53 protein-coding genes and 5 pseudogenes (1 of these 58 only partly in view) are annotated in these 55,542 nt (G+C 70.2%); 35 read left to right on the top strand and 23 right to left on the bottom strand.

Annotation, left to right across the window (positions count from 1 at the left end; translation table 11 throughout):
* Window positions 1-218 (top strand): annotated as a pseudogene (locus tag ACBJ59_RS58950) (glycoside hydrolase family 127 protein); its annotated part reaches 1,591 nt to the left of the window's first position; the annotation flags it as partial.
* Window positions 219-242: 24 nt separating this feature from the next.
* Here ACBJ59_RS58950 and ACBJ59_RS58945 read toward each other — a convergent pair.
* On the bottom strand, window positions 243-1,262 hold the full coding sequence (locus tag ACBJ59_RS58945) for a LacI family DNA-binding transcriptional regulator (RefSeq protein ID WP_375118724.1): 1,020 nt from the start codon (window positions 1,260-1,262) through the stop codon (window positions 243-245).
* Window positions 1,263-1,445: 183 nt separating this feature from the next.
* A complete protein-coding gene (locus ACBJ59_RS58940; protein WP_375118698.1) occupies window positions 1,446-1,607 on the bottom strand; it encodes a L,D-transpeptidase family protein in 162 nt (53 codons plus the stop codon).
* Window positions 1,608-2,605: 998 nt separating this feature from the next.
* Here ACBJ59_RS58940 and ACBJ59_RS58935 point away from each other — a divergent pair.
* The 6 genes and pseudogenes from ACBJ59_RS58935 to ACBJ59_RS58910 all read left to right on the top strand — a co-directional run bounded on the left by ACBJ59_RS58935 (window position 2,606) and on the right by ACBJ59_RS58910 (window position 9,206).
* Window positions 2,606-3,220 carry a sigma factor-like helix-turn-helix DNA-binding protein gene (locus ACBJ59_RS58935; protein ID WP_375118697.1) on the top strand — a complete coding sequence of 205 codons (615 nt, stop codon included), beginning with the start codon at window positions 2,606-2,608 and terminating at the stop codon, window positions 3,218-3,220.
* 340 nt (window positions 3,221-3,560) lie between these two features.
* Window positions 3,561-3,668: pseudogene (locus tag ACBJ59_RS58930) on the top strand (hypothetical protein); the annotation flags it as partial.
* 166 nt (window positions 3,669-3,834) lie between these two features.
* Complete coding sequence (locus ACBJ59_RS58925) at window positions 3,835-4,674, top strand: NAD(P)H-binding protein (protein WP_375118696.1); 840 nt, start codon at window positions 3,835-3,837, stop codon at window positions 4,672-4,674.
* A gap of 54 nt (window positions 4,675-4,728) precedes the next feature.
* Complete coding sequence (locus ACBJ59_RS58920; RefSeq protein ID WP_375118695.1) at window positions 4,729-5,571, top strand: NAD(P)H-binding protein; 843 nt, start codon at window positions 4,729-4,731, stop codon at window positions 5,569-5,571.
* A gap of 536 nt (window positions 5,572-6,107) precedes the next feature.
* On the top strand, window positions 6,108-6,509 hold the full coding sequence (locus ACBJ59_RS58915) for a hypothetical protein (protein ID WP_375118694.1): 402 nt from the start codon (window positions 6,108-6,110) through the stop codon (window positions 6,507-6,509).
* A 12-nt stretch (window positions 6,510-6,521) separates the two neighbouring features.
* Window positions 6,522-9,206: a caspase family protein gene (locus tag ACBJ59_RS58910; protein ID WP_375118693.1), complete on the top strand. Its 2,685-nt coding sequence runs from the start codon at window positions 6,522-6,524 to the stop codon at window positions 9,204-9,206.
* A 508-nt stretch (window positions 9,207-9,714) separates the two neighbouring features.
* Here ACBJ59_RS58910 and ACBJ59_RS58905 read toward each other — a convergent pair.
* From ACBJ59_RS58905 to ACBJ59_RS58895, 3 genes are all read right to left on the bottom strand, one after another.
* A complete protein-coding gene (locus ACBJ59_RS58905) occupies window positions 9,715-10,998 on the bottom strand; it encodes an FAD-dependent monooxygenase (RefSeq protein ID WP_375118692.1) in 1,284 nt (427 codons plus the stop codon).
* Window positions 10,999-11,096: 98 nt separating this feature from the next.
* A complete protein-coding gene (locus ACBJ59_RS58900) occupies window positions 11,097-11,366 on the bottom strand; it encodes a hypothetical protein (protein WP_375118691.1) in 270 nt (89 codons plus the stop codon).
* 43 nt (window positions 11,367-11,409) lie between these two features.
* Window positions 11,410-12,168 (bottom strand): hypothetical protein, encoded by a 759-nt coding sequence (locus tag ACBJ59_RS58895; RefSeq protein ID WP_375118690.1) that lies wholly within the window; start codon window positions 12,166-12,168, stop codon window positions 11,410-11,412.
* 427 nt (window positions 12,169-12,595) lie between these two features.
* Between ACBJ59_RS58895 and ACBJ59_RS58890 the strand changes: the two are divergent.
* The 5 genes and pseudogenes from ACBJ59_RS58890 to ACBJ59_RS58870 form a co-directional block, all read left to right on the top strand.
* Window positions 12,596-13,108, top strand: a pseudogene (locus tag ACBJ59_RS58890) (SDR family NAD(P)-dependent oxidoreductase); the annotation flags it as partial.
* 645 nt (window positions 13,109-13,753) lie between these two features.
* Window positions 13,754-14,833 carry a MerR family transcriptional regulator gene (locus ACBJ59_RS58885; protein WP_375118689.1) on the top strand — a complete coding sequence of 360 codons (1,080 nt, stop codon included), beginning with the start codon at window positions 13,754-13,756 and terminating at the stop codon, window positions 14,831-14,833.
* 32 nt (window positions 14,834-14,865) lie between these two features.
* Complete coding sequence (locus ACBJ59_RS58880) at window positions 14,866-15,528, top strand: hypothetical protein (protein WP_375118688.1); 663 nt, start codon at window positions 14,866-14,868, stop codon at window positions 15,526-15,528.
* 538 nt (window positions 15,529-16,066) lie between these two features.
* Window positions 16,067-16,789 (top strand): maleylpyruvate isomerase family mycothiol-dependent enzyme, encoded by a 723-nt coding sequence (locus ACBJ59_RS58875; RefSeq protein ID WP_375118687.1) that lies wholly within the window; start codon window positions 16,067-16,069, stop codon window positions 16,787-16,789.
* Window positions 16,790-16,969: 180 nt separating this feature from the next.
* Window positions 16,970-17,893, top strand: a complete 924-nt coding sequence (locus tag ACBJ59_RS58870; protein ID WP_375118686.1) for an alpha/beta fold hydrolase — start codon at window positions 16,970-16,972, stop codon at window positions 17,891-17,893.
* A gap of 137 nt (window positions 17,894-18,030) precedes the next feature.
* On the opposite strand, the gene ACBJ59_RS58865 is transcribed toward ACBJ59_RS58870, so the two are convergent.
* The 3 genes and pseudogenes from ACBJ59_RS58865 to ACBJ59_RS58855 all read right to left on the bottom strand — a co-directional run.
* Window positions 18,031-18,870, bottom strand: coding sequence for a DUF2993 domain-containing protein (locus tag ACBJ59_RS58865; RefSeq protein ID WP_375118685.1), 840 nt, complete (start codon window positions 18,868-18,870; stop codon window positions 18,031-18,033).
* Window positions 18,871-18,928: 58 nt separating this feature from the next.
* Complete coding sequence (locus ACBJ59_RS58860) at window positions 18,929-19,579, bottom strand: hypothetical protein (RefSeq protein ID WP_375118725.1); 651 nt, start codon at window positions 19,577-19,579, stop codon at window positions 18,929-18,931.
* A 155-nt stretch (window positions 19,580-19,734) separates the two neighbouring features.
* Window positions 19,735-20,124 (bottom strand): annotated as a pseudogene (locus ACBJ59_RS58855) (SDR family oxidoreductase); the annotation flags it as partial.
* A 384-nt stretch (window positions 20,125-20,508) separates the two neighbouring features.
* Here ACBJ59_RS58855 and ACBJ59_RS58850 point away from each other — a divergent pair.
* Entirely contained in the window at window positions 20,509-20,706 is a 198-nt protein-coding gene (locus ACBJ59_RS58850) for a hypothetical protein (protein WP_375118684.1), read from the top strand.
* Between the two features lie 165 nt (window positions 20,707-20,871).
* Here ACBJ59_RS58850 and ACBJ59_RS58845 read toward each other — a convergent pair whose 3' ends face one another.
* On the bottom strand, window positions 20,872-21,645 hold the full coding sequence (locus ACBJ59_RS58845; RefSeq protein WP_375118683.1) for an IclR family transcriptional regulator: 774 nt from the start codon (window positions 21,643-21,645) through the stop codon (window positions 20,872-20,874).
* Between the two features lie 126 nt (window positions 21,646-21,771).
* Between ACBJ59_RS58845 and ACBJ59_RS58840 the strand changes: the two genes are divergently transcribed.
* The 10 genes from ACBJ59_RS58840 (at window position 21,772) to ACBJ59_RS58795 (ending at window position 30,727) form a co-directional block, all read left to right on the top strand.
* Entirely contained in the window at window positions 21,772-22,746 is a 975-nt protein-coding gene (locus tag ACBJ59_RS58840) for an ABC transporter substrate-binding protein (protein ID WP_375118682.1), read from the top strand.
* Window positions 22,739-23,728 (top strand): ABC transporter substrate-binding protein, encoded by a 990-nt coding sequence (locus ACBJ59_RS58835; RefSeq protein ID WP_375118681.1) that lies wholly within the window; start codon window positions 22,739-22,741, stop codon window positions 23,726-23,728. The genes ACBJ59_RS58840 and ACBJ59_RS58835 overlap by 8 nt, the downstream gene beginning before the upstream one ends.
* Window positions 23,725-24,567 (top strand): ABC transporter permease, encoded by an 843-nt coding sequence (locus tag ACBJ59_RS58830; RefSeq protein ID WP_375118680.1) that lies wholly within the window; start codon window positions 23,725-23,727, stop codon window positions 24,565-24,567. Before ACBJ59_RS58835 ends, ACBJ59_RS58830 begins: the two co-directional genes overlap by 4 nt.
* Window positions 24,568-24,575: 8 nt before the next feature.
* Window positions 24,576-25,274 (top strand): ABC transporter ATP-binding protein, encoded by a 699-nt coding sequence (locus tag ACBJ59_RS58825; protein ID WP_375118679.1) that lies wholly within the window; start codon window positions 24,576-24,578, stop codon window positions 25,272-25,274.
* Entirely contained in the window at window positions 25,271-26,719 is a 1,449-nt protein-coding gene (locus tag ACBJ59_RS58820; RefSeq protein ID WP_375118678.1) for a hypothetical protein, read from the top strand. Before ACBJ59_RS58825 ends, ACBJ59_RS58820 begins: the two co-directional genes overlap by 4 nt.
* 1 nt (window position 26,720) lies before the next feature.
* On the top strand, window positions 26,721-27,218 hold the full coding sequence (gene ssuE / locus ACBJ59_RS58815) for an NADPH-dependent FMN reductase (RefSeq protein ID WP_375118677.1): 498 nt from the start codon (window positions 26,721-26,723) through the stop codon (window positions 27,216-27,218).
* Window positions 27,215-28,006, top strand: coding sequence for an LLM class flavin-dependent oxidoreductase (locus ACBJ59_RS58810; protein WP_375118676.1), 792 nt, complete (start codon window positions 27,215-27,217; stop codon window positions 28,004-28,006). Before ssuE ends, ACBJ59_RS58810 begins: the two co-directional genes overlap by 4 nt.
* Window positions 27,996-29,108, top strand: a complete 1,113-nt coding sequence (locus ACBJ59_RS58805; RefSeq protein ID WP_375118675.1) for an LLM class flavin-dependent oxidoreductase — start codon at window positions 27,996-27,998, stop codon at window positions 29,106-29,108. The genes ACBJ59_RS58810 and ACBJ59_RS58805 overlap by 11 nt, the downstream gene beginning before the upstream one ends.
* Entirely contained in the window at window positions 29,105-29,986 is an 882-nt protein-coding gene (locus tag ACBJ59_RS58800; protein ID WP_375118674.1) for an ABC transporter substrate-binding protein, read from the top strand. Before ACBJ59_RS58805 ends, ACBJ59_RS58800 begins: the two co-directional genes overlap by 4 nt.
* Before the next feature lie 138 nt (window positions 29,987-30,124).
* Window positions 30,125-30,727: a hypothetical protein gene (locus tag ACBJ59_RS58795; RefSeq protein WP_375118673.1), complete on the top strand. Its 603-nt coding sequence runs from the start codon at window positions 30,125-30,127 to the stop codon at window positions 30,725-30,727.
* Window positions 30,728-31,508: 781 nt separating this feature from the next.
* Here the strand turns inward: ACBJ59_RS58795 and ACBJ59_RS58790 are convergent.
* Window positions 31,509-32,072, bottom strand: coding sequence for a hemerythrin domain-containing protein (locus ACBJ59_RS58790; protein WP_375118672.1), 564 nt, complete (start codon window positions 32,070-32,072; stop codon window positions 31,509-31,511).
* Window positions 32,073-32,314: 242 nt separating this feature from the next.
* A complete protein-coding gene (locus ACBJ59_RS58785) occupies window positions 32,315-32,551 on the bottom strand; it encodes a sigma-70 family RNA polymerase sigma factor (RefSeq protein ID WP_375118671.1) in 237 nt (78 codons plus the stop codon).
* A gap of 135 nt (window positions 32,552-32,686) precedes the next feature.
* Here ACBJ59_RS58785 and ACBJ59_RS58780 point away from each other — a divergent pair, with 135 nt between their 5' ends.
* The 3 genes from ACBJ59_RS58780 to ACBJ59_RS58770 all read left to right on the top strand — a co-directional run bounded on the left by ACBJ59_RS58780 (window position 32,687) and on the right by ACBJ59_RS58770 (window position 35,534).
* Window positions 32,687-33,304: a DUF6461 domain-containing protein gene (locus ACBJ59_RS58780; RefSeq protein ID WP_375118670.1), complete on the top strand. Its 618-nt coding sequence runs from the start codon at window positions 32,687-32,689 to the stop codon at window positions 33,302-33,304.
* A 152-nt stretch (window positions 33,305-33,456) separates the two neighbouring features.
* Window positions 33,457-34,041 carry a TetR/AcrR family transcriptional regulator gene (locus ACBJ59_RS58775; protein ID WP_364135528.1) on the top strand — a complete coding sequence of 195 codons (585 nt, stop codon included), beginning with the start codon at window positions 33,457-33,459 and terminating at the stop codon, window positions 34,039-34,041.
* On the top strand, window positions 34,038-35,534 hold the full coding sequence (locus ACBJ59_RS58770; protein ID WP_375118669.1) for an MFS transporter: 1,497 nt from the start codon (window positions 34,038-34,040) through the stop codon (window positions 35,532-35,534). The genes ACBJ59_RS58775 and ACBJ59_RS58770 overlap by 4 nt, the downstream gene beginning before the upstream one ends.
* A gap of 98 nt (window positions 35,535-35,632) precedes the next feature.
* Here ACBJ59_RS58770 and ACBJ59_RS58765 read toward each other — a convergent pair whose 3' ends face one another.
* Entirely contained in the window at window positions 35,633-35,998 is a 366-nt protein-coding gene (locus ACBJ59_RS58765; protein WP_375118668.1) for a winged helix-turn-helix transcriptional regulator, read from the bottom strand.
* 58 nt (window positions 35,999-36,056) lie between these two features.
* Here ACBJ59_RS58765 and ACBJ59_RS58760 point away from each other — a divergent pair, with 58 nt between their 5' ends.
* Window positions 36,057-36,926, top strand: coding sequence for an NmrA family NAD(P)-binding protein (locus ACBJ59_RS58760; protein WP_375118667.1), 870 nt, complete (start codon window positions 36,057-36,059; stop codon window positions 36,924-36,926).
* Window positions 36,927-37,745: 819 nt separating this feature from the next.
* On the opposite strand, the gene ACBJ59_RS58755 is transcribed toward ACBJ59_RS58760, so the two are convergent.
* The 3 genes from ACBJ59_RS58755 to ACBJ59_RS58745 form a co-directional block, all read right to left on the bottom strand.
* Window positions 37,746-38,663, bottom strand: coding sequence for an aminoglycoside phosphotransferase family protein (locus ACBJ59_RS58755; protein WP_375118666.1), 918 nt, complete (start codon window positions 38,661-38,663; stop codon window positions 37,746-37,748).
* Between the two features lie 56 nt (window positions 38,664-38,719).
* Window positions 38,720-38,863 (bottom strand): hypothetical protein, encoded by a 144-nt coding sequence (locus ACBJ59_RS58750; RefSeq protein ID WP_375118665.1) that lies wholly within the window; start codon window positions 38,861-38,863, stop codon window positions 38,720-38,722.
* Between the two features lie 218 nt (window positions 38,864-39,081).
* Window positions 39,082-40,074, bottom strand: coding sequence for a zinc-binding alcohol dehydrogenase family protein (locus tag ACBJ59_RS58745; RefSeq protein ID WP_375118664.1), 993 nt, complete (start codon window positions 40,072-40,074; stop codon window positions 39,082-39,084).
* An 87-nt stretch (window positions 40,075-40,161) separates the two neighbouring features.
* Here ACBJ59_RS58745 and ACBJ59_RS58740 point away from each other — a divergent pair, with 87 nt between their 5' ends.
* Both ACBJ59_RS58740 and ACBJ59_RS58735 read left to right on the top strand, forming a co-directional pair.
* Window positions 40,162-40,584 carry a MarR family winged helix-turn-helix transcriptional regulator gene (locus ACBJ59_RS58740; protein ID WP_375118663.1) on the top strand — a complete coding sequence of 141 codons (423 nt, stop codon included), beginning with the start codon at window positions 40,162-40,164 and terminating at the stop codon, window positions 40,582-40,584.
* Between the two features lie 867 nt (window positions 40,585-41,451).
* Window positions 41,452-42,285 carry a hypothetical protein gene (locus tag ACBJ59_RS58735; RefSeq protein ID WP_375118662.1) on the top strand — a complete coding sequence of 278 codons (834 nt, stop codon included), beginning with the start codon at window positions 41,452-41,454 and terminating at the stop codon, window positions 42,283-42,285.
* An 80-nt stretch (window positions 42,286-42,365) separates the two neighbouring features.
* Here ACBJ59_RS58735 and ACBJ59_RS58730 read toward each other — a convergent pair whose 3' ends face one another.
* From ACBJ59_RS58730 to ACBJ59_RS58715, 4 genes are all read right to left on the bottom strand, one after another.
* Window positions 42,366-42,680 (bottom strand): transposase, encoded by a 315-nt coding sequence (locus ACBJ59_RS58730; RefSeq protein WP_375118723.1) that lies wholly within the window; start codon window positions 42,678-42,680, stop codon window positions 42,366-42,368.
* A gap of 95 nt (window positions 42,681-42,775) precedes the next feature.
* A complete protein-coding gene (locus ACBJ59_RS58725) occupies window positions 42,776-45,547 on the bottom strand; it encodes a helix-turn-helix transcriptional regulator (RefSeq protein ID WP_375118661.1) in 2,772 nt (923 codons plus the stop codon).
* A gap of 245 nt (window positions 45,548-45,792) precedes the next feature.
* The gene (locus ACBJ59_RS58720; protein WP_375118660.1) at window positions 45,793-47,559 is read right to left on the bottom strand and encodes an MOSC domain-containing protein; all 1,767 of its coding nucleotides are present in this window, start codon (window positions 47,557-47,559) and stop codon (window positions 45,793-45,795) included.
* The gene (locus ACBJ59_RS58715) at window positions 47,556-47,831 is read right to left on the bottom strand and encodes a hypothetical protein (RefSeq protein WP_375118659.1); all 276 of its coding nucleotides are present in this window, start codon (window positions 47,829-47,831) and stop codon (window positions 47,556-47,558) included. The genes ACBJ59_RS58720 and ACBJ59_RS58715 overlap by 4 nt, the downstream gene beginning before the upstream one ends.
* Before the next feature lie 93 nt (window positions 47,832-47,924).
* Here ACBJ59_RS58715 and ACBJ59_RS58710 point away from each other — a divergent pair.
* A pseudogene (locus tag ACBJ59_RS58710) lies at window positions 47,925-48,032 on the top strand (CGNR zinc finger domain-containing protein); the annotation flags it as partial.
* 358 nt (window positions 48,033-48,390) lie between these two features.
* Here the strand turns inward: ACBJ59_RS58710 and ACBJ59_RS58705 are convergent.
* From ACBJ59_RS58705 to ACBJ59_RS58695, 3 genes are all read right to left on the bottom strand, one after another.
* A complete protein-coding gene (locus ACBJ59_RS58705) occupies window positions 48,391-48,981 on the bottom strand; it encodes a cyanamide hydratase (RefSeq protein ID WP_375118658.1) in 591 nt (196 codons plus the stop codon).
* Between the two features lie 144 nt (window positions 48,982-49,125).
* A complete protein-coding gene (locus ACBJ59_RS58700) occupies window positions 49,126-49,419 on the bottom strand; it encodes a hypothetical protein (protein ID WP_375118657.1) in 294 nt (97 codons plus the stop codon).
* 80 nt (window positions 49,420-49,499) lie between these two features.
* A complete protein-coding gene (locus tag ACBJ59_RS58695) occupies window positions 49,500-50,588 on the bottom strand; it encodes a serine hydrolase domain-containing protein (protein WP_375118656.1) in 1,089 nt (362 codons plus the stop codon).
* Window positions 50,589-50,703: 115 nt separating this feature from the next.
* On the opposite strand from ACBJ59_RS58695, the gene ACBJ59_RS58690 reads away from it, so the two are divergent.
* From ACBJ59_RS58690 to ACBJ59_RS58680, 3 genes are all read left to right on the top strand, one after another.
* Entirely contained in the window at window positions 50,704-51,366 is a 663-nt protein-coding gene (locus ACBJ59_RS58690; protein ID WP_375118655.1) for a response regulator transcription factor, read from the top strand.
* Complete coding sequence (locus tag ACBJ59_RS58685; protein ID WP_375118654.1) at window positions 51,357-52,514, top strand: sensor histidine kinase; 1,158 nt, start codon at window positions 51,357-51,359, stop codon at window positions 52,512-52,514. Before ACBJ59_RS58690 ends, ACBJ59_RS58685 begins: the two co-directional genes overlap by 10 nt.
* A 518-nt stretch (window positions 52,515-53,032) precedes the next feature.
* Window positions 53,033-53,623, top strand: a complete 591-nt coding sequence (locus ACBJ59_RS58680; RefSeq protein WP_375118653.1) for an RICIN domain-containing protein — start codon at window positions 53,033-53,035, stop codon at window positions 53,621-53,623.
* A 55-nt stretch (window positions 53,624-53,678) separates the two neighbouring features.
* On the opposite strand, the gene ACBJ59_RS58675 is transcribed toward ACBJ59_RS58680, so the two are convergent.
* Entirely contained in the window at window positions 53,679-54,659 is a 981-nt protein-coding gene (locus tag ACBJ59_RS58675) for a glycosyltransferase family 2 protein (protein ID WP_375118722.1), read from the bottom strand.
* Window positions 54,660-54,759: 100 nt separating this feature from the next.
* On the opposite strand from ACBJ59_RS58675, the gene ACBJ59_RS58670 reads away from it, so the two are divergent.
* Window positions 54,760-54,924, top strand: coding sequence for a hypothetical protein (locus tag ACBJ59_RS58670; protein WP_375118652.1), 165 nt, complete (start codon window positions 54,760-54,762; stop codon window positions 54,922-54,924).
* A 163-nt stretch (window positions 54,925-55,087) separates the two neighbouring features.
* Entirely contained in the window at window positions 55,088-55,333 is a 246-nt protein-coding gene (locus ACBJ59_RS58665) for a hypothetical protein (RefSeq protein ID WP_375118651.1), read from the top strand.
* The last annotated feature ends 209 nt before the right edge of the window (window positions 55,334-55,542 follow it).

The raw sequence follows: 55,542 nt of genomic DNA, 5'->3' as shown, positions 1-55,542 counted from the left end.
TGGAAACCGTTGACGCTCCGGCCACGACGGAGCTGGAGGACCTGGCGTGGGACGGCGGCCGCCAACCCCAGGAGGTGCCGCGGCCCGACATCGAGCCTGCGATGATCGGCGTCGAGGTCCCGGTCATCGACCAGAACTCGGCGCCGCCTGGCGAGAGCCTCACCGCCGGCGCGATCCCCTACTTCGCGTGGGGGAACCGGCGGGTGGAGGCGATGCGGGTCTGGATCCCCGGCGTGATCGTCTCACCTCAGAGCCGGAGGTGCGGTCGAGTCCCGCACGATCAAGGCCGGCGTGAAGATCTCGAGAGCCGGCGGGTGCCGGGCGTCGGCGGGCTCTCGAGCCAGCCTGATCGCCTGCGTGACCGCGTAGCCGACGATCTCCGATATCGGCATCCGCACGGTGGTCAGCGCCGGCACGGTGTGCGCCGCGATGACAATGTCGTCGAAGCCGACGACCGACAGGCGGTCCGGCACCGTCACACCCAGGCTGTGCGCGGCGTGCAGCACGCCCACGGCCACCACATCGGTCGAGGCGGCGATCGCCGTGGGCGGCTCGGGCAGGTCCATCAGGCGCCGCAGCGCGGCATCGCCACCGGCCAAGGTGCTCGGGCTGCGCTCGGCATAGCCCGGCGGCACGGCGCCGAACCGATCACGCATGAAATCGAGGTAGGCATCCTCCCTCGCCCGATATTCATTGGGAAGCTCCGCGTTGATGTAGGCGATCCTCCTGTGTCCCAGGGACACCAGATGGCTCAGACCTGCCCGGATGCCGGCCCGGTCGTCGGCGTCGACGGTCGGGAACTCGCGCGGGCTCGTCCCCGGCCAGAGAGCGACCACCGGCACGATCGAATGGCGCAGGTCGGCCAGGAACTGCGGATGTTGCTGCATGTCACCGAGCAGCACCACCGCATCGGTGTGCCGGGTCTCCAGCACAGTGGTCAGCGAGAGCGCCTCATCGCCCGCCCGGCCCGGCACGTGGCCCAGCACGACGTTGTAGCCGTGCGCCATCGACTCGACCACGAGCGCCTCGATCGCCCCGGCGAAGAAGAGATCGCTGAAGTCGCGCACCACTACGCCGATGAGGTTCGTCGACGCACCGCGCAGCCCGCGAGCCAGCGGGTTGGGCCGGTAGCCCAGCTCGCGGGCAGTCCGCAGCACCCTCTGGCGGGTCTCCGGCGCGATGGGCACGACGGTGGACGCGCCGCTGAGGACACGGGACACAGTGCTCTGCGAGACGGCCGCCGCAGCGGCGATGTCACGCATGGTGGGCACTGGCCGCCTGGCCGACCGGTCGTTAGTCATCCAGACGAGACTCTAGCATCAGGATGCAGGCATACGATTTCGCCCACGTAGAAGGCGGTCGTGGCTGTGGTCCGTATGGCGCGCCGGCGACGGGTCACATCGGACCGGGGCCCTGGTCACAGGCGGCGGGCCCGGCCGGGAGGGTCACTGCAGCTTGCGCGAGGTCCCCGTGACCTTGATGATGTCCCCCCGCTGCGGGCAGTTGTAGAACCAGCGGGCGTTGGCCATGTTGGCGTTCACGCACCCATGACTGACGTTGCGGTCGCCCTGCGCGCCGGTCGACCAGGGGGCGGCGTGGAAGAACATGCCGACTTCGCCTGCCGGGCGGAGGCGACTCTGTCGGCTGGGGGCGAGCTGTGCGGATCCTGGCAGGATTGCCAGACCGGCCGACCCCGTTCAGCAGGTGATCGTACGAAACGCCGTGACGCGCTGCGGCTGGACGCCACCGCCTTGGTCGCCGGCGGGTTGCTGCCCCGCGCTGAGGCTGCGGCGTGGGAGCTGACCCGCCGAAGCGAACAGACCGATCTCGGCAAGGCCAGTGTGGCGCAGGTGCGCCAGGCCATCAGCGGATCCGGCGTCGCCGGCTGGCAGGGCGAGGCGCTCGGCGCCGTCCCGGTCACCCGCCTCCTCCCGCCGCGAATACGAAGACGCCGTCGTCACGGGCTATTTCGACGACTGGGACACCGTCAACTCCCTCTTCCATTTCGCCGAGGAACTGCTGCGGCCTACCCTGCACGTTTTCGAGGCCCGTCCTTGACGGAGTACACCGGCGAGACGGTAGGCACAGTTCTCGATCTATTGAAGATCAAGCCGATGGCGGCCCAGGGATCTGCGGAGCAGAAGCTCGGCCTGGCCTTCGACGACATCATCGGCTACGCGCTTCAGGCTCGGCTGGCCGGAGAGGCGGTCTCCAGCGGGTCGCGAAGGTTTGGAGATGTCACTGGCGGGGGCGCTGCCTCGTCTACGTACAGGCAAGCCTCGATCAAGGAGTGGACGATGAACCTCGCACTGTGGATCGCTGCCGGACTGCTGGCCGTGGTGGCCTTGAGCGGCGGCGCCGCCAAGATGCTCACGCCGACGGCGAAACTGGCCGCGGCGCCCGGCGGGGGATGGACCGCAGACGTCGGCGCGGGCTTCGTCAAGGCCCTTGGCGGCCTGGAGTTCCTGGCGGCGCTGGGCTTGACCCTGCCTGCCGTGCTCGGGATCGCGCCGGTTCTGGTGCCGGTGACCGCGGTCCCGAGCCGCTGCTCGCCGACCCCTACCAGGACCCGGAGCGGTCGGCGGAGCTGGCCGACTCGTTGTCGATGGCGGCATTGGTGCTGCTGGAGCGGCTGTCGCCGCTCGAACGGGCGGTCTTCGTGCTGCGGGAGGTGTTCGACTTCGGCTTTCCTGAGGTCGCGTCGGCCGTGGGGCGGTCGGAGGCGGCGTGCCGCCAGCTGATGGTGCGGGCGCGGCGCCATGTGGCCGCAGGACGGCCCCGCTTCCAGGCGGATCGCAAGGAGCGGGAAGAACTGGCGTCGCGGTTCTTCGATGCCCTCCGTGAAGGCGACGTCGTCGGCCTGCAGAATCTGCTGGCTGCCGATGTGTCGATGGTCGGCGACGGCGGTGGCAAGGCCCCGCAGCTGGCTAAGGCCATCATGGGGGCCCAGAACGTGGCCCGGCTGCTCGCCTCGGTCTTCCCCCGGATGGCCTTGATCGGCGTGACGGGCGAGCCGCACGAGGTCAACGGCCAGCCGGGCGCGATCTTCCGCGGCCAGGACGGCAAGGTACTCCACACCCTGACGCTCGACATCCTCGACGGGCAGATCCAGACGATCCACGCAGTGATCAACCCCGACAAGCTCGGGCACGTCGGCCCAGTGGCGGACGTCTGGGCAATCGACCGCATAGTAAGGCAGACACGCCAACCCACCGAATAGCCGCAACACCCGACTGCACCTCGAACCCCGCTTTCAAGGGCCGTACTCGAGTGGGTCTGAGCTGGGGTGGCCGCCGGGTGGTGACTCGGGAACTCGCGCAGCACCCGGAAATGATGCGACAGGTTGGCATCCATGCCGATCACCACTGACATCCAGATCCACGCCGTGAACGTCCTGGTCATCGGCTCCGGCGCGACCTGCGCGACCTCATGTGGAAGCGCTGTGGCGTGATCCGCGACGAGGACGGGCTCAAACAGGCGCTCACCGGCATCGAGGCGCTGACCGAACAGACACAGCAGGTGGATGTGTCCCCACCGCCGAAGGCCACGAGGACCTCGCCCACCTGCTCGACCTGCAGGCATCGCTGCTCGTGGCCAAGGCGACCGTTCTGGGGGCCATCGCTCGGGGAGAGACCAGGGGCTGCCACAACCGCAGCGACTACCCGGAGCTGGACGAAACGCTGACCCAGACCCTCGAAGTCTCGATGGACGAGCGCGAACTCCTGGTCGGCAGCCGCGCCCTGCTCGAACCCGCCCCGAGCTCGCCCGCCTGGCCGCGCTCACCCCCGACCTCGACCCGACGGGTCGAGTCACCGAATAGAGGAGATCTCCACCATGATCCTGGTAACCGGCGCCACCGGAAACGTCGGATCCCACGTCGTCACCCAGCTGCTCGACGCCGGCGAGAAGGTCCGCGTCATCACCCGCAACCCCGGCGGCCGTTCCTTCCCCGAGCAGGTCGAGGTCGTGCCCGGCGACCTCACCCAGCCGGACACCCTGTCGGAGGCGCTGGACGGCGTGGAGCGGGCATTCCTGTTCCCCGTCTTCACCGGGCTCGACGCCTTCCTCGACGCGGCCCGGCTGTCCGAACTGCAGCACGTCGTCCTGCTGTCCTCCGCGGCGATCACGTACACCACGCCTTCGTGGATCGGCGAACAGCACCTGAGCCTGGAACAGGCCGTCGCCGCCTCCGGGCTGGCGTGGACATTCGTCCGCCCCGGCTTCTTCACGACCAATGACCTGGCCTGGGCGCCGCAGATCAAGGCCGGCGACGTCGTCCGCGGCATATACGGCAACGCCGCTGTGGCCCCGGTCGACCCGCGCGACATCGCCGCCGTGTCCGTCCGGGCCCTCCTCGATGAGCGCGTGGGCGAGTCCTTCCTGCTGACCGGGCCGCAGTCGCTGACCGGGATCGACCGTGTACGGATCATCGCCGAGACGATCGGGCGGCCGCTGCGCTTCGAGGAACTGCCTCACGAACTGTTCCGGGAGCAGATGCTCCACCACGGTATGCCCGCCCCCGCGGTCGACGACATGATCAACGGACTCGCCGAATGGGACGGCAAGACCGCACCGGTCCTGCCGACGATCGAGGAGGTCACCGGGCGGGCGGCCTTCACCTACGGCCAGTGGGTGGCCTCCCGCGCGGAGGACTTCGGCTCCACGCCGGCCTGACGCTGTTCACCCGATCTGCTGTGCCCATATATCGCCCAGAAAGAGACAATCGCCATGATTCTGATCACCGGAGCCAACGGCGTCGTGGGACGCCAGGTGATGGACCAGCTGCTCCAGGGCGGCAGCGCCGTCACCGCGGTCACCCGCGGTCCCGGCGAGGCCCAGCTCCCTGGCGGCGTGAGAGCCGTCAGCGGAGACCTGTTCCATCCCCAGTGGTTCGAGGCGGCGTTGGAAGGGGTGGAAGCCATCCAGATCAGCCCGCGCGCCACCGGCCCCGGCCTCGGCGACCTGCTGAAGCTGGCCGCCAAGCAAGGCGTACGGCCTGCGGTGCTGCTGTCGGCCACCACCGTGGAGTACCCAGCCGGGGAAGCCCGCTTCGCCGCCCAGTTCACGCTCGCCGAGGACCTCATCATGAGTTCCGGCCTGGACTGGACGGTACTGCGCCTGGCCGACTTCGCCGCCAACGCCCTGGCCTGGGTGCCCCAGATCAAGGCCGGCGACGTGGTGCGCGGCGCGTACGGCCAGGCCGCCACCTCCCCGATCCACGAAACCGACATCGCGGCCGTCGCCGTACAAGCCCTCCGCACCAGCGCCCACGCGGGAAAGGTCTACACACTGACCGGGCCGCAGTCACTCGACCAGTTCGAGAAGGTGCGCCTCATCGGCGCCGCCATCGGCCGGTCGCTGTCGTTCCAGGAGCTCCCGCCCGATCAGGTACGGCAGGGTCTGCTCGCCCAAGGGCTGCCCGAAGAGGTCCCGGCCCGCCTGCTTGGCTCCCTGGCCGACTACGCCAACCAGCCGGGCCCCACCACCGCCACCGTCGAAGAGCTGCTGGGCCGGCCCGCACTCACCTTCGCCGACTGGGCACACGACAACGCCCGCACGTTCGGCGGCTGATCACCACCCGGTAAAGCGGGCCACCCCCGTACCGGGTGGAAGCTCACTCGCGCTACCACCGAATACGGGACAGAGCCCAGACCGGCACCAGCCGCCCGCCGTGTCCTCACCACATCGAGACCCCGGGGGCCGGCCTCCCGGACCATGATCATGATCTGCCCCACCCCTCTGTGCGATGGAACGGCGTCCGGCGTTAACCACGTCCGGAGGACCGCAAGGGCAGGAGGTCGCTGATCTGGGAGAACCCCGTTAACGCCGGATCCCGTTCCAAATCTCTCTGGCCCCCGTCACCTGGGAGGCTCTGGCACCCGTGCTGCGGGTGGGCGATCGCCGCGCCGCCCAGCGCCGCCACGCCCGCCTCCTGCAGGCCGCCCGCGACCATGGGGCCGGCATCCAGGATGGCGAGGACGTCCCCGCGGACGTCCAGAACGTCCCGGACGGCGCGGCCGCCCCCGGGCCCGGGGGCGGGACTGGACGACAGCGACCTGTGCCTGTGGCGGGAGGACGGCGAGTGGAGCCTGCAGGGCCCGGACGGCGTGATCGAGGTGGACGGGTTCGGCTTCCTCGGCACGATCGCCGCGCGCAACGTGCGCGGCGCCCAGGCAGCCACGGCGGCCGCCGTCGAGGACCTGACCGGCCGCACGGTGACCGGGTGGGAACCGGACGTCTCCAGCCGCTCTGTGCTTTCTCGTTTGATCTGTCGTGTGATGTCATCGTTGACCTGCGGTTCGCCAGTTGTATCTGGGGTGGTCACTGGTCTTGCTCTCTCATTTCAAGTGGCGGATTTCGTGGAACGGGACGACAGCGTAGGTAGCGCGCAGGCTGTCGGCCGCGCGCGTCCCACGGTGACGGGAGTCCATGAAAGACCCCCGGAAAACGTGGCGCGCGGCTGGTTTCCTCGGGCAGCATCGAGGTGTCTGCCACGTTCGACACCCTGATCCGGAGCGGCGATGTCCGAAGAGAACGGTTTCTCACTGCGGATCACCCCGGCTGGGGCCGACGTCGATCCGGTAGAGGTCGAGGAGTTGGCCATCCAGCTCCGCCGGGACCTGCTGGCGTCGGGGATCCCCGGGGTCACGCGCGCGATGGAGGGGCCGGCCCCTGAGGGGACCCGGTCGGCCGAGCTGCTCGCCGCCGGGATCGGCTTCCTGGTGACGGGACTGTCCACGGCGGCGTCCGTGGCGCAGATCGCGGACTATGTCCAGCGGTGGCGGCAGGCGCATCCGCGTCGTCGCCGGGTCCTGATCTCCGTCGAGACCGGTACTACGTCTGGTGGTGCGGCTGCTTCCGGTACGGCCGGCCGGCGGAGCGCGCTTCTGGTGGCCAACGCGGCCTACCAGGATCCCGGGCTGAGCCGGTTGCGTTCGCCGGTCTCCGACATCAGGGCGCTTGCCCAGGTCCTCGGTGAGCCGGGCATCGGTGCTTTCGACGTTGAAACGCTCACCGATGCCGGTGAGTCCGTTTTACGCCGCCGGGTCGCGGCTCTCTTCGCCGACCGGCGGTCTGACGACGTCCTGCTCCTGCACTTCTCCTGCCACGGGCTCAAGGACCAGCGGGGCCGGCTCTACCTGGCGGCGGCCGACACCGAGCTGGGCTCGCTCGCGGCGACCGGGCTGCCGGCGTCGTTCATCTCTGAGCAGATGAGCGAGTCCGCGTCGCGGTCGGTGCTGCTGGTTCTGGACTGTTGCTACAGCGGGGCGTTCGCGCGCGACACTCCGGTGCGCGCGGATCGCACCGTCTACCTCGGCGACGAGTTCCGCGGGGGTGGGTCCGGGCGTACGGTGCTGACCGCGTCCAGCGCGACCGAGTACGCGTTCGAGGGCGGCCAGCTCACCTCCTACGAGGCTCAGCCGTCCATTTTCACCGAAGCGCTGGTGCACGGGCTCCGGACCGGGGGCGCCGATCTGGATCACGATGGTGAGATCACTGTTGACGAGCTGTTCGACTACGTCGCCCGGCGCGTCCGCGAGGCCGGGGCCGGGCAGGTGCCGCGTAAGTGGAGCTTCGAGACGACCGGGGCGCTGGTGGTCGCGCGCAGCGTCCGCCCGGCCATACTGCCGGAGGAGGTCCGCGCCGATCTCGGCAGCGATCGGCCCGTGCTGAGGCTGGAGGCGGTGCGAGCGCTCGCCGAGCTGCTCACCGGGGGGCGCGAGGGCTATCGGCGGGCCGCTCGTGAGGCGCTCGCCAGGTTACGCGACGACGATGACAGCAGGCAGGTGCGGGCGGCCGCCGCTGCCGCCCTGGGTGACGTCGCGCCGCCCCGGCTGCCCCCGCCCGCCGTACCTCCACCCGCGATCGGGACGCCCACCGAGACGTCCGCAATCGAGACGTCCGCAATCGAGACGCCCGGGGTCGAGACGTCCGCAATCGAGAAGCCTGGGGTTGAGACGCTATCGACGTCGCCACCTGGCAGCGCCCCGGTGCGCGTCACGAAGCGCCGACGCGTGTTGGGCTTCAGCGCGATCGGCCTCGTCGTCGCCATGGCCGCGACGATCGGCATCGTCGCCGCACTGCCCAAGCAGCGCACTACAGAGAGCGGCGGCGGCTCGGCAGGCTTCGGGGCGACGCTGGGGATGATCACGCTGAGTCACGACGGCTCGATCGAGTCCGCTGAGCTGAGCCCCGACGGCCGCTGGGTGGTCACGCTCGACCCGCCGGCCGACCAGGCCGCCGCGCGGATCGCGAGGTTGTGGGACACATCGACCGGCCAGAAGGTGGCGACGTTCGACACGGACAACGGCGTCGTCTTCAGCCCGGACGGCAACCTGGTCGCCGGCGCCTACTTCGACGGCAAGCGCGAAGTCACCACGGTGGACGGCGAGTCGCTGGGCGTCCTCTCGGGTGGCACGACGACCGTCTCGCTGCGTAACACCAGCAGGGGCGACGTCATGGCCTCGTTCACCGGCCACCAGGGATCCGCGGCCGTGGCGTTCAGCCCGGACAGCAAGACCGTCGCCACGGCCAGCACGCTCGCCGCCGAAAAGCCCTTTGACGCGCTGATCCGCTTGTGGGACCCCTCGACGGGCAAGCTGCTGGCCACGTTGGCCGGCCACCGTAACGGGATCCAGAGCATGGGGTTCAGCCAGGATGGGAAGGTGCTGGTCACGGGTGCCGCCGGCGGGGTGACGAAGGTGTGGGACGTGGCCGGCGGCAAAGCCACGGCGACCCTGGACAACGCTTGGTTCCCGGTGTGGATCAGCCCCGACGGCAAGACGCTCGCCGACACGCTGCCGGGCGGCAAGGGCGGCTTCGAGCTGAGGCGCGTGCCCGATGGGAAACGGCTGACTTCGGTTGCCAAAGCCGGGCGCTTCGCCGGCTTCACGCCCGGCTCCAAGGCGTACGCGACCGACAAGGACGGGGGCGTCCGCCTCTTCGACCTCGCGAACGGAAAGGCTCACGCGACTCTGACCGCAACGGTGCGGGGCGATCTGGTGTTCAGCCCGGACGGCAACCTCATCGCCGCCGTGACGACGGAGGGCGAACCAGCTCTGTTCGACGCCGCAACTGGTCAGGGGCTCACGCCGCTGACCGGCCACACCGGCAAGGTCACCGACCTCGCGTTCACGGCGGACGGACAGGCTCTGTTCACCACCGGGACGGATAAAACGGTGCGAAAGTGGTACGTCAAGCGCTGATCATGGACAGAGGCCGGCCTAGTCGTTCAGGGGACGGCTCTGAGAGCGTCGATGATGGCTCCTGCCGAAACTACATCCATGCAGTTCAAGTGGCATGTCGGTATTTGCGAAGGACTCCGCCGAGACGATCTCCCCGAGCGCGGCGTGGGAGCTGTCCGTTCTCATCCATCGTGGCAGGGAGCCATGTCGGCGAGCTGCGCACCGACAACTGACTTGAGAACAAGACGGGCGAGCAATCCAGCTGGGGATCAATGGGCTTGGACGTCACAGGGTCGATGTCCCCATGGTCTTGTCAGTTCCGGTGAGCGCCGACCAGGCAAGTGACAGAACCGCTGAGACCCCGCGGTGGAATCTCATCGATCTTGTCAGTTTTCCGACTCAACACCGTCTCATCGGAACGTGGCGTGGCCGCCGAACGGGCGCTCCAACGCGCACTACGCGGCATGAGCGGAGGTCGTTCGGCGGTGTCCTACCGAAGCGTGGTCCCTCTCGACACGTTATGTGACACCTACGGCTTGGCCGACGAGATCACCGGTAGTCCGGCCGGCACCCCGGAGTCCGGCACCCCTGCGTAGTCGGGCAGCTCGACGCCGTTGATCGCACGCTCGACCAGTTCGGTGAACCATTCGCCGGCGAAATCGGGGCTCGGCTCGGCGTCCGGCCCCGGGACCTCGAGGCTGTGTACGTGCAACCGGCCGATCTCCTGGTTGGCCTCCACGAACGAGCGCATCCGAGCCTCGTAGCCGGCGAACCCGACCTCCGGGTCCCACCCGGCGGCGGCCAGCTCTCCGGCCAGCAGATAGGCGCCGACCAGGGCCAGCCCGGTGCCCGCCCCGGACATCGGCGACGCGCTGAACGCCGCGTCCCCCAGCAGCCCCACCCGTCCGCTCGACCAGCGGTCCATCACCACCTGAGCGACCTGGTCCAGATAGAAGTCCGGGGTGTCGTCCACGTGCGCGAGGATGCGCCGGGTCAACCAGCCGAAACCGTCCATCCGCTCGCACAGCAGGCGCTTCTGCGCCGCGACGTCGCGGTGATCGACGTCGAAGTCGGCCGCGGGGAAGGAGAACATGGCCATCGCCCGGGTGGCGTCCGGGATGGGCCGCAGGCCGGCGGACCGTCCGGCCTCCTGATAGTCGATCATCCAGCGGTCCACTCCGAACTCGTTGGGCACGCTGTAGAAGGCCAGCACGAGCCCGAGATGGCGGATGAAGTGCTCGCGCGGCCCGAAGACCATCGCTCGCAACTGCGAGTGCAGCCCGTCGGCCCCGATCACCAGGTCGAAGCGCCGCCGGTCGCCGCCGGCGAAGACCACGTCAACCCCGTCCACGTCCTGGCTGAGCTCGGCGATCCGGTCACCGAAGACGTACTCGACACCGTCCCGGGTGTCGTCGTAGAGCACCTGGGACAGGTCCCCGCGCAGGATCTCGATGTCCGCGATGAACCCGTCGCCACCGTCGTCGTCGGCACGGAAGGTCTCCAGCACGTTCCCGTCCGCGTCCACGATGTGCGCGCCGGCGGTGTCGGTGCACGCCGCGCGCACCGCTGCGTCCAGCCCCATCCGCCGGATGACCTCTTTGGCGACCCCGCGCGCGTCCACCGCCTGCCCGCCGGGACGCAGCTCGGGAGCCCGCTCCACCACGGTCACCTCGGCCCCCCGCCGGCGCAGCCAGTGGGCCAGCGCGGGTCCCGCGATGCTCGCCCCCGCCACCAACACCCTGGGACCGCTCACCCGCCTCCCCTGCTCGCCAGTCCGGATGGTGTGCTCCTGCTTGGAGTCGTCGACGCTCATCACTGTCTCCATGTGCTTCCTCCCGCGCTGGGACGTTCCCAGCACAGGCCCACGCTGTCGGTGTGTCCAGCCGTATCGACCACGGATCCGCACAAAACTCATCGGCACGACCGAAAGCGCGTCCACGCTCCCGCAAACACCCTTTCGACGGGGGAGAGAACCGGCTGGTCCTCCACTTCCTGCAGCCGGCCCGCCTCGAACTCGCGCTCGGTGCCGTCGTCGGCCCGGACGATCCAGCGGCCGGTACCGAAGTCGCCGCCGACGATCTCGCCCCTGAAGATCACGTTGTGCCAGCCGTCGTCGAAGGCCTGCACCCGCTTGCCGATCTCCTGGGCGGTGCGCTGCGCGAAGTAGTCGTTGTCGCTCATGAGGTTCTGTCCTTCCGGTTGGCGGTACCGGTCGATGCCGTGATCATGGACAGGGTGCCGACGCCATCCTCTGGTGCAGCGGTTCGATTGGCGTCGGCTCTGCTGCGGGGCCGTTGGTGATGGCCTTCTCGACCACCGCGTACGGCCAGGGAACCATCTGGTCGGAGATGGTGACCTTCGCATCCCTGGTGCATTTGGCGCAGGCGATGCCAAGGCCGAAGTCGACCAGGGGGAATCGGGCCGGCCAGTGCTCGGCGAACACCTCGTGGAGATCCGGCCGGTCGGGGGCGGTGATGGGCGGCGGGTCGGTCACGATCGTGACGACGTGTGTCTCGGTGGTCGTTGAGCTGCGGCCGTTCCAGACCCAGACGGGGGCCTCGTAGACGGCCGCGCGGCGGGTGGCGCGCTGCTCCACGCGGACCTCGTGCCGTCCGCTGACGTCTTCAAGGCCGTTGGCCTCCAGCCAGTTGGCGACCGCCTCCACCTCGTCGGCGTCGGCGTACAGGGCGAAGAACACGGGCAGCGCCCAGACGACGGGACCCGGCTCGTCATCACCGAGGCGCTCGCATCGCTGCTCGGCCTCGCGGCGCTCCTCCTCGGCTTCCCGCTCTGCCTGCCGCTGGGCCTGTTCGGCCTGCTGTTCCGCGCGAGCCATCGCGGCCTGCCGGTCGTAGCCGTCGGGGTCGGTGGCGTACTCGCGGACCTGGGCCTGCTCTGGCACCTGCGGGCCGCCGGCCTCGGCTTGAAGTTCCCCACCGACGAAGTGCAGGGCTCTCCCAGCCCCCTCCGGACTCCTGTTCACCGTGTTCAGCCTGTCGGGCAGGAAAGCGTCTGGCATGGCGGGTTGGGCACGGGGGCGCCTGCCGCCCCATCCTGACCGAAGACCCAGCACGCCAGAGGTTGCTCCACAGCTACGATGGGGCGCTCATACGTGGCCGCGAGCACAGCGTCCGTTTCCGCTCCCTGGCAGAAGGCGAACCCTGTCTGAGCGCCCCGGCTTGACCCATTGTGCGCTGACCGCCGCCCGAAACGCTTCGACCGGCCCTGAGCCGTCTGGTTTGAGGGTTGGCGCGGCTCTTCCAGCCGTCTGCCGGTGCCGCACCCGCGAGGTTCGTGGACGTCCGCGTCACAGGCGGGAGAGGCGGAGACCCGCTCGCTTACCGATGGATAGCGACTTGTAATCAGGTGGAGGCCTGAGCTAGCTTCAACTGGACACTTTCAAATGGAAAGTGACTATCCATGCAGAAGACGAGACGGATGACCACCTACGACGCAGCGAGCCCCGCCCCGCTGATCCGCGCAGAAATCGCAGATCTTCGGCGGTGCGCACCCCCGGCAGCGTCGCCGACCTGGCGGACGCGCACCCCGGCGCCTTCCTGCCCCTCCCCTTCGAAGCCCGCGACGTCGCCGCGGCGCCCGCCCTCGTGCAGGCCGCGATCAACCGGTTCGGCCAGGTCGACGTGCTGGTCAAGAACGCAGGACGGGCCGTGGTCGGAGCGGTCGAAGAGGTCGGCGACGAGCAGTTGCGCGAGCTGATGGACCTGCACCCGTTCGGCCCCGCCGCCCTCGTGCGGGCGGTGCTGCCCGGCATGCGCACCGCGGCTCCGGCACCATCGTGCAGATGAGCAGCCAGGGCGGGCGCATGTCCTTCCCGGGCGTGTCGGCCTACTCGGCGTCGAAGTTCGCCCTGGAAGGCTGGTCGGAGGCGCTGGCCGGAGAGGTCGCACCGTTCGGCGTCCGCGTGATGATCGTCGAGCCGAGCCGGTTCCGCACTGGCTTCAACGGCGCCGACGTGCTGGAGTTCGCCGAGCCGTCGGAGACCTACCGCCAGGTGCTGGCCGCGGTGCGCGCCGACATGGCCGGCACCGACGGCCGCCAGGAAGGCGACCCGGCGCGGGCGGCCGAGATCATCGTCTCGCTCGTGCACGGCGAGGAGGTGCCGCTGCGGCTGCCACTCGGGCGCGAGGCGGTCGAGCGCATCTCCGGCGTCTACCGGCGCGGCCTGGCCCAGACCGCCCGCTGGGCCGAGGCCGCCCAGGCCGCCGACTTCGCCGACGCGCCCGCCTCGGTCCGGCCCGTCTAGGCTGTGCCGACTTCACGACCAGTCGTTTCCCCGCCACTTCCCATCTCCTGCTGGCCGGGAGGGCGCACTGCGGCGACGACACGAAACATGTCCTCCATATCCGCCGCTAGAAGGGCGACCCGCATGTAGGCAACGGCCTGACGGAGATCTGGACGCGTCTGATGGACGCCCCGGCGCGGCCAGGCATCATAGAACGCCAGGCCGGGCACGCTGTTCCGCTCCCGCTCCCCCGTCCCGCCAGCTGAGGAAGAGCACGAGGTCCCGCTTTGACCTTCAAGCTACTTGAAGGCAGACAATCGCATGCATGGATGACACTGACGCGTGGATGAGCATCGGAGTCTTCGCGAGCCGGGTAGGGCTGGCTCCGAGCGCACTGCGGTTCTACGACGACTGCGGCGTTCTGCAACCTGACCACGTGGATGACGCGACCGGCTACCGCTACTACTCCCCGAACCAGGAAGCCCGCGCGGTCCTGGTGCGGCGGCTACGCGAAGCCGGGATGCCACTCACTGACGCTTCAGTGGTGCTCGACGGTACCCGCGAGGAAGCCCTCGCCATTCTGGAAAGACACGCCAGAAGGGCTCGAGAGAGCGCGGCATCGGCCCAGTCGGCCATCGAGGAGATCCTGCGTGATCTGCCGGGCGGTACGCAGCAGGGCACCATACAACTCGGCGGAGCAGAGCTGGCCAGCGCCGTACGCCAGGTCGCCCCGGCAGCGGCGTCCGCTTCGACGCTGGAGGCATCCCCGGTACTCGGTTGTGTCCTGATCGAAGTGGAATGCCAGGAGGTGCGGTTTGTTGCCACGGATCGCTACCGGTTGGCGGTCCGTGCGCTGCGGCCCTCCTCCATCGAGGGCCATCCGGGTCGCTTCCTGGTCGACGTTTCGGAGATGAAGAAGATCGCGTCCCAGGCCATGCACCTGTCGGATATCAGGATCGAGGTGAACCAGCAAGGAGTGCGGCTCCACGGTGCCGGTGTTTCCCGTGATTTTCCAACCGTCGACGGGACGTTCCCGGACTACCGGATGATCCTCGACAACCTGCCGATCGCTCGGCACCGGGTCATCGCGGACCGGGCCGCTCTTCGGCAGGCGATCGTCGCCGCCGGACACGACGGGCCGCTCATCCTGCATGCCGACGAGCAGCACTTGACTCTCCACTCCCGCGGTGCGGCCACCTCCGCGCCGGCCGCCATCTGCACAGGGCCGCCTGTACGCATCGCCTTCGACCCTGGAGTCCTTCTTCTGGCGCTCGATGCGGGCGTCGGCCCCGATGTTCTGCTGGAGATCTCGTCGCCGAGCCAGCCCGTGGTCGTCCGCTCCGCTGACCAGGGCAGCTTCACCACCTTGGTCATGCCGGTCCGCGACGACCCGGCTGACGCATGACGCTCCACCTACCCATCCGAGAAAGCGAGACCATGGACCCCGACAACCCCGTCGTCAGGCTGTGCACCCAGGGCATGCAGGCCGAGGCCGAAGGCCGGGACATCGATGCCAAGGGCTTCTTCCAGCAGGCGTGGGAGATCGCCGGCGACGACTACGAGGCGTGTATCGCCGCCCACTACCTCGCGCGGCACCAGTCCACGCCCCAGCAGACGCTGCACTGGAATCAGGAGTGCCTGAACCGCGCGGATCTCGTTGCCGACGACCGAGTCAGGGGCTTTTACGCCTCCCTGCACGTGAACATCGCCAAAGCGTACGGAGATCTCGGCGAGCCCGACAGGGCACGCGAACACTTCGAACGGGCAACCGCCCACATAGACGACGTTCCGCCGGGACAGTACGCCGACTGGACCCGAGTAGCGATCGCCGAGGGACTACGCTCCACCGGCGCGCGGCGGCCCCGGGAAGCCGACGCTCTCTTGGCAGCGCTGTTCACGAAGTTCTGCGAACGCGGCGACTTCAAGGCCTTGGGGCTGGTGCTGCCGGCGTATCTCGCAGATCTCGGGACAGAGGATGACCGAGTACGGCTCACTACGGCCTTGCACATGGTTCATGCCGCCCGTTGGTTGCCGGAAGACGAACAAGACACCCTCAGCGAGGCCATCAGTTCGTTGACCAGCGTGGTCACGGTCGCCTGAGGGGCCCCGGCCGCGACAGCCGTCAAACCGGCCCAGCGCTCCAGCCAGGCGAGGTGGCCCCTGACGCCGGCGTCAAGGCGACGCTCGGCCAGTGAGACTGCCTCAGGGGCCGGCTTCCGGCAGTCGCGGGTCCGGCGGGCACGGTCGTGCTCCTTCCCGCCGTGGACGCAGCTTGACGTGGGCTGCCGGCGTCAACGGCGAAGGTCATGGGGTCGGCGACAGCATGAGCAACGCAATCAAGATCGCCAAGCGGGCTCTCCGGCTCCTGCGATCGTGATGCGGCCGCGCCGAGCACCAGGCCGGGCCGAGACCCGGCGTACCGAAGAGTCGCACTGTCCGTGGATGACGCCCGGGGTGCTTGACCTTGACGACCGTGTAAACGAGTAGCCTCGCTGGCTGCCATGGATGTGAAACCGGCGACGGACCCTGCGACAAGCCGCTTCACCGGCGTCGGGATCCAGGCCGGCCACTAGGAAAGGTGTCCTCTGCCCTCGTGACTCGTCTGACTTTTGAGCAGTACTGCGATGCGGTCCAAGCCGTGGACACGCGCTTCGTCGAATTGGTGGCGGGCGCCGATCCGGACACGCCGCTGCCCACCTGTCCCGGCTGGACGCTCGCTGACCTGATCAAGCATCACGGCACCACCCACCGATGGATGGAGCACCTGGTACGCCGTCGCGCGACCGAGCGCGTCTGGTCCCGGGACGTACCGCTCGACCTGCCTGCCGACACGGCGGCCTACCCGGCCTGGCTGGCGCGCAGTGTCGAGCTGTCGCTGCGCACGCTTCGCGGCGCCGACCCCGATACCCCGACCTGGACCCACGGAGCCGACCAGCATGTGCGGTTCTTCCCGCGTCGCCTGCTGTATGAGGCAGTCGTCCATCTCGCCGACGCCGAGCTCGCTCTGGACCGCACTCCGCATATCGCCCCCGGCATCGCCGCCGACGGATTCGACGAGTTCCTTGAGAACCTGCCGTACTACTCGTGGGTCGCCGAACGCGTGAGCCGGCTGGATCGCGACGGCGAGAGGCTGCGGTTCTCCTCCACCGACACCGACGACAGCTGGCTGATCACGCTCGGGAACGGCTGCACCTGGGAAACCGGTCACGATGATGCTCCCGCGACGGTCGCCGCGCACGGGTCGTCGGGCGATCTCCTGCTGCTGATCTACGGGCGCCTGAAGCCCGGCGACGCCGATCGCTTCCTCGTGACCGGGAACGGCGACCTGCTCACTTCATGGCTGGCCGCCACTGCGCTATGAGATCGATGTCTGTCCGAGGCATTCGATGAACGCCGTGCGCGTCGGCGCCGACAAGGCGGCCGAGCCGTTCAACGCCACCCCCGAACGCGCGACCCCACGGTCCGCAACGCTGACCCATCCCCGCACTGCCGCCTGGCCGTCAGGCAACGCATCACGCGGCACAACACCGAAGGAGACATCATGATGAGTGAAGCACTGTCCGACGCGGAGCTGGCGCGCTCTCTTCACGGCGGATTCGTCAGCAGGCACGCCGAGGTCAACGGAACACGGCTCCACTACGTGACGGGCGGACAGGGCGAGCCCCTGGTCCTGCTGGGCGGATGGCCGCAGACGTGGTGGGAGTTCCACAAGATCATGCCGTCGCTCGCCGAACGCCACCGCGTGATCGCCGTCGACCTGCGCGGCATGGGCGGCTCGGACAAGCCCGCCCACGGCTACGACAAGAAGACGATGGCCGCCGACATCCTCGAACTCGTCCGCCTCCTGGGATACGACCGGGTGGACATCGCCGGCCACGACATCGGCGGCATGGTCGCCTACGCCTTCGCCGCCAACCACCCGGCCCACGTCCGGCGCGTCGCGCTGCTGGACATCGCCCACCCCGACGAGCGCTTCTACGCCTACTCGCTGCTCCCCCGCCCCGGGCGCCAGCAGGTGGACGGCGACATCCACGCAGGCCCCGGCCGGTTCCTGTGGTGGTTCGCGTTCAACCAGGTGCCCGGCCTGCCGGAACGCCTGCTCGCCGACCGTTCCCGAGACCTGATCGACTGGATGTGCGACTACCTGGTCGAAGATCCCTCCTCCATCGGCGACCGCGACCGCGACATCTACGCCCACGCCTACTCCACCCCGGACGCCGTCCGCGCGGGCAACGCCTGGTACCGGGCTTTCGGGCAGGACATCGCCGACGAGAAGACGTACGGAAAGGTCACCGCCCCGCTGCTCGGCCTGGGCAGCGGAGAAGGAGGACACCTGCTCCTCCAAGCGGTGCTGCCGGACAAGGGCACCGACGTCGAGGTCGTGCCCGTGCCCGGCAGCGGCCACTACATCCCCGAGGAGCAGCCGGAGCTCGTCATCGAGCACCTGACCCGCTTCTTCGCCTGACACCTCACCGGGACGGCAGGCTTCGGCGCTCCCTGTCCACCAGGCCGAGGACAGCACGAACAATCCCACCCTGCTCCCCGGTTCCGGCATGCAGATGTGGCGCCTGGAGCGCTACCGGCCAGCGTCAACGCCGCCACTCACCGCAAACCCGGCAGCTGGGGGGGTCGAGGAACGCGGACCGCCATTAGCGGTACGGGCTGTTCGAGCAGGTCAAGGCGGCGCACGACCCAACAGTGTCGAGTCACCTCTCGACCCGAACCTGGCGGACATGGTCCAGCCCGCTGCCGCAATCTGGAGAGTTTCCCGCGGATCGTTCGTCCACGAATCGGCACGTCAAATGCTTCGGCGAAGAGCTCCAGTCCTTCCGGCAGACTCCTGACCCCGGTCAGCTTCACATCGAAGGGCAGATTGCACGGGATCGGATAGGAGATCAGCTGTACGACCTGGTCCGGCAAGGGCACGCCATGAATCTTCTCGGCCTGGAGCCTGATCTTCCCGTCGGTCACCTCAACCCGCAGCTCGGCATTGAACTGCACCTTGTTCGCCCCGATCGTGACCTCCCCCGAGGCCGTGAGCCGTCGCCCGTTACCGCCGATCTTCACCCCACTCGGCGCGAACTCGTCGATCGTCGCCCTGGACAGGGTGCCGCTGCCGCTCACGCGACCGGCCTGGACACGGCCTTGGTTCCGCAGGACGTCGGCCAGGGGCGCCGTCACGTCATACGCGGCGCCCCGCACGTTCCTGACCTGCACGCTGCCGTAGCTGAAGGTGCCGAGATCGAACCGCACCTCTGGATAGCGCCCCGACACGGCCTGCGTGAGAAGCGGGATGCCCTCGATCGACACGGCCGACGTGCCGGAAAGGCTGGGAACGGCGGCGATTCTGTTCGCCAGGTCACGCTCGACGCTCGCCACGGCGGCCCGGTCGACGATGAGGAGGACGACGAGCGCCATCAGGAAAACGATCACCTTGCGCATGGGGCACTCCGCACGCGTCGGCAGCCGCGTAAGTCCTCGGCCGCCGTTCCGGCATCGCTCATCCGTCGATCTCGGCCCGCTGCGCGAGCGACCTGGAACGGAAGGCGGCGACCAGGAACCCGGCCGATCCCAGCCCCAACAATCCGACCCCCCACAACCCGACCATCATGAGCTGGGGAAACATCGCCAGCATGACCGGCGAGAGCACCACCACGCTCCGGCGCCCCACCGCAGACCGTGCGGCCACTCCGCAGACCACCGCACTCAGCCCGAGCGGGAGCAGTTCGGGCGGCACTCCGGCCTCCCACAGGGCACTCCCCAACTGCCCTGTCACGACGATTACCGCCAGAGCCGCCCCGGACCAGGCCAGGATTCGTCCGCGCCCCACCAGTGACAGCCCTCGCCGCGGCTGCGACACCCCCGTCAGCGCCGCCGCCACCAGCACGAAAGAGCTGACGATGCCGCTAGTCGCCACCGTCGCACCCAAGGAGCCCCATCCGTAGACGCCTGTGGACAACATCGACGCGGCGACCATGCCGACGCTGCACAGGATCGCCCAGATCCACGCGACCACCGCGGCAGGCCGGCGGCGACCGGTCCAGGCCAGAAAGATGACCAGGATGCCGAGCAGGAGCGGCGCACCGCCGATGCCGAACTGAAGCTGGCAGGTGAGCAACACGATGGGGCCGACCACCGCGACGACGCGCATCGCATCCCGCCACCGCTCCGCGGACTCCGGCCCGACCGCCCAGCGCACGCGGATCGCGGCGGCCCCCTTGGCGAGGTCGAGGACGTCACGCGGCTCCGGACGACGGCCCGCAGCCCGGCGACGGAGGCGGTCACGACGATGGCGCCACCTCCGGCCTCCCGCAGGGCGGGGACGGCGGCCCTGATGCCCAGCATCGGCCCGCGCAGGTTGACCGCGAAGATCCGCTCGGCCGCGGCGACCGCGCGCGGGTCCTCCCACGGCAGCGTGCCGCCGGTCCCGGCGTTGAGCACGACGCCGTCCAGCCGCCCGTACGTCTGAACGGCCAGATTCACGGCGGCCTGGTTGACCGCCTCCTCCGCCACGTCCCCCGCCAGCGTCACCACCCCCGCCAGGTCGCGCAGCGCGGCTAGGGCGTTGCCGTCGAGATCGACCGCCACGATGCGGGCCCCCTGGTCGAGCAGCAGGTCCACAGCGGCGCGGCCGATCCCGGACGCCGCTCCCGTGACGAGCACCGCGGCGCCCGCAGCCAGATCGAGCTCGCTCATGCCTCGACGGTAGGAGGAGGATCAACAATAAGTCAATATTACCTACTTGCTATACATGAAATTCCGCGCTCCTTGCGGCCCCGATACAGGCCGGGCTAGATTCCCTACTATGCCTACGGGGAAGGTCACTAATATGACGCTCCCCGACCCGGCTCTCGCGGGAGGGAGGGATCGGACCGGCGGGATCGCCCTCAACGGCGCGGGCGAGGACACCGGACCGGAGGGCTACTCGGGGTCGGGCCGGTCGACGACCGGCAGGATCGTCACGGGGCCTGAACAGGCCACGGCGGCGCGGTGCCACCATGCGGCACCACGCAGAACGCGCCAGGCTGGAGCGCCCGCCCTACCCGGCCCCGTCCCACGCCCCACAGCGGCGCCGCACGCGTGCCGGGCGCGAAGGAGATCGGCGCCTCGTTCAAGCGGTACGAGAGCAAGGACCCGACCGTCATCGCCCAGAACCTCGACGCCGCCGTCAGGGCGAAGCCCACCGTGATCGTCGGCGTCGGCTTCCCCTTCGACGCCCCGTTCTCTACCGTTCCCAGGCAACACCCGGGGCAGAAGTTCCTCCAGGCCGGCTCCTGAGCCAGGGATCTCCCAGTGACCGGCCGGGACGGCAAGTCACGCCGTAGGACCCGGAAGCGGCCCGCCCGCGACGGGCGGCAGCCGGACCCCAGCTGGCGGGCCTGCACGCTTGACCGACTCGCCGCGGCCTCGAACGGCTCCATGGGGCGTGACCCCCCGGCGGCCTCAGACGGGGGAGCGGAGCCGGCGCTCGGCCGGTGGGATCAGCAGTACCTCCAGCGCGCGGGCGCAGGCCCGCGCGTGCGTGACGAACCAGCCGATCCGCGTGTCGCTGATGACCAGCGGTGTGGAACGCACGGCCAGCGCGTAGCGTACGTGGTTCTGCCGGTCGAGCACCGGCACCGCGACGGTGCGGATGCCGTCGCCCGACTCCTCGTCGTTGAGCGCGTACCCGGACTCGCGCACGCGGGCCAGCTCGGCGCGCAGTTCGGCGTGGTCCACGATGGTGCGGCCGGTCAGTGCCCGCAGCGGCCCGAGCGCCTCCAGATCGACGCATCCCTCCGGGTCCCAGGCCAGCAGCACCTTGCCCAGCGCCGTGGAGTGCAGGGGGCGGCGCAGGCCGACGCCGCTGTCGGGGTTGAGCGAGCCGCCGCTCAGGATGACCGCGTGCCGGTCGTTGCGGACGGCCAGGTCCACGGTGGCGGAGGTGATCCGGGCCAGCTCGGCCAGCTCGGGGGCGATGCGGTGCAGGCCGCGCCGGTGAAAGGAGAGCTGCCCCAGCTCGGTGATCGACGGCCCCAGCCGGTAGCGGCCGGTGCGTGCCTCCTGCTCCAGAAAGCCCGCGCCGGTCAGCGTTCTGGCCAGGCGGTGCGTGGTCGAGGTGGACAGCCCCATCCTGCGCGACAGGTCGGACAGGCTGAGCGCGGCATCGCCGCCGCCGAAGCAGCCGAGCATGCCGATCGCTCTGCGCACTGACTGGACGCCGCCGTCTGCTGCCATGCGGGAAACTCCGTCTTCCGAGTAGGGAGATCCGGGACCAGGTGAGAGCCGGTCAGGCCGGGAACGCTTCCCGCATCGCGGGATATTCTTTGCATTTCCTACCAAATTACTAGCAAACTCTGCTCCATGACCACAGCCGCACTCGACGCCATCTGGTTCACCCGCTGTCCCGTGCCCACCGCGACGGGCATCGCGGCCGACCAGGGCTGGCTGGCGAGAGAGTTCGCCGATGACGGGATCGAGGTCCGCTCGCTGCAGGACGACAGCCCCGGCGTGCCCCGCGAAACCCACTACACCCACGCCCTGACCGGCCTGTTCCGCGAGGGCGGCAACGTACCGGCGCTGTGGGCACGCTCCCGTGGCGAGGCGACCAGGCTCGTCGGTCTCACCTGGATCGAGGAGCGGCAGGTCGTGCTGGTTCGCGGCGGCACCGCCCTGGAGAGCCCCGAGCAGCTCAAGGGCTTGCGACTGGCGGCGCCCCGGCATCGCATCGCCATCGACTTCTGGCGGGCCATGGCCCTGCACGGCTTCCACGGCGCGCTGTCTCTGGCCGGGCTCGGGCTCGGTGACGCTGAACTGGTGGACGTCGAGGCCGAGCCCGGCGGCGGTCAGTGGGAGGCGGAGCTGGCCGCGCTGGCCGCCGGCCGGGTGGACGCGGTCTACGTCAAGGGCGCGCTCGCCGTGGAGGCCGCCCTGCGCCATGGCGCGGAGGTGGGCATCGACCTGGACGCCGTGCCGGACCGGCGCGCCCGGATCAACAACGGCACCCCCCGTCCGATCACCGTGCACCAGCGCCTGCTGGACGAGCATCCGGAGGTGGTGGCCCGCTTCCTGGCCGTGCTGCTGCGCGCCGCGGACTGGGCCGCCGGGCACCCGGCCGAGGTGGCCAGGATCCTGGGAGCGGAGACCGGCGCCGGCGCGGCCGGCGTGGCCGCGGCCTATGTCCCCGGCGCCTCGCTCCACCTCGACCTGTCCGCCGAACGCCTCGACCTGCTGGCCGAGCAGGAGCGCTTCCTGCGCGGCCACGGCTTCCTCGAATCGCCTGTGGACGTCGCGGCCTGGGCCGACCATGCCCCGCTTCAAGGAGTCACCCATGCGTAAGCTGCTGCTAGCCCTTCCTCTCACCCTCCTGGCCGCGGCCTGCGGCGGCGGAACCGGCTCCACCACCGCGCAGGAGCAGGTGATCGTCCGGATCTCCGACCCCGGCAACAGCGGCTTCCTGGCCGTCGCGAAGAAGGACGGCAGCCTGGACGCAGCCCTGGCCAAGGTCAATGCCAAGGTCAAGTGGGCCGGCGACTTCTCCGTGTTCGCCCCGGCCGCCCAGGCCATCAACGCGGGCTCGCTCGACATCGCCACCGGCTCGATCACCTCCGGCGTCACCGCGCTGGCCGTCAAGCCCAGCTTCAAGATCTTCGCCACCGTCCCCCCCGACCTGGCCGGGGAGGGCATCGTGGTGAAGAACGGCTCGCCGATCAGATCCGTGGCCGATCTGGCCGGGCGCAGCGTGGCCGTCGGGCACGGCGGCACCAGCGAGTATCTGCTGCTCAAGGCGTTGCAGACGTTCAACGTGCCGGTGGAGAAGGTCAAGCGGGTCTACCTGCAGCCGCCGCAGACCGCGCCGGTCTTCGGCTCGGGCGAGGTGGATGCCTGGTCCACGTTCTCCACCTTCCTCATCCCCGCCGTCACCGACCTGGACGCCCGGATCCTGGCCGACGGCGAGGCGATCAAGTCCGACAACTACGTGATCTACGTGGCCGCCAACAAGCTGCTGCAGGAGCATCCCGAGGTGGTCAAGGCCCTGTTCGAGTTCATCAAGGAGGGCAGCGCCAAGGAGATCGCCGATCCCGCCGCCTATGTGAACGTCTTCACCCGGACGGGCCCGCAAGCCGTGCAGGGCAAGCAGAAGGACCTGGTGGTCGACATCCAGAAGAAGGGCAAGCCCGCCCAGGCGGTCACCGCCGCCGAGATCGCGAAATATCAGGACGTGGCGGAGTTCTTCCTCGACCAGAAGGTGCTCACCGCGCCGCTGGACGTCTCCCAGCACGTCGTGGACGTGACCACGCTCGGAGACGCGAAGTCATGAGCGTGGCCACCACCCGTACGGAGGCCGGTGTCGAAGGGCTGGTCGCGCCCGAGCCGCCGCGCTCGGCCGGCCGCCACCCGGCCGCCACGTTCGCGCTGCGCGCCATCGGCCCCGTCCTGCTGCTCACCGCCTGGTACGCGGCCACCGCCACCGGCGCCCTGACCGAGGATGTGCTCGCCGGCCCGCAGGACGTCGCCAAGACCTTCGCCGAGCTGTGGACCGACGGCCAGCTCCCCGAAGCGCTGCGCGTGTCGGTCACCAGGGCCGGGCTCGGCCTGCTGCTGGGCGCTTCCACCGGGCTGGCGCTGGGCGTCGTCTCCGGTTTCACCCGGCTCGGCGAGGAGCTCGTGGACTCCTCGATGCAGGCTCTGCGCGCCATCCCGTTCCTGGCGCTGACCTCGCTGTTCATCGTGTGGTTCGGGATCGAGGAGGCGTCCAAGATCCTGCTGATCGGGGTGGCCTGCACGTTCCCCATGTACATCAACGTCTCCAGCGGGGTGCGCAACGTGGACCGCAAGGTCGTCGAGGCCGCCCGCTCGTTCGGTCTCGGCCGGCTGGCCATCGCCCGCGAGGTCGTGCTGCCGGGGGCGCTGCCGTCCATCTTCGCCGGGCTGCGGCTGTCCACCACGCTCAGCGTGATCGCGCTCATCGCCGCCGAGGAGATCAACGTGACGGCCGGGCTCGGCTACCTCATGGCCCGGGCCACCGACTACCTGCGCACCGACATCCTCGCGCTGTGCGTGCTGCTGTACGCGGTGATCGGGCTGATCGCCGACCTGACCCTGCGGCTGGCCGAGCGGGTCACGATGCCCTGGCGCAGGGCGGTGACGATCCGATGAGTCTCGCTGTGCGGACGACAGGCCTGCGCAAGGTCTTCGGGGAGCGGGCCGTGCTCGACGGGGTGGACCTGGACGTGCGGCGCGGGGAGTTCCTGGCGCTGCTCGGGGCGAGCGGCACCGGCAAGACCACGCTCCTGCGCATCCTGGCCGGGCTGGACGCGGCCAGCGGCGGGAGCGTGCTGGTGCCACCGGTGCGCACGGTCGTCTTCCAGGAGCCGCGGCTCGTCCCGTCCAAGCGCGCCCTCGCCAACGTGATCATCGGGCAGGGCCGCGCCGCCCGCGCCAAGGGCCTGGCGGCCCTGGCCGAGGTGGGGCTGAGCAGCCACGCCGACGCCTGGCCCGCGACGCTCTCCGGCGGCGAGGCCCAGCGGGTCGCGCTGGCCAGAGCCCTGGTACGCGAGCCGGAGCTGCTCCTGCTCGACGAGCCGTTCGCCGCGCTGGACGCCCTGACCCGGCTGCACATGCAGGACCTGATCGCCGAGCTGTGCGCCCGGCACCGCCCGGCCGTGGTGTTGGTCACGCACGACGTGGAGGAAGCGATCCTGCTCGCCGACCGGATCGCGGTGCTGCGTGAGGGCAGGTTCGTCACGGACGTGCGGGTCGGACTCGACCGGCCGCGCGGCCGCACCGATCCCGACTTCGTCGAACTGCGCCGCCGGCTCCTCGCCGACCTGGGCGTGGACGCTCACGCGGGAGCGACGCCATGACGACCACGGATTGGATCCGCGAGAACGCCGCAGCGCTGACCGGGCTCGCCGACCGGATCTGGGCCTACGCCGAGCCGTCGCTGCGCGAATGGCGCTCCGCGCTGGCCACCGCCGAACTGCTGCGCGCGCACGGCTTCACGATCGCGTGGGGCACGGCCGGCCTGCCCGCCGCATTCGTCGCCACCCACGGCGAGCGCGGGCCCGTGCTGGGGTTCAACGTCGAGTACGACGCCCTGCCGGGCCTGTCGCAGCGGGCCGGCGTCGCCCGGCACGAGCCGGTCGCGTTCGAGGGCGACGAGTACGCGCCCGCCTACGGCCCCGGCCACGGGTGCGGCCACAACACTCTGGCGGCGGCGTCGGCAGGCGCGGCCATCGCCGCCGCCAGGGCCCTCGGGAACCGGGCCACGATCAAGGTGTTCGCCTCCACCGGCGAGGAACAACTCGTCGGCAAGGCGTACGCGATGCGCGACGGCGCCTACGACGGGCTGGACGCCTTCCTCGACTGGCACCCCTCCCCCGTCACCGGCACCGGCTGGGGCGTCACCAGCGCCCTGTACTCGGCCACGTTCTCCTTCCTCGGCTCTCCCGGCCACGGCTCGAGCCCGCTGGGCACCCGCAGCGGCCTGGACGGCGCGCTGCTGCTGGCGGACATGATCGAGCGCCTGCGTGCCGGCAACGTCTCCCCTTCCGGCCGCGTCAGCTACACGATCAGCGGCGGTGGCGCCCCCAACGTCACCCCCGACCTGCAGACGGTGTGGGTCTACGTCCGCGAGTCCGCGCACACCGCCGCCAGGACCCTCTACGACAAGGTCGTGACCTGCGCCCACGCCGCCGCTGCCGGCAGCGGAACCCGGCTGGAGCACCGCCTGGTCACCGCCATCAGGCAGGGGCTCGGCAACCGGGCGGGCGCGGAGCTGCTGCACCACACGATGAGCGAGCTGGGACCGCCCGCGTTCACCGATGCCGACCACGAGTTCGCGCTGCGGCTGCAGGCCGCGATCGGCCGGCCGCCCGCCGGCCTGGCGACCGAGATCCTGCCGCTGCGGCCGCCCGCCGGGCCGGACCTCGGCGTGCCGTCCAGCGACACCTCCGAGGTGAGCTGGACGGCGCCGCACCTCAGCCTGGTCGCGGCCGTGGTGCCGCTCGGGGTGCCCTTGCACTCGTGGGCGGCCACCGCCGCGACCGGCACCTCGATCGCGCACGCCGGGCTGCTGGCCGCCGCCCGCTACCTGGCCTCGGCGGTTGTCACGCTGGTCGAGCAGCCCGAGACGCTGGCGGCGGTCAAACAGGAGTTCGAGGCCCGCGAACGGGAGCCCGGGCCGCTGCCGGCCGACGCCGAGCCGCCGTACCACCTGCCGCCACCCGAGTTCCTCGACGAGACGGGCCAGTCACCGCGACCTTCCCGGACGCCGCCCGTTTCCGCTGAACCCCTAGGAAAGATCTGACATGTCCGTCCTGCTCATCTCCGGCAGCCCATCGGCCGCCTCCCGCACCGTACGTCTGCTCGACCACCTGGCCGGGCGGCTGGGCCGGCCGGCCACGGTCCTGCGCCTTCGCGATCTGCCCGCAGAGGCCCTGCTGCACGGTGACACCACCCATCCCGGGCTGGCGCGGGCCACGGAGCAGGTGGCCGCGGCCGGTGCGATCATCGTCGCCACCCCGATCTACAAGGCGTCCTACACCGGGCTGCTGAAGGCGTTCCTGGACGTGCTGCCGCAGGGCGCGTTCGCTGGCAAAACCGTGGTGCCGGTGGCCACCGGGGGCACCGCGGCCCACCTGCTGGCCGTGGATTATGCCCTGCGGCCGGTGCTGAGCGTGCTCGGCGCGCGGCACGTCACGCGCGGCCTGTTCGTGGTGGACACCCAGATCGAGCCGCTGGCGCGGGAACTGCTCCCGCGCATCGACGCCCTGCTGGAAGAGGTTCCGCTGGAGGCGGCGGCATGACGACGCACAGCACCGCGCGCTTTCACGTGGTCCTGCCCACCAGGAGCCCCGCCCCCGCCGGATTGCCGGCTTTCGTCACCGATGTGCGGCCGGTGCTCGCCGATCCCGCCGGGCGGACCGCCGTGGCCGCGGACCTGTCCGGGTGGGCGGGCGCGCTCGTGCCCTTCGACCCGGACGGGCAGGAGTCCCTCACCGTCGCCGCCGGCGCCCTGCGCCGCACCCGCCACCTGCGTGTCGTCGCCGAGTTCCACCCGGCCGTGGCCACCCCGGTCTACGCGGCCAAACTGTCGGCATCCCTGCAGCGATTCGCCGCCGGACGGCTCGGCTGGCGGCTCGCCGTGGACCTGGACCCGGCCGTGGCCAGGGCGCAGGGCGACTTCCTGACCGGCGCGGCCCGGTTCGCCCGCGCCGACGAGTTCCTGACCGTGGCCAGGGGCGTCTGGGGCGGCGGAAGCCCGTTGGACTTCAAACGCGCCTTCTACGAGGTGGTCAAGGGCGGCTTCGGAGCGCCGCTGTCGTCCTCGCCCTTCCCCGAGGTGCACCTGTCGGGAACCTCGCCCGATGCCCTGGAGCTGTCGCGCCGCCACGCGGACGTGCACGTCTTCTCCGCCGGCGACGACCTGGCCGCGCTCATCCCCGAACTGCCGGGCCTGCGCTACGGCGTGCACCTGTCCTCGATCGACGCCGCCGACGAGTACGTCGCGCTCGGGGTCACCGAGTTCTTCCTCCAGACCGAGGACGTCTACCACCTCGGCGAACACGTGAAGGAGCGGGCTCTTGACCGTTGACATCTACTGGCGCATCCACATGGAGGGCGACCAGCCCTCGCTGCGCCGCCGCGTCCGCAGCCGCGGTGGTTTCGCCGCCGGCGGCACCGCCCCGGGCACCAGGGACGGCCGGGACGACGGCTACAGCCACGCCGACTACATGGCCGAGGTCGCCAGAGCCGCCGAGGACAGCGGCTTCGTCGGCGGGCTGCTGCCGAACTTCCCGCACACCGACGACCCGTGGGCCGCCGCCGCGACGCTGGCCCACGAGACCACCTCGTACCGCTTCATGGTGGCCTTCCAGCCCGGGTTCCTGCACCCCGTCCAGGCCGCCCGGATGACGGCCACGCTGCAACGGGCCACCGGCGGCCGGATCGTCTACAACGTCATCTCCGGCGGCGGCGGTCCCGCGCAACTCTGGTGGGGCGACAAGGTGGACCACGACGACCGCTACGCGCGGACCTCGGAGTTCCTGGACGTGCTCAAGGGCGTCTGGCAGGGCGAGCCCACCCGCGGTCACACTCACCGGGGCCGCTTCTATCAGGTGGAGAACGCGGGACTGCCGGAGGAACTGGCCGGCCAGCCGTTCCCGGAGATCTTCTTCTCCGGCTCCTCCCCCGCCGCCATCGACGCCGCCGGCCGGCACGCCGACTACTACCTGTCGTGGCTGGAGCCGTTCGAAGCGCTGGCGGAGAAGTTCGACGTCGTGCGCGCGCACAGTGCCGCGCCGCCCCGCTTCGCCGTGCGGGTGGACCTGCTGGCCCGCGAGAGCGAGCAGGAGGCGTGGGCGGAGATCGAGGAGGGCTGGCAGGCCAGGCCGCGCGAGCGCGACCTCAGTGAGGGCGACTCCGTCGGCGTGCGACGCAGCCGCGCCTTTCTCGCCGGAGCCGGTGACGACCCCCGCGCCCTGGAGGTCGCTCCCAACGTGTGGGGCGGGTTCAGCCAGTTGCGCGACGGCCCCGCCTTCGGCCTGGTCGGCGACTACCACCAGGTCGCCGAACGCCTCGACCAGCTCCTGGACCTCGGCGTGGACGCCTTCATCCTGGCCGGGATCCCCCATCTCGAAGAGGCCCGCCGCGTGGGCCGCCACGTTTTGCCACTACTGAAAGGACGTACCTCATGACCACCAAAGTCGGCTTCTTCCCGCAGAACAACACGCTCTGGGTGGCCCGCAACCGTGACCTGGTGCACGGCGTCGAGTGGGTGGACCTGAACGCCCTCGGCCGGGGCGAGCGCGTCGATCCGACCAAGTCGCTCCCGTCCGCGCACGGCGACCACCTGTTCGACGGCGGCTACGACTTCATCGGCACCGGCTCCACTCCCCCGGTCACCGCCCAGGCCAAGGGCCACGACATCGTGTACGTGGCGATCTCCGGCCCACGCGTCGAGAACGGCCGCCTGGTGGTGCGGGACGACTCGCCGATCGGCTCCGTGGCGGAGCTGAAGGGCAAGCGGGTGGCGCTCGGGCACGGCTCATGGCAGACCACGCTGCTGCTGCTGGCACTGGAACAGGCCGGGCTCGGCTGGGGCGACATCGTCCCCGTGGACGCCTACGGCAACGCCGCCGAGCTGCTGGTGAACGGCGACGTGGACGCCTGGGTGGGCTCCTACCCGTACCTGACGCCGGTCGAGTCGCGCACCCGCACGCTCGTGGAGACCGACGGCCTGTTCAGCCACCGCTCGCTCTGGTTCACCCGCCGCGACTTCGCGCGCGAGCGGCCCGAGGAGCTGGCCAGGATCGTCACCGCGCTGCAGCAGGCGGACCGCTGGACAGAGGAGCACCCGCGCGAGGCCGCGGCCCTGTTCGACGGCGACCTCGACGCGTGGGAGCACGCGCTGCGCACCCGCCCATGGGGGCTGCACCCGGTCAGCGAGGAGTTCGTGGCCGAGCAGCAGCACGCCGCCGACCTGTTCCACACCAACGGGCTCATCCAGAAGGAGATCACGGTCGCGGACGCCGTGCTTCCCGAGATCGGCGAGCTGGTGGCGGAAACCCGGTGATCCCGGCGTGCCGCTGCCCACGCGCCCTCCTGCAGCGTGGCCGCTGGGTCACCAGGTGCTTGTCTCCACGGTGACGGCCGGAACCAGCTCGTTGCGCAGTGCCTCCAGGAACGTGACAATTTCGGCGGCGACCGAGCGGTGCTGCAGGTCGTTGAGCAGTCGTGGTGGGCGCCGCGCACGACGGTGAGCCGTGCCTTCGGCAGCGTCTTGGCCGCCCGCGCGATCGCGTCCTGGTCCGCCAGCGGGTCGGCGTCCCCGACCAGCAGCAGGTGCAGGATCCCGGCAGCACTCGCGTATGCCGCGTCCAGCAGGTCCTGGGGCACGGCGCCGGCCAGTGCGCCGCGCCGGGACACCCTCATTGTCGTCTACGGCGACGCGGACGCACCCGCGCATCAGGCGATCAACGTCCTGCGACAGCTCGGCTACTCCCGGGTGCACGCGCTGCTGGGCGGGCTCGACGGCTGGATCGTCTCCGGCGGCGAGATCTTCCAGGACGTCAACGTGCCCAGCAAGGCGTTCGGCGAGCTGGTCGAGTCGATCAGCCACACACCCTCCCTGATCGCACAGCACGTGCAGGCACTCATCGACTCCGGCGAGCCTCCCGTCATCGTCGACGCGCGCCGCTTCGACGAGTTCCACACCATGAGCATCCCCACCGCCACCAGCATTGCGCCTGCCGAAAACTCCATCCATGCAGTTCAAGCCGCGTGTGTGGTGCCGGATCAAGACCCGCCTGGTTGAGGATCTCCCGTGCCGTGGACGGTGCGACCACGATGCCGAGGGTGGTGAGCTCTGCGTGGATCCGCCGGTAACCCCAGTTGGGGTTCTCTCGGATCAGGCGCAGGATGAGGGCGCGGATGGAGTGGACGGTGGGTGGGCGCGCGTGCGGGCCGCTTCGGGCGGACGAGGAGTCGCAGTCGGCGCAGGACCTCGCGCGGCAGCGAGGTGAGGAGGGCGGCAAGAAAGGCTCGGTCCTCGGGTGCGAGTCTCACTCTGGTGTCGGCGCCGAGTTGGCGTTCAAGGACGGTGATCTGGTGACGCAGAGCAAGTATCTCCACGTCCTGGTCCCGATCTCCCCTGGGCAGTAACCGCAGTGCGGCGAACGTGTTCGTGACAGTGAGGTAGGCCAGGCGGGTCGTACGTGCAGTGGGACCCGTACCGGATGTTGCTCCTGGGCGCGGTGCCGTTCTGGCTGCGCTCCTACTGTCGGATCCACCTCAATCTGTTCTCCCAGGGGCGCGGTCACCCGGCGTCGTCCCGATCGAACGCTGGGAAGAGCTGATCAGCAGGCATGTGGCGGACACCGCCGAGATCATTGGGGTGAGCACCCCCGCCGACGCGGGACGACATCGCGCGCTTCCTCCACGAGAACGCCAGGCCGTACGCACTCAGCCGGCATTGAGTGTCTGGCCTGGTGGGTGTCGGCGTGAACGGAGCCGCCACGTCCGAGAAGCCGCTCGGTTCCGCAGTAGGGCTCGAGAAGGAAAAGCGCGTGACTACTGGCGACGCCGACGGGACGAGCTCAGGAGCGTCCGCGGCCGGTCAGCGCGTCACGGATGCGATCCACCAGCCCGGTCCCGGGAGCCAGCAACTTGTTGCCGGGCGGGGTGTCGGGCGCGGACGGGTGGGGACGGGTCGGCGCCACCTTCTTGGCCCGCTGCACCTTGCCGCCCAAGTCCACCAGTTGCTCCTGTGAGCAGGCCTGCCGCAGCCGAGGGAAGAGATCGTTCTCCTCTTCCTGGATGTGGTGGCGAATCTCCCGCATCAACCGTTCCATCGTAGGCCAGAACTCCGCGTCGCCCGGCTCCAGCCGCTCCAACTGCTTCATCGTCTCCTCGGCCTCGGCGTGCTCGGCGATCTCCTCGTCAACCAGCGCGTCACCGCCCTCGATGTGCTTCCGCGCGGCCGGGTACAGGTACGCCTCTTCGGCGACCGAGTGCCGTACCAGCTCGATGACCACCTTCTCGGCCAGCGTCTTGGCCCGCTCGCCGCCATCGCCGCTCATCTGCTCCAGCTCGGTGAACATCTCCTCCACCTCGCGATGGTCGGTCACGAGTACCGCGATCACGTCCTGCTGCTCAACCATCTCAAGGGCCCCTTTCCTGATGAGACATCGGCGGCACGGCTACCGGCCGGGGCCAGTACGGTGACCACGGCCCAGCCTCGGCGCCTTCCATCACATTCCCGGTGATGACGGCTGAAACATGCAGGATTTCGCCATGTTCCTGGTGACGGGGAGCAAGGATCGCGCTCCTGGGGTTGACCGCCTCGCCGTCCATTGCCTCTCAGGCACAGTCCGATCAGCCGTGGTGGAGCTGTCTGTTCGTGTTATTGCGCGGTCAGGGCCTGGCGTATCTGGGTGAGGACGGCTCGCAGGATCCGCGAGACATGCATCTGGGAGATGCCGAGCTCGCCGGCGATCTCCGCCTGGGATCGGTCTGCGCTGAAGCGCAGCAGCAGGGTGTGCTTCCCTCGGGGTGGGAGAGCGTCGATGAGCGGCTTGACGGCGCGGGCGTCGATCAGGGCGTCCATGAAGTGGCCGGGATCGGGGATACTCGGAGGCACTTTCCAGGCTCCCCTGGCGAATCTGTGGCGTCTCCCGACCGAGCGACACAACGTCGATCAGGAACGTCGGTGCTCGCCGCTAGCGTGACGTCCACGCCATCGAACACACCTACCACCGATCGAGCGAGGCCATCCGTGACACGTGCGACAGCGCAGGATTACCTGTGGTGGGAGGAATTCCGTGGCGGCCTTGGCCTCTCGGGGTTCTGTTTCACCCTCGTTGCTGGTCTGCAGCCCGCGGAGGTGTTGGAGCGCCTCGCGGTCAAACCGGACGAAGCCTTGCGGGCAGAGGGCTACATCGAGGTGGGCCCCTCTGAGGGTGGCTCGGTCATCGTCGAGCCTGCAGGCTATATGGGGATCATGCGCGACGCGGTTCACCCACTGTCTGCGGCTACTGTACTGGCCAGCGTTCACAACAACGTCGATCAGCACGCCAGGTTCATCTACGCCGTCGATGGAAAGGTGATCACTGGTCTCGACCCGATGTTCCCCGATGAGGCGCGCTGGGGTGCCGAACCGGACCGGCTCCTGCCACATCTGGAAGACCTCGGGCTTGTCGATGAGTTCGATGAGGATGACGAGGAATGGCAAGCGCCCCGTGGGCGGTTCGTCGAGGCGGCGTTGGCGCTGGCCGAACGTTGTACCGGCATCCGGCTGACTCCTGAGCGGGTACGCGGCCCGCTGCCCAATGCGGCTTCCGTCGCGCACCTGTATGAAGTCCGGGACGGGCATGCTCCCGCGCTGGCCTGCTGATAGCACCTATCTGCGGCTCCAGGGCGCGCTCACGGTTCGAAGGCGGCTGCGACCGCGGGTGCCGGCGCGCTGCAGCCGCACGCGGATCTGAAGAGCGATGGCCTCAGGGCATGGCGTAGACACCGTCTACTCGGCACTGGTAGACAGTGTCTATGCATGAGGAGGACGCCGGGCTGCGTGCCCGCCTGATAGAGGTCGGCGTGGAGCTGGTGACCCGCGAGGGGACGCAGGCGCTGTCACTGCGTGAGATCGCCCGGCGGGCCGGAGTCTCGCACGGCGCGCCGCGCCGCTACTTCCCCACCCACCTGGAGCTGCTCTCCGCCATCGCCCGCGAGGGGTTCGCGGCTCTGGGCGCCGAGGTCGCCCGGGCGCTGGGCGACGGCCGGGCGGATCCGCGCGCGCAGCTGACGACGCTGGGCCGGGCATATCTCGGCTTCGCGCTGGCCAACCGCGGCATGTACGAGCTGATGTTCCGCCACGACCTGCTCGAGAGCAACCATCTGGGCCTGCGGGAAGCCAGCCTGCCGCTGTTCCACGTCGTGACGGATCTGCTGACCCGGGCGGGCCTGCGGCCGGGCGTGGACCCGCGGATCGCCGCGGGCGTGCTGTGGGCGAACGCGCACGGCATCGCCCAGCTGTGGGCCTGGGGCAGCCTGCAACTGACCACCGGATCGGCCGAGCTCGAACCGCTGCTGCGGGCCACCCTGGAGGCACACCTCGGGCCGGAACCGCGGTGAGGCCGGGACACCACCGCCACCTGACTCTGGCCGCCAGCGTCACGGGGGCGGTCATCGTCGCCCTCGACGGAACCGTGCTCACCATCGCCCAGCCCGCCCTGCAACGGGACCTGCACGCCTCGTTCGCACAGGTCCAGTGGACCAGCACCGGCTACCTCATCGCCGTGGCCGCCCTGCTCGTCCTCGCAGGCAGGCTCGGCGACCGCTACGGTCACCGGGAGGTCTTCGCCGCCGGGACCCTGGGCTTCGCCGCCACCTCGGCCGCTATCGCGCTGGCGCCCGGCATCGGCTGGGTCGTCGGCCTGCGCATCGCCCAGGGACTTTTCGGCGCGCTGCTGCAACCGGCCACCCTCGGGATGCTGCGCGCCGCGTTCCCGGCCGACCGGCTCGCGATGGCCATCGCGGTACGCAGCGGCGCCATCGGCCTGGCGGCCGCCGCCGGCCCGCTCGTCGGCGGCGCGCTGACCGCCCACTTCGGCTGGCGCTCGGTGTTCCTCCTGAACGTCGCTCCCGCGCTCGCGATCGGCGTGGCCGCTCTGGCCGTCCGCATGCCGGCACCGCGCGACACCGGCGCGGTCGGCACCGGCGCGGTCGGTACCGGCGCGGTCGGTACCGGCGCGGTCGGTACCGGCGCGGAAGCCGGTGCCGGTGCCGGTGCCGGTGCCGGTGGCCGCACTGCCCGGCTCGGCCTGACGGGCGCCTGCCTGCTGGCCGCGGCCCTGGCGTGCCTGGTCAACACCCTGGTGGAGGTACCGCGTACGGGATGGACCGTGGGCACCGCGCTCGGGCTGACCGCGGCCGTCGCGGCGGGCGGCGCATTCGTCCAGCACCAGCGGGTCGCCGCCCACCCGCTGATACCCCGGCATGTGCTCGCGTCGGGGGCGCTGACCGCGGCACTGGCCGTCCTGCTGGCGGCCTCCGCGGCGATGTTCGGGGCATTGTTCGTCGGCAGCTATTTCCTGCAGGAGGTCCTGGCGCTGGACCCGCTGCAGAGCGGGCTGCGCGTGCTGCCGCTCGCGGTGATGATGGTGGTCGGCGCGCCGGTCGCCGCCGTGCTGCTGCGCCGGCAGGGTCCCCGCCGGACGGCCCTGGCCGCGATGGCCCTGCTCAGCTCGGGAATGCTGCTGCTGGCCGGCGTGGATCGATCGGCGGCCTCACCGGCGATGGCGGTGGCGTTCCTCATGCTGGGCGCCGGCTTCGGCACGGTGATGGTCACGGCGACGGCCGTCGTCGTGCAACAGGCGTCCGCCGACGACGCGGGGGTGTCCGGCGGGCTGAAGCAGACCATCATGAACATCGGTCCCGCGCTGGGCATCGCCCTGGCCACCACGTCGATCACGCTGATCGCGCCCGGCCTGGCCGGTGAGGCGGGATCGCGGTGGACGCCCGCGGCCTTCGGCGGCGCGATGGGGCCCACGCTGCTGCTTCTCGCGGCCGTCGCCGCGCTCGGCGTCCCGGCGGCGGCCAGGCTGCCCTCCCGCGCTGCCGCGTGACCTGCAGGGAAATCATGGAGGCCGGTGGCCGCGCAGGACCGGGAGCCCGGTCCCGCAGTTGAGGTGTGGCTGGACAGCCGACGCGGGTCATGGCCGCATCACCTCTGGGGGTCATCGATGAGCGGGTGCTCTTCGCCCCACACGAGCATGGCGTACAGGATGCCGCTGAGGCTCTGTCCCTGCTCGGTGAGCTCGTAGACGACCCGCGGCGGCACCTCCGCGTGCACCGTACGGGTGAGGATCCGCTGGTTCTCCAGCGCGCGCAGCCGGTCGGTGAGGGTCTTGGCGCTGGGGTCCCCCAGGGCCGAGCGCAGCTCGCCGAACCGCTTGGGGCCGGTCAGCAGCTCCCGGATGATCAACGTCGTCCACTTGCCGTCGAGGACCTTGAGCGTGCGCTCGACGCCGCAACCCCGCTGAGAGGCGGCGGCCAGGCGAGCGGCGACGTCCACCGCATCGGTTTCCATACGGAAACAATATTTCGTTCTAGGTACTACTTCATTTGGGAAACTAATGTGCCGCTCCATGAGCAGATCAACCGTTGTCGTCCATGGAGCGACCGGCACCCAGGGAAGTCCCGTCGTCCGCCGTCTCCTCGCCGCAGGCCACCGTGTGCGTGCCGCCGTCCGCGACACCTCCGCGCGCGGCCTGCCCGCGGGCACCGAGGCGGTCTTCGCGGATCTGTCGGTTCCCGCGTCCCTGACCGACGCCTACGCCGGGGCCGATGCGGTCGTCGTGCAGCTGCCGCTGGTCTTCGCCGCCGAGGCGGCCGTACCGCAGGCCGAGGCGGTGCTCGCCGCGCTCAAGGGTTCCAGGGTGTCGCGGGCGGTGTTCAACACGGGCGGCCCACCGGCCCTCGAGCCCACGGGGGTGCCCTTCGTGGATGCCCGGGCGCTGCTGGCCGCCGAGCTGCAGGGGGTCGTGGACGTCGCCACCGTGGTCGGGCCGGCGTTCACGTACATGGAGAATCTGGCGGCCCCCTGGTCGCTGCCGCGCGTGGCCGCCGGGGAGATCGCCTACCCGCTGCCGGCGGAGCTGCCGGTACCCTGGCTCGCGGCCGGCGACCTGGCGGGCGTCATCGCCGGGCTCGTCACCGATCCGGCCCCGCCACCGCTACGGATCGTGGCCGGCCCGCAGGCGCTGACCGGCGACCAGGTGGCCGCGGAGCTCACCGCGGCGCTGGGGCGCGAGGTGCGGTGGCGGACCGTCGAACCGGACGAGTACGCCCGGATGCTGGGCCCGTTCACCGGCGAGGAGGCCGCCGCGGGCGTCGCCGCCGCCTACACTCCGCCCTCGCCGGGAACGCCGCCGCCTCCTGCCCCGGACCCGGCGGTGATCAGGACCGGGACGACGACCGTGCGTGAATGGGCCACGCGCCAGGACTGGCGTGTCTGAGCCTTGGTGGTCAGCCAGGTCAGACGAGTGACCCGGCCTCAGCGGGCGGCGGCCGGGGACCTGAGTCTCATCGGGAAGCAGGGCGAACGCGTGCGGCCTGATGATCGGCCGTGCTCCTTCGCCTGGACTGTCACACCGTCACGAACACTTTCCCCGCGTCGCCGGCGCACTCGCCCCCCAGTTCGGCGAGCGCGGTGCCGATCTCGGCCAGCGGCCGAGCCGGTCGATGGCGCGATCAATCGCGAAGGCGTGGGCGCGGTGGGTGTGGGGGTGGGGGTGGGCCGTGCGCTGGGTGGCCAGGAAGGCGTCGGGGGCCGCGGCGAGAGTGACGTGTCCGCCGCGCAGAGCGGCGACCTTCGGCACAGCGCTCAAGCCGGCCGCCGCGCGACGTCGGTGGTGATGTACCGGACAACGTACCGGAGTCGAGCACCGCGGCGGCGAGGAGCTCTCGTGGTCGCCGGGCCGGGCCGCCGTGATCGCTCATGTACGGGATAACCGGCCGTCATCACGTACTGGGCTTGAGCTCGCCAGAGCCGGTCGACGTCGGTCTGCGTCGACGCCGGTGCCCGACCACTACAGCCGGACCGGCTCGATTTTTCCGCGGCCGGGCAGGTGCTCGCCGGTCAGCCGGATGATGGCGCCTTCGATGAGCGGTAGCTCCATGTCGTGGGCGATCCACGCTGCCCGGCGGGTCAGCTTGGGACGCAGCCGGTCCGATGGTCATCCTGGGTTGGCAAGCGAAGTTGCTGGCCAGCCGTTTGGAGTCCTGTCAGGCACGTCATGCACGTAGACCGCGCGAAGGTGTGCGAGCGTGATCGATCAGCGATGGGCTGTTGCGATGAGGCGTCGCAGTGCCGCGTGGGCGGGTGGGCCCCACGTGGCCTTGCCGCCGGGCCGGCCGCGGACGCCGGCTTCTCCGACGTGGATGCCGCCGAGGGCGCGACGTACTGCCCATCCGCGGGCGCGGCGCAGGGTCGCGGCGTCCGGGGCCGGCTGGTAGGCGGCATGGAAGCGGTCGGCGGCGCCGTCCGGCAGCAGGCTCCAGGCGGCGGCGAGGTCGCCGGCCGGATCGCCCGCGAAGAGGTCACCGAAGTCGATCACGCCGCAGAGGGTGCCGTCCGCGGCGAGGACGTTGGCCGGATGCAGGTCGCCATGGAGCCAGAGCGCCGGGCCTGTCCAGTCGGGCGCGGCGACGGCGTCGTCCCAGACCGCGCGTACGGCGTCCGGGTCGGGAATCAACCCCATCTCGGTAGCCGAGGCGAGCCCCTTGAGGAACCCCTCGGAGTAGTCGGCCAGCGGCCCTCCGCGGTCCCGGCCGACGGGTGCCTGTTCGGGGGCGGGTTGGTGCAGTGCCGTCAGGAAGGCGGCCAGGGCGTCGGCCGCCTCCGCGCCGCGCGTGACGGGGGCGCGGTCGGCGGGCTCTCCCGGCACCCAGGTGGTGACGATCCAGGGCCGCGGGAACAGCGCGGAGGGCTCGCCGAGGCGTTGCGGGACGGGAACCGGCAGCGGGAGGCGCGGGGCGAGAGCGGGCAGCCAGGTGAGTTCCTTGAGCAGCAGCTCGTCCGCGGACTCCGTCGCCCAGGGCAACCGGACGGCCAGGTCGTCGCCGAGCCGCCACAGCTGGTTGTCCCAGCCCCGCGCGCCGAGACTCACCGGGCGATCGGCCAGGTCGGGGTGCTGGTCACGCAGCAGATCCCGCACCAGCTCCGCGGTGATCTCGATCTCGGTGTGCGTCATGCGGAGCAACATTAGCCGGATGGTGGCCCGCCCGATTTCTCCCCGGTGCAAGGATTTCAGACCAGGAGACCCAGGGTTTCGGGTGCCTGCCAGGCCGTCTGCTGCCGCTCAGGATCGGCTTCCCGCGGCGAGAACTCGTTGATCAGGTCGGCGAGGGCTTGCCGGTCCTGCGCGGGCCACTCCTGCAGGAGGAAGGCCACCGGCTCGATCGCCTCCGTCCTGGCCGCGGGCGTGATGGCGTTGTGTCGTCGCTGAGGTCCAGCCTGATGACGACCTCCGTGAGGGCCTTGGCGAGGGTGCGTTCGAGCGGGGGTGATGACGGGTTCTTGGCCGATCGTGGGTGTGCGGCGTGTCCGGGGACGGCTGCCTTGACGCGATGACGGTCCCGCTCGGCCCGCCGCCGGCCGCTTGTCGCGTCCTATCCGACCTTGAGGGCCAGCTTCCCCACATAGTGATCCTTCAGGGCGCGATGCGCATCCTTGACTCGCTCCATCGGGAAGGTCCGGGCGACGTGGACCTCGAAGGAGCTCGCCTCGATGATCGCGTTCAGCCGATCGGTGGCGGTGCGGTCCCCGTCGTAGTAGGACACCGTCGCGTCCGGCGGCGTCACAGGCACGGGCAAGCAACCGTTCGGCCAGGCGATCCGTCCCGAACTCTTGATCGCGCGAAGAGACCGTTCGGCGGTCTCGCCTCCCACTGTGACCAGAGCCCCATCGAGCCCGCCTGGCGCGAACTCGAAGGCCGCAGCCGGCACATCGACTTTGCGACCGTCGATGACGGCGTCGGCACCCAGCCGCCGGGCCAGGGCGACACCGTCGTCGCCGGAGGCCACGGCCAGCACTCGGATGCCGCTGTGCCGCGCCAGCTGCACGGCCTGGTGGCCGATGCCCCCGCTGGCCCCGAAGACCATGAGCGTCTCGTCCGGTCGTAGGCCGAGCAGATCGAGACCGCTCAGTGCGGTCAGGGCATCCCACGCCATCGCGCCGGCCTGTTCGGTCGGCAGCCGGTCGGGTACGCGCGCCACGAACTCCGCCTCGACGACGGCGTACTCGGCGTAGGCGCCGCCACGTGGCAAAGGCATCGTCGAAGCGTAGACGCGCTCGCCCACGTCGAACCGGGTGACGTTACGTCCGACCGCGGCCACCGTGCCCGCCGCGTCCCAGCCGAGGACGTAGGGAAAGGTCGACGGGATGCCGAAAGCGCCGTCGTAGTCCCCCTCCCGCTCGACCGCGTCCCAGGACCCGACCCCTGCGAACTCCACCCGGATGAGAACATCGTCGTCGCCGACCTCCGGGAGCGGTATCCGGCGCGGCGAGAGTTCGTCGACTCCGCCGAACCGGTCAAGGACGACCGCGTTCATCTGCGGCACCACGATCGCGCCGCCCGGTGTGCGCTCGACTCTGCTGTCCATCGGCCCTCCTTGTTTACTTGAGTGAATCAAGTATCATTGGACCACAGCTATTTGAGCGAATCAAGTAACTCCTCTAAGCTGGGGGTCATGGCGCTGCCGAACGGACCCGTAGCCACCTCGTCCGAGGCCGAGGCCGCCTTGTTCGACCTGGTGGACGTATATGACCGCGCCTACGAGGCGGCCGCGGCCGAGCTGTCGCTCAGCGCGGCGCAGGCATGTGTGCTCGGGCGACTCGACGAGCGGCGCGGTATGGGCGCCCTGGCCGAGGAGCTCGGCTGCGATGCCTCCAACATCACCCAGATCGTCGCGCGTCTCGAAGCGCTCGGCCTCGTGACCCGCGAACCGAATCCCCGGGACCGCCGCGCACGCCTCGTCGCGCGAACCCCCCGCGGAGACGAGATCAACCACCGGTTCGCAACAGCCTTCACCTTCGCCCGCACGGCGGTCGGACGGCTCTCCCCCGACGAACAGGATCAGTTGACGGCGCTGCTGCGCAAAGCACTGGGCTGACACGCGCCCGCAGCCCCACCCGACCAAGGTGGATCCAACGGCGTTTCGCAGAGCAGCCGCCACAGCGCCCGCTCTCGTAGGGGGATGTCGCGGCTCGACAGCAGCCGGTGGATCGTGGTCTTGGCGCGACCGCGCGGGTCTCGTCGGTGGTTTCCTTGCGGCGTGCGGCGTGCGGCGTGCGGCGTCGGCCGGACCGACGGCGCGGCCCAGTGCTTCTTGATCTGACACCAGGTCGGCCAGGAGGTGACGGCGACGCGGTTGCGGTCCCAGGTCGCGGGGCGCCTGGTTGTGGTCGCCGGGATGGTGGTGGACGTAGCCCAAGGTGTCCCAGGCCGACGCTTCGGCGGCCGTCATGTTCTGCTCGGCCAGGCGTGCGATGGCCTGCTCGCAGTAGGTGATGGCGTCGGCGTACCGGCCGAGCAGGGCGTGGTACCAGGCGACGGAGGCGAGCTCCCTAGCGTGGCCGGGCGGGTTGCCGACGTCGAGGTAGTGGCCGAGAGCGGCCAGGGAATGCCGCAGAGCATCGTCGTGTTCACCAAGCTCGCCGTGGTCGTGGTGACGCGAGCCTGCTCGCCTAGCCGGCTCGCCGGCCCGCCACGGCCGGATCGCCGGCACCCATCCGTCCGCGAAACGACCGGATCACCGACGAGTTCGGCAGCTGCCCCAGGCCCACGTCGCGGAAGTACCGGTACTGGGTGAACAGTGCGGTGCCGGATGTCCATCTGCTGCTACAGCCCGGCCTCGCATGGTGCGTGTGTCATGCGCGACGAGGCAGTACTCGCTGGCCAGGATCGCCGCCGGGCTTGACTGAAGATCTTTGGTGCATCAGATTGTTCGCGTCCGACCGGAGCGTCCCGAGGAATCCACATGAAGCGAACCGCCGCCGGCCTCGCCGCGGCCATCGGCCTGTTACAGCTCACCGCCGCCACCGCGTACGCCGCTCCCGCGGTCGACCCGGTCAAGGCGCTCCAAGCCGAGCTGACGCGCGGCAGGGCTGTCGACGTCGTGTCCACCGCCAAGGACGACTACGGGCGCGGGCTGTTCATCACCTACCGCATGAACGGCATCATCGGCTTCGGCCCCGAAGGCGAGATCGCCGCCGACCTGTCGCAGACCATGCGCGGCAGCGACAAGCTGCTCGACGCCGCCGAGGACCCGGAGAGCAAGGAGAGGCTGGCCCGGGACCAGAAGCCGGTCAGGATCATCTCATCGCGCTACGACGACTACGTCTCGGGCCCCCTGGTGGACGAGGCGTTGCCCGAGGGGATCAAGTGGGTGCGCTTCCGGCACACCGATCTGCCCACCAGCGACAGGCTGCTGGAGGTCCTGGAGCCGGCCACGCTGAAGACCCTCCTGGCGCATCGCAGTTCCTACCGCGGCGGGGTGCTGACGGGGAAGATCAACACTGACGTGCTGGTCAAGGCGTCCCCGGCCTTCGTCTCACGCTTCGGCCTCCGCTCCAAGAGCGGCCGGGTCGGGACCATCTCCTACACCATCCGGTTCGGCCCGACCGGCCTGGTACAGCGGGTGCAGGCCAAGGCAGTCATGCCCTTCTACGACGAGTCCATGCGCATCGAGTCGGACACCCGCTACAGCTGGGGCCGCCGGGCCGGCGTGCTGCTGCCCGCCGAAGGGGAGGTGATCGACCGGGAGGAACTCGGGGAGAAGCTGCCCTACGAGGTACCCGGCGGCTGGAGCTGATCAGCAGTTCCCGGCCGGAGCCGGGACCCGGCGGGGGTGCCCAGACGGCGTATGTGCAGGACTCTGCTGGTCAACTCGTTTCAGGTGGTCAGGGTTGGCCCGGGTCGGGCCACGTGACTGGTGCGTTTGCGCTGCAGAGGGTGGCCGTTCCACCAGGCGTCCAGGCGGATCAGGTTGACCACGATCGCGGAGACGACGGGTTCGGGGTGGACTTTCTTGATGCCGCGGTAGCGGGCGCGGCGCAGGCCGGTGACGATGACGGTGACGGCTTGGTGGATGGTGGCCTCGATGCCGCACCGGAGGGCGTAGCGGTCATGCCAGGCGGGGTGGTCTGTTCGGTGCGGGCGGCGTCGAGGACTTCCTGGATCGCTCTGGGTGCAGCGATGGCCTGCCAGAGGTCACAGACGGCATGTCCCGGGGTGCTGCCGCCGGTGCGCGGGCCGGAGGTCTCCGCCGATGCTCGCCACCGCGACCCATGGATGGCCTCGGCTCACGGCCGGTCGTGGCCGTTGTCGAGCAGCGCCTGCGGGAGTTGGTGGCGAGAGGCGATGCCGAGCTTGGTGAACACCTTGCTCAGGTGGTATTCGACGGTGCGCGGGCTGAGGAACAACTGGGCGGCGATCTCTGCGTTCGACAGGCCCGTCCTGGCCAGCCTGGCGATCTGGCCCTCCTGAGGGGTGAGCTGGTCCGCTTTGTCGGTGGTGCGCTTGCGTACGGTCTCGCCGGTGGCCAGCAGTTCGTTGTAGGCCCGCCCGGCGAAAGCCTCCATGCCGATCGCGTTGAACATGTCGTGCGCGGTGCGCAGTTGCGTCCGGGCGTCGGCCCGCCGGCCTTCGCGGCGCAACCACTCGCCGTAGAGCAGGTGCGCGCGGGCGAGTTCGGTGCGAATGCCGGTGCTGCTCAGCCGGTCCACCGCTTCGCGATACCAACGCTCGGCCTCCTCGCCACCACTGAGCAGCGCCCGGGACCGCGCGTAGAGCCCCGGCCCCCAGCCACCGTCACCGATGGCGGTCGCCTCGGCCAGCCGGTCGAGCGCCTCCGTGGCCTGCCGGGTCTGTCCGGTTCTGCTGGCCGCCTCGACCAACTCGGAAAGCGCCCACATGGAGACGTGCATCTCAGGCGCCCCAGGGGCGGCTTGGGCGGCTTGCGCCGCGACAAGGGCCTCTTCGTAACGGCCGAGCCCGTTGTTGAGTACGGCCCCCACCCACTGCGCGAATTGTTCCCCCACACCCTGGCCGGAAGCCCGGGCCTCCACGGTCACGCGCTCGATGAGCGGGGCGGCCTCGGCTTCGGTCCCTCGGAACGCGGCGAGCATCACGACCCCAGTGGCGAAGCTCCGGCTCCCTGTCGCAGTCGCGATCGCCTCTGCCTCCGCGACCAGCGAAGCGGCCTCCGCGAAATCACCGCGCCAGGTCTCCAAGACGGCCATCGCGTTCACCCAGATCCCCAGCGGGCCGAGCAGTCCCGCCTCACGGCAGTACTGAAGCTCGCGGGACTGCATCGCGTACCAGCACTTCTCGTCCCACAGCGCCGACGCGGCGACGGCCGCCATCGGGCTCCATTGCAGGCGCTCCGCCAGGGTGATCTCCCCTTCGGCGAAGACCCAAGCCGACCGTCTCAGCAATGGCGCAGCCGCGGCGCGTCCCTCGGTGACCAGGACCGCCAGCGCGTCCAGCAGCAGGTCCGGCGGCCGGATCGCGCCCGAAGGCGGCGAAGCCGATCGGGCGGCCCGGGAGATCTCGTGCAGGTCGTCGGTGCCCGCGAACCGCCCGGCGAACAACGCGGCATACCAGGCTTCCAGGTACGTCTGCCGCGCGAGCGCGGGATCCAGCGACCCCAGTCGCTTGGCCGCCCTCGCCAGTATCGGCGGAGCGTCGCCCCCCATGCTGGAGGCGAACGCGATCTGCCCGTGCACCAGGTCGACACGGGCCTGCTGGAGTTCGTCCAGCGGTCCTGCCGCCGCGATCGCGAGCAGGCCGGACGCAGCGTCGAACGCGCCGGCCAAGACATTCGCCTGTGCGGCGGTCAGGGCCCGTTCGGATCGTGGTCCGGGGTCGCTCGTCAGCTCGGCCGCGCGTTGCAGGAACGCCGCCGCCGCGGCTATGCCGCCGCGGGCCTGTGCACGGTCCGCCGATCGCTCCAGTTCCGCGGCCACCTCTTCGTCGGGTCCGGGGGCTGCCGCGGCCAGATGCCAGGCCCGCCGATCGGGGTCATGGTCGCGGTCGGTCTCCTCGGCCAGCGCCCGGTGCGTCGCCCGCCGTTCCTGTAGCGACGCTGCCGAGTACACCGCCGACCGTACGAGCGGATGCCGGAACCGCACCCCCGTTCCCATATGCAGGAGCCCGTCGGTCTGAGCGGTCTCCGCGGCGGAGGCGGAGATTCCGAGCCGCCCGGCCGCCTGCCAGATCAGTACGGGGTTACCCGTCGGCTCGGCTGCGGCCACCAGCATCAGCGCCCGCGTCTCGGCCGGCAGCGCCTCCAGCCGGCGCCGGAAGCCCTGCTCGATCCGCGCTGGGAGCGCCTGTGCCTCGACCAGTCCGAACCCGCCCGCCAGCTGTATGGGGCTCAGCCCGCGCGGTAACTCCAGCAGCGCCAGCGGGTTGCCGTTCGTCTCGGCCAGGATCCGATCCTTGACCCGTTCGTCCAGCTGGAAGGGGACCACTGAGCGCAACAGCGTGAGGGATTCTTGCGCCGGCAGGCCGCGCACCTCCAGATCGGCCAAGCCTTGGAGTTGCTCTTCCGGTTCGCGCACGGCGAAGATCAGCCCCACCGGTTCGGCCAGCAGCCGTCGTGCCACGAACGCCAGCACCTGCGCTGACGACCGGTCCAGCCACTGCGCATCATCGACCACGCACAAAAGCGCGCGTTCCTCCGCCGCCTCCGCCAGCAAGGTCAACACCGCCAGACCCACCAGGAACCGATCTGGCGCGCCCCCTTCCCGTAGCCCGAACGCGGCTTCCAGCGCATGACGCTGCGGACCGGGCAGGCGCTCGAGCCGGTGCAGCAGCGGCGCGCAGAGCAGATGCAGGCCGGCGAACGCCAGCTCCATCTCCGACTCGACCCCGGCCGCTCGCGCCACGCGTATATCGGCCGCCGCCTCCACCACATGCCCCAGCAGCGCCGACTTGCCCACCCCCGCCTCACCGCGCAGCACCAGCGCCCGGCCACGTCCATCCCGCAGGTCCCCCAGCAGGCCATCGAGCACCGCGCGTTCTCGCTGCCGGTTCAACAGCGGCGGCCTCGGATCAGACAACGTCGGCATGACCTTTCGCCCCCATCCAGCCGCCGGCCCCCCGGCGGCGTGGTCAAGCCAGCGACCATCGGGCACCCGCAAGCGATGCCGTTCTTGCGATCAAGATGATAATCGCTACGGCAAACCCAGGTGCGGCCCGCAAGAGCCACCCGTTCGCCGTCCACGGACACCTCACCGATGGCGGTGCCGTGCCAATACTCGTGTACTGGGTCTCGCCTGGGATGTAACGATCGCCAAGCCGCTCGCCGCTTCCATCACATGTCCACGACGATGTCGGTGGCGGGCTGGGCGCAGCACGTGAGCACCTGCCCGTCGGCCGGTGGTTCCAGCGGGTCCGGGGAGTAGGTGACCTGGCCGGACAGCAGGGGCGTGATGCAGGTGTGGCAGACGCCGGTGCGGCAACTCCAGCGGGTGGGGATGTCGCAGGCCTCGGCGAGTTCGAGCAGGCTGTGGCCGCCGGCGGTGAAGCGGGTGGTGATGCCGCTGCGGGCGAAGGCCACCTGCGGCCCGGTTCCGGGCGGCCCGGGCGGCTGGTGCGGCGCCCGTTCAGGCTGCCTGGTGAGGCCCGGGTTGATGAGGGGCAGGGCTCCGAACACCTCGGTGTGGATGCGGGGCAGGTCGATCCCGGCGGTGGTGAGGGCGTCGGTCATGTCGGCCATGAAGGCGAGTGGCCCGCAGACGTACGCGGTCGCGGTGGCCGGGATGGACAGCGCGCGGAGCCTGTCCCTGGTGAGGCGCCCGGGAGCGGCGTCCTTGGCGCGCCGTTCCTCGGGTGTGGCGGCGCTGTAGAAGATGTGCTCGTGGGCGCGCGGCAGGGATGCGAGCAGGGAGTGCGCTTCGGCCGCCAATGGATGCTCTTGCGGCCGGCGGGCACCGTGGATCCACCACACCTCTCGGTCGCTGCGGCGAGCGGCGAGCTCGTGCAGCATGGACAGCACCGGTGTGAGACCGATGCCGGCGGAGACCAGCAGGACCGGGCCGGTGCCGGCGTCCAGGACGAACTCGCCGCGCGGCGCGGCGGCGTCGAGGATCATGCCCGGCCGCAGCGTGGTGGTCAGGTAGCCGCTCACGATGCCGTGCGATTCACGCTTGACGCTGATGCGGTAGCAGTCGGCGTCGGGCGCGGAAGACAGGGAGTAGCTGCGTACCGGGGCGGGCGTGCCGGCGCCGGGGATCCGCAGCGTCAGGTACTGGCCGGCCTGGGTTGCCGGGAGGCGGGTCCCGTCCGCGGCGGCGAGGTAGACGGAGGAGACGGTCGTGCTCTCCGGGACGACCTCGGCGACCTTCAGTGCGCGGAATCCGGTCCAGGCCGGCTCGGCGTGCTCGGGCGCGCCGGCGGCAGCGTCGGCCGCTTGGAGCAGGTCGCGGAAGGATTGCTGCCAGCCAGGGCTGAGGGCGGGGATCTGGGTGGCGAGGCGGAGCTTGGCGGGGTCGCGGCCGGGGAGGTAGAGCAGCGCGTCGGCGTCGGTCACGGTCAGCGCGCCGGGTCCGGTACGGGTCTTGATGATCTGGTCGCCGGCCTGGATGGTGCCTTCGCGGATGACCCGCATGTAGAAACCGGGACGGTGGTGGCCGACCAGCAGGGCGGGCAGTTCGGGCTCGCCCATGCGCAGGCCGACCCGGTAGCAGGTGACCCGAGGCTGCGTGACCTCGAACTCGGCCTGGCCGATGCGGTACCGGTCGCCGATGCACACCTCGTCGTCGGGCAGGCCGTCGACGGTGAGGTTCTCGCCGAACTGGCCGTAATCGAAGTCGTCGCGTCGGAAGTACTGCTGCCAGTATCGGTAGGAGTCGATCTGGTAGACCAGCACGGCCCGCTGCTCGCCGCCGTGGCCCTGCAAGTCGCCTTGGCCGTCGCCGTCGAGGTTGAGCCGGCGGGCCATCACGGGGCCGTGCACGGGGTGCTTCCAGACGCCGGTGTAGACGGTCTTGCCCTGCCAGGGCACGTTCTTCGGCATGCCGACGTTGACCGACAGCAGCACCGGCGGCAGGTGGCCGCTGTCTGACACGGGCGCGGTCATGGCAGTCTGCCCAGATCCAGCTCGCTGCCGGTGAGGTCGCGGTCGGCGCCGTGCGGGATCACGGCCTTGCCGGGCTCCGGCCGCAGCCGGGCGCCGTCGAGGTGCACCTCGACCAGGTCAGGCTCGACGGCCTGGGCAGGGAGGCGAAGCTGCGGCACGTACTGGAGGTCCGGCAGGCGCCGCAAGCGGTCGTTCGCGGCGACAACCTCCCGGACGTGCTGGCCCCAGCGTTGCACGGCGTGACCCGCGTACCGGCAATCAAGGGCGGCCACATCGCCTGAACCCTCAGCGTCCGACCGGAACGCGAAGTCGCCGTACGAGCCGTCCTCGCGTGGGACGAACTCGCCAAGCACAGTCCGGGGCGGCTGCGCCCCTGCGCGAACGACGAATGCCGCCTGTTCCTCATCGACCGCAGCAAGGCCGATGCCGCCCGATGGTGCTCGATGGCAGTCTGCGGCAACAGGATGACGCGACGCGCCGGTCGGCGTGGACCCTCGGGAGCACAACCGCCACCCGCGGACGGTGGTGGAGCGGTGGTCGACGGCCGCCGCCGACAGTCCTGCGTACATAGACCAACGTTGGTACCCGCCGGGCACGCGACATCCCGACAGTTGACCATCATCTTGACCATTTTTGATGTGGCCGCAACCCTACGCAGGGCCGTCAGAAGCCCGCTCTCGCAGAAGACCTTTCCATCTCTGTCGCGGACCATGCAAGCGGCGGCGGCACCTGACACGGAATCTGTCGTTGACGCGGTTCCCCAGACCTCTGTTGCGGATCCACGACCGTCTGGAAGCCGTCGGTTCCCCTCACATCCCACACGGGGCTCGGTCAGGAGGGCGAAAGGTCTTCGAGGGGGTTGGCGGCGCTGCGTGCGGCAAGGTCGTTGCGGACCGAGGCGGCGGCGGCACTGGCCGGCTTGCGCCTCGCCTGGTCCTCGAAGGAGGCCAGGAAGTCCCCGGCGAATCCCAGCCGGGGATAGCGGGCAAGCATGTCCGCTCGTGCGTCCGCCGGGAACTGCTCGGCATGCCGTCCGACGGTCTCCCAGCTCGTGGCGACCTGCAGCAGGTGCGCCTCGGGGTCGGCGGCCGCGGACACATCCTCGCGCATGTGCAGCACGATGATCTCCTCGGCCCTGGCGGCCCGCTCCGCCGGCCAGCCGGCCGCCGTACCGAAGACCCAGGCCAACTGGCCCCCCGCCTCCTCGAACGGCACTGCGTGGCTGTCGAACGCCTCCGTCAGTCCGATGTCGTGGAGCAGCGCCGAGACGTAGTACAACTCGTCGTCGTAGGCGATGCGGTGCGCCGCGCCGTACATCGCTCCCCAAAGGTAGGACCGGACGCAGTGGTTGAGCAGCGCCGGTGAGCAGAAACGCCTGGCCACCGACAGCGCCGCCGTGGCAGCGGGAGTCTCCGGGAACATGAGCTCAGTCTCCCGTACGCCCCCGGCCCCGGCCTCCGGTCCAGGGCGCGTGTCGTGAGCGCCCTGGAAAGATCGCCGAGCTGAGCGGCCAACCACGTGACCGTGCCTCCGGGTCCGCCTTGCCGTCGATGGTGGCCATACCCGTCAAGAACCACCCGGGCCGGCGGCGGCCGACTCCTTCTGGCACTTCTCTTCGGCGGCCTTGAAGTCGGGGTCCTCGCCGGCCTCCTGGGTGATGAGCATCCTGCCGTCCTCCGGGTCGGGATACGCCTCGACACCGTTGTCACGCATGCACTGAGCGAACTTCAGCGCCTTCTCCCGGGAGTCCGCGCTCGGCGAAGCGCCGGCCGCGGCCTTGTCGCCGGTGCCGCAACCGGTCAGCAGCAGGGCGAGCGCGAACGGTGCCGTGACCAGCGCGTCCAGGATTCGTCGTCTCATGGAAGCTCTCCTCGTCGAAGTGAGTCGAAGTGAGTCGAAGTGAGTCGAAGTGAGTCGAAGTGAATGGCGGATGACCCCGGTCACGGGCCGGGGCAGAGCACCGCTTCGGCGGCCTTCTTCATGGCGTCGCCGACGGCCATGGCCTTCTCGTTGCCGATCTTCAGGGTGGCGGCCATCGCGAAATGGGTCCGGCCGTCGGTCGAGGAGAAGGTGACAGAGCTGACGCCGGGCAGGCCGCCCGAGGCCGAGGAGACCGTGCCGCCGCACAGCTCGGGGAAGGGCCGCGGCATCTGCTTCTGCAGGTCCGGCGGCACCAGCTCGCCCTGGTTGAGCGCGCGGTAGAAGGCGCTGACGTCGTGCGCGGTGGAGATCGCGCCTTCGGCGCCATAGGTGGTGGCGTTGAGCCGGTCGACGTCGCGCGGCCTGCCCTTGGCGTCGGGATAGTAGCCATGCCCGTGCGGGCCCTTGATCCGGTCGGAGACCTTGGTGGCCAGATAGGTGTGGTTCATGCCGAGCGGGCCGAACAGGCGCCGCTCGAACTCGGCGGCCCGGTCGTGGCCGGTCACCCTCTCGATGATCATGCCGAGGAGGATGTAGTTGGTGGTGGAGTAGAGATACTTTCCCGGCTCCCCCTGGGGGGCGGTACGTGCGGCTTTGACCAGGTCGATCGGCTTGTAGGAGGTGGTGAAGTCGAAGACGTCGAACTTCCCGCCGAGCGAGTCGGGGATGCCCGAGGTGTGGCGGAGCAACTGCTGCACGGTGATCTCGTCGGCCCGGTGCACGTAGTCGTGTTCGGCCATCTCGGGCAGGAGGCTGCTGAGCTTGTCCTCCAGCTTGAGTTTGCCCTCCCCGACCAGTTGCAGCACTATCGCGGCTTCCATCAGCTTGGTCTGGGAGGCGATGCGGTAGCGGGAGTCCGAGGGGATGCGCCCGCCCTTTCCGCCGAGCAGGCGTGAGCCCGCCGTGCCCCGGCCCACGCGCTTGCCGTCGACGTACACCTCACCGACGGCACCCACCACGCCCGCGGTCCTCGCCACGCTCTCCATCGCCTGCTGTACGTCTCCCAGCCGGGCCTGGCCGGCTGCGAGTGCGGGTGCGGGTGCGTGGAGGCTCAAGGCCAGCAGGGCGGAGGCGAGCCCGGTCGTGCCGGCCGTTCGTGCACGGCTCATCGTGTGATCCTCTCTACGGGGGTTCGAGGGTGATCACATCTACCGGCCGGCGCTTATCGGCGGGCGATCGGCGGACCATATGTGGTCCATATGCGGACGTTGCGATACTTTCCGGATGCGTGTGCTCCTGGTCGAAGACGAGCAGCCCCTGGCCAGGTACATCCAGGCCGGGCTGCGCAGGCACGGCTTCACCGTCGACGTCGCCCTGGACGGCCGGAGCGCGCTGGACAAGTGCGAGCTCACCCCGTACGAGGTGGTGGTCCTGGACCGGGACCTGCCCATCGTGCACGGCGATACGGTGTGCCGCCGGCTCGCCCAGCGGGGCGAGTCGCGGGTGCTGATGCTGACCGCGTCCGACGCCGTGCAGGACCGGGTGGGCGGGCTGATGCTGGGCGCCGACGACTACCTGGGCAAGCCGTTCGCCTTCTCCGAGCTGGTCGCCCGGGTGCACGCCCTGGTACGGCGCAGCGCGCCGGCCCGCCCGCCGGTGCTGCGGGCCGGCGACGTGATGCTGGATCCGGCCCGGCGCAGCGCCGAGCGGGACGGCCGGCTGCTGCGCCTGACCCCCAAGGAGTTCGGCGTGCTGGAGCAGCTGCTGGCCGCCGCCGGTGACGTGGTGAGCGCGGAGACGCTCCTGGAGCGGGTATGGGACGAGCACGCCGACCCGTTCACCAACGCGGTCCGGATCACCGTCGGCACGCTGCGCCGCAAGCTCGGCGACCCGCCGCTGATCGAGACCGTCATCGGCGCCGGCTACCGGATCGGCCCGTGCGGCTGACGGCCCGGGCCCGGCTCGCCCTGCTGCAGACCGCCCTGGTGCTCGCCGCCGGGATCGCGCTGACCGGGCTCACCTACCTGCTGATGAACCGGCGCCCCGCCCTCGTCACCCACCTGGATCCGGCCGGCCAAGACCCACAGGGCACCCTCCAGCTGATGCCGCCGCAGCCGCAGGACCTGCACGATCTCGCCGACCGGGTGCAGGCCGACACCCTGTCCGCGCTGCTGCCCCAGGCCGGTCTGGCGCTCGTCGTGGTGACCGCCTTGGCCGCCGCGCTGAGCTGGCTGGTGGCCGGCCGGGTGCTGCGGCCGATCCGCGCGATCTCCGTCGCCGCCCGGCGGTTGTCGGCCGAGAACCTCACCGCGCGGGTACCGGTCACCACCCCCGCTGACGAGCTGTCGGCGCTGGCGAGCACGGTCAACGACATGCTGGACCGCATCCAGCACGGCGTCGCCGAACGCGACCGGGTCCTGGACGGCCAGCGGCTGTTCACCGCCAACGCCGCCCACGAGCTGCGTACCCCGCTGACCACCGCCCGCACCGCCATCGACGTCACCCTCGACGGAGATCCCAACCCGGCCGACCTGCTGGCGATGGCCGGCGACGTCCGCGACGCCGTCGAGCACATGCAGCGCGTCCTGGACGGGCTGCTGCTGCTGGCCCGCAGCCAGGCGGGGCTCGGCGCGCGGGAACCAGGTGACCTGGCCGTCATCGCGGCCGACGTTCTCGACGCCGTCCAGACGCGGGCGGCAGCGGCCGACGTCACGGTACGATCCCGGCTCCGGCCGGCACCGGTCACCGGTGAACCCATCCTGCTGGAACGGATGATCGGCAACCTCGTCGACAACGCCCTGCGCTACAACCGGGCGGGCGGCCACCTGTCACTCGACACAGGCACGGCGGATGGGCGCGCCGTCCTGCGGATCTCCAACACCGGCCGGGAGATCGCGCCCGAGCAGGCGGAGACGCTGCTGGAACCGTTCGTGCACGGGCAAGGCACTCGCGTCCGCACCGAGGGCCTGGGGCTGGGGCTGACGATCGTCCGCGCGGTCACCCTCGCCCACCAAGGACACATCGCGGTCACCGCCCGCAGCGGGGGCGGCCTCGACATCACCATCGATCTCCCCGTAGGAAGCATCGCCCAGTGAGACACGCAGGCATGAGCCCGAGCTTGCAGGGCGGAGGCTTCCCCGCAGAACCGGCACAGGCAGAACTGGGCCCGCTCGGCCGAAGGTGGACCCAGTCCGGTCACCCCACCGGGGCGGCGCGGTGATCGGGCAAGACCGAGACGGTTCCCGTGTTCACCCGCTGTTCGATCGACGAAGGAGGAGCCCTGCTATCCCCCGCGCATCGCCGGCCAGCGGGTTCTGGACGTCTTCGCCCGCGAGCTGGCCGGTGAAGCCCAAGGTGTACACGCGGGCCAGGGCCTCCTCCGCTTTGGCGTCGGGAGTCGAGCCCTGAGGGGTTGCCGGACCCCCGTACGAGGAAATGTGATGTCCTCTGCGCAGAGTGCGCCGGGCGGTGGCTTGTGGACTTGGTGAGATCCTGGCCATGCCATTGGCCTTCGCCAGGAGCGGTTCCGATAGGCTTCTTGGAAGTCGTCGACTGATATCAAGCGCGGCTTGGTGTTCTGCCTCTGCTCGCAAGAACCTTTCGGGGGGACGCGATGTTGAGAAGACAATTCACGATCTTCCTTAATGCGCTCAGCGCATCCTTTCTGTTCTTCGCAGACACGTCTCCGGCTTTCGCGAGCATGCATCGCGATGGCCCCTCAACCTACATCACCAACAGGCTGTCCGGCCTGCCCGCAGACATATCAATACCCGCGAGCTGCTATATCCCTGACAACCCCGCATGCGTCAACGGAACGCCTGTGCTGCTGGGGCAGCGTAACAGCAACACCAAATTCTACTTTCGCTACAAGGAAGGCGGATGGAGCGAGATCGTGTGGTTCGCGGACTACTGCCTGGATGTTTCGGGCTTCGGCACCAACAACGGGGCCAGGGTGATTCTCTGGCAGTGCCATGGAGGCCCCAATCAGCTCTTCAGGCCGCAGGCGTTCCAGATAGATTGGTTCGGCGGCAATGACCCCAACACCAGGCTCCTGGAAGGCCGCCAAAGCGGCAAGTGTCTCGATGCCGCAAACCCATCCGCACCCGCACCGCCTCGGGTTGGCGCCCCCTTGCAGATGTGGGACTGCATTGGAGATACCGATGCCTGGAACCGCATCAATCAAGATTGGGCTTTCGAGTCGTAGCGCCGTATTTGCTTGTCTCGTGCCGGTTTCCCTGGTGGTCGGTCTCACCGATCGGCTACGACCACGCCGCCCGCACGGCGAGCAGCTCGACTGTTCCTGACGACGAACGCGGGCTCGTCGTAGACGGGTTGGCGGCGGTCTCAGTGAGCGCCTGGCTGCTCCGCAGAGGTGCATGACCGCGTGTGCTCAGCCCAGCGCGGGTTCCCGGTCTCCGTCCTCCTGCAGGGCGGCGGCACCGGGAACGTCGACGAGGCCGTGCTCCGTGAGCTCCACAGTAGTGGCGTCGGCCGGGCCGGAGGAGCTGGAAGAGCGCCTTGTAGGCGGCCACGCTCATCAACGCCCAGTAAAGAGGGATGGACAACATCGCGCGGACCGCGGAGAAGAGGCGGCGTTCCAGGCAGCCGGCCATCATGCAGTAGATCATCAGGAAGTTGCCGATGACCATGGCGGCGGCGCCGCGGTAGAGCGAGGCGGGCGGGAAGAGTGCCTGCACATAGCGGGTGCCGGTGCACAGGTAGAGGAGCGTCAGCGCCCAGAAGAACGGGTTCGCCAGGGTGGTCAGCGTGGGCAGGCCCATGGTGAGGTGGAAGGCGAGGGTCCGTCTGGTGCCCAGCTCCCGCCACAGCCGCAGCGGGTGGCGCGTGTGGACGAGCCAGGTCTGGAGGTAGCCTTTGATCCAGCGGCTGCGCTGCCGGATCCAGTTGCCCAGGCGGCTGTTGGCCTCCTCTTCGGTCACCGAGACCATCATGCGTACGTCCCAGCCACGGCGGGCGATGCGGATGCCCAGGTCGGCGTCTTCCGTGACGTTGTAGGTGTCCCAGCCGCCCAGGGCCAGCCGCGCGTCGGCGCGGAAGTGGTTGGAGGTGCCGCCGAGCGGGATCGGCAGCCGGTAGCGGTCGAGTCCGCGCAGCACGAGGCTGAAGTGGGCGGCGTACTCGGCGGCGAAGCGACGGGTCAGCCAGTTGGTCCACGGGTTAACGACAAGTGCCTGGACGTGAGCGGCGCGACCCTGAACGACAGGGCGCCCATCGTGCAGTTCCGCTGCTGGAACAACGCCAACCAGCGCTTCCGCCTGGAACGGCCCATGTCGACGATCGGCATGTGACGCCCCGCGACATCAAGGAGACCTGGGCGACATGGCGGAGCCACGGGCCGGGTCCGTCATCGCCGACGCCGCAGCCGGTCAGGCCGGTGTGGACATCGTCATCCCGGCGCTCGACGAGGAGCGCGCCCTGGGGGCTGCATCCGGACGCTGGTCGCCCATCTGGGCGGGTTCCCCCTGCCGCGGGTTTGGCCGGTGAGCTGGCCGGGGTGCACCCGACACCGGGTTGCTGCTGCTCGCCGAGCACAACGGGCTGCGCGTGCACGAGGTGCCCGTCGACTGGATCGAGGACGCCGACTCCCGGGTCCGCATCGCGTGGCGGTCACCCGGCCCTAGCCGACGCGCAGCTCGCCCGCCCCCGCATGGCGTCGTTGCCCCCGGTCGCGGCCGGAGCTCTCGGCTGCCTGCTGCACACGCTGACCTACCAGCTCTTGCGCCCAGCCTGGGCACCGGCCGCTGCCAACCTCGGCGGGCTCGTCCTGGCCGGCCTGGCCCCCCACGGCACCGCCGGCCATCTGCGCCCGGTCACCCACTTCGCCACGGCGTGCGTCCTGGCACGTACGGCTCTGAACGGCCGAAACAGCGCGCGGACCCGTAGGCGCGGATGACCGCCTGGATCCAGTCACTCAGGCTCCGCACACGCTCAAGGCCCCGGATCGCGACCCACCTATTCGGTGTTGCTATGTACCGGTAGTCGGTGTTACTTTGTACCGGTAGTCAGCGACACCAAGTAGCTGAGGGGGTGTTCCGTGGGCAGGCAGCTGACCGAGATGCTCAAGGGGACGCTGGAGGGCATCGTCCTGGCGTTCCTGGCCGG

The sequence above is a fragment of the Nonomuraea sp. MTCD27 genome (genome assembly GCF_041950495.1).
Lineage (GTDB): Bacteria > Actinomycetota > Actinomycetes > Streptosporangiales > Streptosporangiaceae > Nonomuraea.
The sequence above is the reverse complement of the archived record's forward strand: the minus strand, read 5'-3'. Positions and strand labels throughout refer to the sequence as shown.

Excerpts from the sequence above, each read along its gene's own strand:
- ACBJ59_RS58945 (WP_375118724.1), bottom strand. The coding sequence starts at position 1,262 with ATGCGTGACATCGCCGCTGCGGCGGCCGTCTCGCAGAGCACTGTGTCC.
- ACBJ59_RS58940 (WP_375118698.1), bottom strand. The coding sequence starts at position 1,607 with ATGTTCTTCCACGCCGCCCCCTGGTCGACCGGCGCGCAGGGCGACCGC.
- ACBJ59_RS58935 (WP_375118697.1), top strand. The coding sequence starts at position 2,606 with ATGGCGGCATTGGTGCTGCTGGAGCGGCTGTCGCCGCTCGAACGGGCG.
- ACBJ59_RS58925 (WP_375118696.1), top strand. The coding sequence starts at position 3,835 with ATGATCCTGGTAACCGGCGCCACCGGAAACGTCGGATCCCACGTCGTC.
- ACBJ59_RS58920 (WP_375118695.1), top strand. The coding sequence starts at position 4,729 with ATGATTCTGATCACCGGAGCCAACGGCGTCGTGGGACGCCAGGTGATG.
- ACBJ59_RS58910 (WP_375118693.1), top strand. The coding sequence starts at position 6,522 with ATGTCCGAAGAGAACGGTTTCTCACTGCGGATCACCCCGGCTGGGGCC.
- ACBJ59_RS58905 (WP_375118692.1), bottom strand. The coding sequence starts at position 10,998 with ATGAGCGTCGACGACTCCAAGCAGGAGCACACCATCCGGACTGGCGAG.
- ACBJ59_RS58900 (WP_375118691.1), bottom strand. The coding sequence starts at position 11,366 with ATGAGCGACAACGACTACTTCGCGCAGCGCACCGCCCAGGAGATCGGC.
- ACBJ59_RS58885 (WP_375118689.1), top strand. The coding sequence starts at position 13,754 with ATGGATGACACTGACGCGTGGATGAGCATCGGAGTCTTCGCGAGCCGG.
- ACBJ59_RS58880 (WP_375118688.1), top strand. The coding sequence starts at position 14,866 with ATGGACCCCGACAACCCCGTCGTCAGGCTGTGCACCCAGGGCATGCAG.
- ACBJ59_RS58870 (WP_375118686.1), top strand. The coding sequence starts at position 16,970 with ATGATGAGTGAAGCACTGTCCGACGCGGAGCTGGCGCGCTCTCTTCAC.
- ACBJ59_RS58865 (WP_375118685.1), bottom strand. The coding sequence starts at position 18,870 with ATGCGCAAGGTGATCGTTTTCCTGATGGCGCTCGTCGTCCTCCTCATC.
- ACBJ59_RS58860 (WP_375118725.1), bottom strand. The coding sequence starts at position 19,579 with ATGCGCGTCGTCGCGGTGGTCGGCCCCATCGTGTTGCTCACCTGCCAG.
- ACBJ59_RS58845 (WP_375118683.1), bottom strand. The coding sequence starts at position 21,645 with ATGGCAGCAGACGGCGGCGTCCAGTCAGTGCGCAGAGCGATCGGCATG.
- ACBJ59_RS58840 (WP_375118682.1), top strand. The coding sequence starts at position 21,772 with ATGACCACAGCCGCACTCGACGCCATCTGGTTCACCCGCTGTCCCGTG.
- ACBJ59_RS58835 (WP_375118681.1), top strand. The coding sequence starts at position 22,739 with ATGCGTAAGCTGCTGCTAGCCCTTCCTCTCACCCTCCTGGCCGCGGCC.
- ACBJ59_RS58830 (WP_375118680.1), top strand. The coding sequence starts at position 23,725 with ATGAGCGTGGCCACCACCCGTACGGAGGCCGGTGTCGAAGGGCTGGTC.
- ACBJ59_RS58820 (WP_375118678.1), top strand. The coding sequence starts at position 25,271 with ATGACGACCACGGATTGGATCCGCGAGAACGCCGCAGCGCTGACCGGG.
- ssuE (WP_375118677.1), top strand. The coding sequence starts at position 26,721 with ATGTCCGTCCTGCTCATCTCCGGCAGCCCATCGGCCGCCTCCCGCACC.
- ACBJ59_RS58810 (WP_375118676.1), top strand. The coding sequence starts at position 27,215 with ATGACGACGCACAGCACCGCGCGCTTTCACGTGGTCCTGCCCACCAGG.
- ACBJ59_RS58800 (WP_375118674.1), top strand. The coding sequence starts at position 29,105 with ATGACCACCAAAGTCGGCTTCTTCCCGCAGAACAACACGCTCTGGGTG.
- ACBJ59_RS58790 (WP_375118672.1), bottom strand. The coding sequence starts at position 32,072 with ATGGTTGAGCAGCAGGACGTGATCGCGGTACTCGTGACCGACCATCGC.
- ACBJ59_RS58775 (WP_364135528.1), top strand. The coding sequence starts at position 33,457 with ATGCATGAGGAGGACGCCGGGCTGCGTGCCCGCCTGATAGAGGTCGGC.
- ACBJ59_RS58765 (WP_375118668.1), bottom strand. The coding sequence starts at position 35,998 with ATGGAAACCGATGCGGTGGACGTCGCCGCTCGCCTGGCCGCCGCCTCT.
- ACBJ59_RS58760 (WP_375118667.1), top strand. The coding sequence starts at position 36,057 with ATGAGCAGATCAACCGTTGTCGTCCATGGAGCGACCGGCACCCAGGGA.
- ACBJ59_RS58755 (WP_375118666.1), bottom strand. The coding sequence starts at position 38,663 with ATGACGCACACCGAGATCGAGATCACCGCGGAGCTGGTGCGGGATCTG.
- ACBJ59_RS58745 (WP_375118664.1), bottom strand. The coding sequence starts at position 40,074 with ATGGACAGCAGAGTCGAGCGCACACCGGGCGGCGCGATCGTGGTGCCG.
- ACBJ59_RS58740 (WP_375118663.1), top strand. The coding sequence starts at position 40,162 with ATGGCGCTGCCGAACGGACCCGTAGCCACCTCGTCCGAGGCCGAGGCC.
- ACBJ59_RS58735 (WP_375118662.1), top strand. The coding sequence starts at position 41,452 with ATGAAGCGAACCGCCGCCGGCCTCGCCGCGGCCATCGGCCTGTTACAG.
- ACBJ59_RS58725 (WP_375118661.1), bottom strand. The coding sequence starts at position 45,547 with ATGCCGACGTTGTCTGATCCGAGGCCGCCGCTGTTGAACCGGCAGCGA.
- ACBJ59_RS58720 (WP_375118660.1), bottom strand. The coding sequence starts at position 47,559 with ATGACCGCGCCCGTGTCAGACAGCGGCCACCTGCCGCCGGTGCTGCTG.
- ACBJ59_RS58705 (WP_375118658.1), bottom strand. The coding sequence starts at position 48,981 with ATGTTCCCGGAGACTCCCGCTGCCACGGCGGCGCTGTCGGTGGCCAGG.
- ACBJ59_RS58700 (WP_375118657.1), bottom strand. The coding sequence starts at position 49,419 with ATGAGACGACGAATCCTGGACGCGCTGGTCACGGCACCGTTCGCGCTC.
- ACBJ59_RS58695 (WP_375118656.1), bottom strand. The coding sequence starts at position 50,588 with ATGAGCCGTGCACGAACGGCCGGCACGACCGGGCTCGCCTCCGCCCTG.
- ACBJ59_RS58690 (WP_375118655.1), top strand. The coding sequence starts at position 50,704 with ATGCGTGTGCTCCTGGTCGAAGACGAGCAGCCCCTGGCCAGGTACATC.
- ACBJ59_RS58680 (WP_375118653.1), top strand. The coding sequence starts at position 53,033 with ATGTTGAGAAGACAATTCACGATCTTCCTTAATGCGCTCAGCGCATCC.
- ACBJ59_RS58670 (WP_375118652.1), top strand. The coding sequence starts at position 54,760 with ATGGCGGAGCCACGGGCCGGGTCCGTCATCGCCGACGCCGCAGCCGGT.
- ACBJ59_RS58665 (WP_375118651.1), top strand. The coding sequence starts at position 55,088 with ATGGCGTCGTTGCCCCCGGTCGCGGCCGGAGCTCTCGGCTGCCTGCTG.